46 protein-coding genes and 3 tRNA genes (1 of these 49 running past the window's edge) are annotated in these 57671 nt (G+C 58.2%); 15 read left to right on the top strand and 34 right to left on the bottom strand.

From position 1 onward, the window contains the following. Positions 1 to 106: the end of a two-component sensor histidine kinase BarA gene (barA, locus tag BBA90_RS05740; RefSeq protein ID WP_065648312.1), read on the top strand. 2624 nt of this gene lie to the left of the window's left edge; the window shows 106 of its 2730 coding nt (coding positions 2625-2730); the start codon falls outside the window, past its left edge; its stop codon occupies positions 104 to 106. Positions 107 to 196: 90 nt separating this feature from the next. On the opposite strand, the gene BBA90_RS05735 is transcribed toward barA, so the two are convergent. The 6 genes from BBA90_RS05735 to BBA90_RS05710 all read right to left on the bottom strand — a co-directional run bounded on the left by BBA90_RS05735 (position 197) and on the right by BBA90_RS05710 (position 7190). After that, the gene (locus BBA90_RS05735; protein WP_065648311.1) at positions 197 to 1336 is read right to left on the bottom strand and encodes a glycerate kinase; all 1140 of its coding nucleotides are present in this window, start codon (positions 1334 to 1336) and stop codon (positions 197 to 199) included. Positions 1337 to 1426: 90 nt separating this feature from the next. Beyond that, positions 1427 to 2311 carry a 2-hydroxy-3-oxopropionate reductase gene (garR, locus tag BBA90_RS05730; protein WP_065648310.1) on the bottom strand — a complete coding sequence of 295 codons (885 nt, stop codon included), beginning with the start codon at positions 2309 to 2311 and terminating at the stop codon, positions 1427 to 1429. A gap of 18 nt (positions 2312 to 2329) precedes the next feature. Beyond that, positions 2330 to 3097 carry a 2-dehydro-3-deoxyglucarate aldolase gene (gene garL, locus BBA90_RS05725; RefSeq protein ID WP_039379896.1) on the bottom strand — a complete coding sequence of 256 codons (768 nt, stop codon included), beginning with the start codon at positions 3095 to 3097 and terminating at the stop codon, positions 2330 to 2332. 52 nt (positions 3098 to 3149) lie between these two features. Next, entirely contained in the window at positions 3150 to 4481 is a 1332-nt protein-coding gene (gene gudD, locus BBA90_RS05720; protein ID WP_065648309.1) for a glucarate dehydratase, read from the bottom strand. Positions 4482 to 4491: 10 nt separating this feature from the next. Beyond that, complete coding sequence (locus BBA90_RS05715; RefSeq protein ID WP_065648308.1) at positions 4492 to 5838, bottom strand: enolase C-terminal domain-like protein; 1347 nt, start codon at positions 5836 to 5838, stop codon at positions 4492 to 4494. Beyond that, positions 5835 to 7190, bottom strand: coding sequence for an MFS transporter (locus tag BBA90_RS05710; protein WP_065648307.1), 1356 nt, complete (start codon positions 7188 to 7190; stop codon positions 5835 to 5837). The genes BBA90_RS05715 and BBA90_RS05710 overlap by 4 nt, the downstream gene beginning before the upstream one ends. A gap of 508 nt (positions 7191 to 7698) precedes the next feature. Here BBA90_RS05710 and garD point away from each other — a divergent pair. Further along, the gene (gene garD / locus BBA90_RS05705; RefSeq protein ID WP_065648306.1) at positions 7699 to 9258 is read left to right on the top strand and encodes a galactarate dehydratase; all 1560 of its coding nucleotides are present in this window, start codon (positions 7699 to 7701) and stop codon (positions 9256 to 9258) included. 51 nt (positions 9259 to 9309) lie between these two features. Here the strand turns inward: garD and BBA90_RS05700 are convergent, their stop codons facing one another. From BBA90_RS05700 to syd, 4 genes are all read right to left on the bottom strand, one after another. Beyond that, positions 9310 to 9756 (bottom strand): flavodoxin, encoded by a 447-nt coding sequence (locus BBA90_RS05700; protein ID WP_065648305.1) that lies wholly within the window; start codon positions 9754 to 9756, stop codon positions 9310 to 9312. A 12-nt stretch (positions 9757 to 9768) separates the two neighbouring features. Beyond that, positions 9769 to 10548: a tRNA pseudouridine(65) synthase TruC gene (gene truC / locus BBA90_RS05695; protein WP_065648304.1), complete on the bottom strand. Its 780-nt coding sequence runs from the start codon at positions 10546 to 10548 to the stop codon at positions 9769 to 9771. Next, a complete protein-coding gene (locus BBA90_RS05690) occupies positions 10548 to 10874 on the bottom strand; it encodes a YqcC family protein (protein ID WP_065648303.1) in 327 nt (108 codons plus the stop codon). Before BBA90_RS05690 ends, truC begins: the two co-directional genes overlap by 1 nt. Positions 10875 to 11453: 579 nt before the next feature. Further along, the gene (syd, locus tag BBA90_RS05685; RefSeq protein ID WP_065648302.1) at positions 11454 to 12011 is read right to left on the bottom strand and encodes a SecY-interacting protein; all 558 of its coding nucleotides are present in this window, start codon (positions 12009 to 12011) and stop codon (positions 11454 to 11456) included. Positions 12012 to 12072: 61 nt separating this feature from the next. On the opposite strand from syd, the gene queF reads away from it, so the two are divergent. The 3 genes from queF (at position 12073) to xni (ending at position 15267) form a co-directional block, all read left to right on the top strand. Then, positions 12073 to 12918: an NADPH-dependent 7-cyano-7-deazaguanine reductase QueF gene (queF, locus tag BBA90_RS05680; protein ID WP_065648301.1), complete on the top strand. Its 846-nt coding sequence runs from the start codon at positions 12073 to 12075 to the stop codon at positions 12916 to 12918. Positions 12919 to 13104: 186 nt separating this feature from the next. Beyond that, complete coding sequence (gene ppnN, locus BBA90_RS05675) at positions 13105 to 14466, top strand: nucleotide 5'-monophosphate nucleosidase PpnN (RefSeq protein WP_039379917.1); 1362 nt, start codon at positions 13105 to 13107, stop codon at positions 14464 to 14466. Between the two features lie 42 nt (positions 14467 to 14508). Then, the gene (gene xni / locus BBA90_RS05670; RefSeq protein ID WP_065648300.1) at positions 14509 to 15267 is read left to right on the top strand and encodes a flap endonuclease Xni; all 759 of its coding nucleotides are present in this window, start codon (positions 14509 to 14511) and stop codon (positions 15265 to 15267) included. 621 nt (positions 15268 to 15888) lie between these two features. Here the strand turns inward: xni and rlmM are convergent. The 4 genes from rlmM to BBA90_RS05650 all read right to left on the bottom strand — a co-directional run bounded on the left by rlmM (position 15889) and on the right by BBA90_RS05650 (position 18906). Further along, on the bottom strand, positions 15889 to 16989 hold the full coding sequence (rlmM, locus tag BBA90_RS05665; RefSeq protein ID WP_065648299.1) for a 23S rRNA (cytidine(2498)-2'-O)-methyltransferase RlmM: 1101 nt from the start codon (positions 16987 to 16989) through the stop codon (positions 15889 to 15891). Next, positions 16982 to 17377 carry a DUF423 domain-containing protein gene (locus BBA90_RS05660; RefSeq protein ID WP_065648298.1) on the bottom strand — a complete coding sequence of 132 codons (396 nt, stop codon included), beginning with the start codon at positions 17375 to 17377 and terminating at the stop codon, positions 16982 to 16984. The genes rlmM and BBA90_RS05660 overlap by 8 nt, the downstream gene beginning before the upstream one ends. 50 nt (positions 17378 to 17427) lie before the next feature. Beyond that, positions 17428 to 18345: a transcriptional regulator GcvA gene (locus BBA90_RS05655; RefSeq protein WP_039379926.1), complete on the bottom strand. Its 918-nt coding sequence runs from the start codon at positions 18343 to 18345 to the stop codon at positions 17428 to 17430. Between the two features lie 336 nt (positions 18346 to 18681). Beyond that, complete coding sequence (locus BBA90_RS05650; protein WP_039379928.1) at positions 18682 to 18906, bottom strand: YgdI/YgdR family lipoprotein; 225 nt, start codon at positions 18904 to 18906, stop codon at positions 18682 to 18684. A gap of 206 nt (positions 18907 to 19112) precedes the next feature. On the opposite strand from BBA90_RS05650, the gene csdA reads away from it, so the two are divergent. Next, positions 19113 to 20318, top strand: a complete 1206-nt coding sequence (gene csdA / locus BBA90_RS05645) for a cysteine desulfurase CsdA (protein WP_065648297.1) — start codon at positions 19113 to 19115, stop codon at positions 20316 to 20318. Positions 20319 to 20322: 4 nt separating this feature from the next. Continuing rightward, on the top strand, positions 20323 to 20766 hold the full coding sequence (csdE, locus tag BBA90_RS05640) for a cysteine desulfurase sulfur acceptor subunit CsdE (protein ID WP_065648375.1): 444 nt from the start codon (positions 20323 to 20325) through the stop codon (positions 20764 to 20766). On the opposite strand, the gene tcdA is transcribed toward csdE, so the two are convergent. After that, complete coding sequence (tcdA, locus tag BBA90_RS05635; RefSeq protein WP_065648296.1) at positions 20754 to 21560, bottom strand: tRNA cyclic N6-threonylcarbamoyladenosine(37) synthase TcdA; 807 nt, start codon at positions 21558 to 21560, stop codon at positions 20754 to 20756. The two genes, csdE and tcdA, sit on opposite strands and share 13 nt — an antisense overlap. A gap of 84 nt (positions 21561 to 21644) precedes the next feature. Next, a complete protein-coding gene (gene mltA, locus BBA90_RS05630; RefSeq protein ID WP_065648295.1) occupies positions 21645 to 22793 on the bottom strand; it encodes a murein transglycosylase A in 1149 nt (382 codons plus the stop codon). Between the two features lie 205 nt (positions 22794 to 22998). Between mltA and BBA90_RS05625 the strand changes: the two genes are divergently transcribed. The 3 genes from BBA90_RS05625 (at position 22999) to BBA90_RS05615 (ending at position 23331) form a co-directional block, all read left to right on the top strand. Beyond that, positions 22999 to 23075: transfer RNA gene (locus BBA90_RS05625), tRNA-Met, on the top strand. A gap of 51 nt (positions 23076 to 23126) precedes the next feature. Beyond that, a tRNA-Met gene (locus tag BBA90_RS05620) sits at positions 23127 to 23203 on the top strand. Positions 23204 to 23254: 51 nt separating this feature from the next. Then, positions 23255 to 23331 (top strand) — tRNA-Met (locus BBA90_RS05615). Between the two features lie 88 nt (positions 23332 to 23419). Here the strand turns inward: BBA90_RS05615 and amiC are convergent. Together amiC and BBA90_RS19055 are read right to left on the bottom strand one after the other, a co-directional pair. Next, positions 23420 to 24655 (bottom strand): N-acetylmuramoyl-L-alanine amidase AmiC, encoded by a 1236-nt coding sequence (gene amiC / locus BBA90_RS05610; RefSeq protein ID WP_065648294.1) that lies wholly within the window; start codon positions 24653 to 24655, stop codon positions 23420 to 23422. A gap of 18 nt (positions 24656 to 24673) precedes the next feature. Then, entirely contained in the window at positions 24674 to 24871 is a 198-nt protein-coding gene (locus BBA90_RS19055) for a hypothetical protein (RefSeq protein WP_139074171.1), read from the bottom strand. Between the two features lie 16 nt (positions 24872 to 24887). Between BBA90_RS19055 and argA the strand changes: the two genes are divergently transcribed. Then, entirely contained in the window at positions 24888 to 26216 is a 1329-nt protein-coding gene (gene argA / locus BBA90_RS05605; RefSeq protein WP_065648293.1) for an amino-acid N-acetyltransferase, read from the top strand. Positions 26217 to 26405: 189 nt separating this feature from the next. On the opposite strand, the gene recD is transcribed toward argA, so the two are convergent. From recD to rppH, 12 genes are all read right to left on the bottom strand, one after another. Further along, positions 26406 to 28253, bottom strand: coding sequence for an exodeoxyribonuclease V subunit alpha (gene recD / locus BBA90_RS05600; protein WP_065648292.1), 1848 nt, complete (start codon positions 28251 to 28253; stop codon positions 26406 to 26408). Next, entirely contained in the window at positions 28250 to 31792 is a 3543-nt protein-coding gene (recB, locus tag BBA90_RS05595) for an exodeoxyribonuclease V subunit beta (RefSeq protein WP_065648291.1), read from the bottom strand. Before recB ends, recD begins: the two co-directional genes overlap by 4 nt. Further along, positions 31789 to 34683, bottom strand: coding sequence for a pitrilysin (ptrA, locus tag BBA90_RS05590; RefSeq protein WP_065648290.1), 2895 nt, complete (start codon positions 34681 to 34683; stop codon positions 31789 to 31791). Before ptrA ends, recB begins: the two co-directional genes overlap by 4 nt. Before the next feature lie 90 nt (positions 34684 to 34773). After that, positions 34774 to 38154: an exodeoxyribonuclease V subunit gamma gene (gene recC / locus BBA90_RS05585; RefSeq protein WP_065648289.1), complete on the bottom strand. Its 3381-nt coding sequence runs from the start codon at positions 38152 to 38154 to the stop codon at positions 34774 to 34776. A gap of 36 nt (positions 38155 to 38190) precedes the next feature. Continuing rightward, positions 38191 to 38526: a prepilin-type N-terminal cleavage/methylation domain-containing protein gene (locus BBA90_RS19050; RefSeq protein WP_240484884.1), complete on the bottom strand. Its 336-nt coding sequence runs from the start codon at positions 38524 to 38526 to the stop codon at positions 38191 to 38193. Further along, the gene (locus tag BBA90_RS05575; protein ID WP_065648288.1) at positions 38510 to 38938 is read right to left on the bottom strand and encodes a DUF2509 family protein; all 429 of its coding nucleotides are present in this window, start codon (positions 38936 to 38938) and stop codon (positions 38510 to 38512) included. Before BBA90_RS05575 ends, BBA90_RS19050 begins: the two co-directional genes overlap by 17 nt. Continuing rightward, positions 38935 to 39474, bottom strand: a complete 540-nt coding sequence (locus tag BBA90_RS05570) for a prepilin peptidase-dependent protein (RefSeq protein WP_065648287.1) — start codon at positions 39472 to 39474, stop codon at positions 38935 to 38937. The genes BBA90_RS05575 and BBA90_RS05570 overlap by 4 nt, the downstream gene beginning before the upstream one ends. Continuing rightward, positions 39465 to 39935: a prepilin-type N-terminal cleavage/methylation domain-containing protein gene (locus tag BBA90_RS05565; RefSeq protein WP_065648286.1), complete on the bottom strand. Its 471-nt coding sequence runs from the start codon at positions 39933 to 39935 to the stop codon at positions 39465 to 39467. The genes BBA90_RS05570 and BBA90_RS05565 overlap by 10 nt, the downstream gene beginning before the upstream one ends. A 188-nt stretch (positions 39936 to 40123) precedes the next feature. Beyond that, positions 40124 to 40918: a thymidylate synthase gene (gene thyA, locus BBA90_RS05560; protein WP_065648285.1), complete on the bottom strand. Its 795-nt coding sequence runs from the start codon at positions 40916 to 40918 to the stop codon at positions 40124 to 40126. After that, complete coding sequence (gene lgt / locus BBA90_RS05555; protein WP_065648284.1) at positions 40915 to 41796, bottom strand: prolipoprotein diacylglyceryl transferase; 882 nt, start codon at positions 41794 to 41796, stop codon at positions 40915 to 40917. The genes thyA and lgt overlap by 4 nt, the downstream gene beginning before the upstream one ends. Positions 41797 to 41908: 112 nt before the next feature. Beyond that, entirely contained in the window at positions 41909 to 44155 is a 2247-nt protein-coding gene (gene ptsP, locus BBA90_RS05550; protein ID WP_065648283.1) for a phosphoenolpyruvate--protein phosphotransferase, read from the bottom strand. A gap of 12 nt (positions 44156 to 44167) precedes the next feature. After that, positions 44168 to 44698: an RNA pyrophosphohydrolase gene (gene rppH, locus BBA90_RS05545; protein WP_039379969.1), complete on the bottom strand. Its 531-nt coding sequence runs from the start codon at positions 44696 to 44698 to the stop codon at positions 44168 to 44170. 716 nt (positions 44699 to 45414) lie between these two features. Here rppH and mutH point away from each other — a divergent pair. From mutH to BBA90_RS05530, 3 genes are all read left to right on the top strand, one after another. Then, entirely contained in the window at positions 45415 to 46068 is a 654-nt protein-coding gene (mutH, locus tag BBA90_RS05540; protein ID WP_430914164.1) for a DNA mismatch repair endonuclease MutH, read from the top strand. Between the two features lie 224 nt (positions 46069 to 46292). After that, on the top strand, positions 46293 to 46511 hold the full coding sequence (locus tag BBA90_RS05535) for a YgdI/YgdR family lipoprotein (protein WP_065648281.1): 219 nt from the start codon (positions 46293 to 46295) through the stop codon (positions 46509 to 46511). A gap of 143 nt (positions 46512 to 46654) precedes the next feature. Further along, on the top strand, positions 46655 to 47695 hold the full coding sequence (locus BBA90_RS05530) for an NADP(H)-dependent aldo-keto reductase (RefSeq protein ID WP_065648280.1): 1041 nt from the start codon (positions 46655 to 46657) through the stop codon (positions 47693 to 47695). Positions 47696 to 48249: 554 nt separating this feature from the next. Here the strand turns inward: BBA90_RS05530 and lplT are convergent. The 4 genes from lplT to BBA90_RS05510 form a co-directional block, all read right to left on the bottom strand. Continuing rightward, positions 48250 to 49449, bottom strand: a complete 1200-nt coding sequence (gene lplT / locus BBA90_RS05525; protein ID WP_065648279.1) for a lysophospholipid transporter LplT — start codon at positions 49447 to 49449, stop codon at positions 48250 to 48252. Beyond that, positions 49446 to 51596: a bifunctional acyl-ACP--phospholipid O-acyltransferase/long-chain-fatty-acid--ACP ligase gene (gene aas / locus BBA90_RS05520; protein WP_065648278.1), complete on the bottom strand. Its 2151-nt coding sequence runs from the start codon at positions 51594 to 51596 to the stop codon at positions 49446 to 49448. The genes lplT and aas overlap by 4 nt, the downstream gene beginning before the upstream one ends. Before the next feature lie 347 nt (positions 51597 to 51943). Continuing rightward, entirely contained in the window at positions 51944 to 53674 is a 1731-nt protein-coding gene (locus BBA90_RS05515; protein ID WP_065648277.1) for a penicillin-binding transpeptidase domain-containing protein, read from the bottom strand. Positions 53675 to 53948: 274 nt separating this feature from the next. After that, the gene (locus BBA90_RS05510) at positions 53949 to 56222 is read right to left on the bottom strand and encodes a molybdopterin guanine dinucleotide-containing S/N-oxide reductase (protein ID WP_065648373.1); all 2274 of its coding nucleotides are present in this window, start codon (positions 56220 to 56222) and stop codon (positions 53949 to 53951) included. A 194-nt stretch (positions 56223 to 56416) separates the two neighbouring features. Here BBA90_RS05510 and galR point away from each other — a divergent pair, with 194 nt between their 5' ends. Next, positions 56417 to 57418, top strand: coding sequence for an HTH-type transcriptional regulator GalR (gene galR, locus BBA90_RS05505; RefSeq protein ID WP_039379986.1), 1002 nt, complete (start codon positions 56417 to 56419; stop codon positions 57416 to 57418). Positions 57419 to 57671: the final 253 nt, after the last annotated feature.

The following is a 57671-nucleotide window of genomic DNA, read 5'->3' as shown; positions in this document are numbered from 1 at the left end:
GCATCAGACAAGCGATATTGCTGCACTGGAACCGGAACTGCTGGAGCTGAGCGATGAGATGGCAAACGTAGCGCGCGAGGCGCGTAAGCAGCTGGCGCTGAACTAAAAGGATGCATCAGGATGATCGTCCCGGCACCTCTGCGGTGACCTTCATCCTGACTCTCAGTCGCCGGGGTGCCAGCCATCGCGATCCGGCTTACAGCGCTTTGCCTATCCTGATTGCCGCCGCGACATTACGCGCCGTCATGCGCACATTCCGTTCCGCGCTGGCCAGCGCCTCCTCCAGAGAACAGATGCTGAACAGTACGCTGTAGACCGCATCAAGACCGTGCGCATGCACAACACCCACGTCAGGCGTCAGGCTACCAGCAATGCCAATCACCGGCTTATTGAACTGTTTTGCAACCCGCGCCACGCCGACCGGTACCTTGCCATTCACAGACTGACTGTCGATGCGCCCTTCCCCCGTGATCACCAGGTCGGCATCTTTGACCTGCTCCGCCAGCCCGAGCGCTTCCGTCACGATTTCGATGCCGCTGCGCAGCTCAGCCTGGCAGAAGGCGTGCAGCGCGGCGCCCATACCGCCCGCCGCGCCACCGCCTGCAATATGCAGCACGTCAATATCAAGATCGCGCTGAATAAGTGAAGCGTAGTGTGCCAGCGCCCGATCCAGCTCTGCTATCTGCGCCGGATTTGCGCCTTTCTGCGGACCGAACACCGCCGATGCGCCTTTTTCTCCGGTCAGCGGATTGGTGACATCGCAGGCGACTTCAAAGCGGCACGCTCTAATCCGTGCATCCACTCCGGTGATATCAATCTGCGCCAGCTGTGCCAGCGCAGCACCGCCCGGTGCCAGATCGCTGCCGCTGTTATCCAGCAGACGGACGCCCAGCGCCTGTATCATTCCGGCACCGCCATCGTTGGTGGCGCTGCCGCCTATGCCAATAATGATGTGCTCTACGCCGCGATCGAGTGCGTTTTTAATCAGCTCACCGGTCCCCCATGAGGTGGTAATCAGCGCATTGCGCTGCGCCACCGGCACAAGTTCCAGCCCGCTGGCGGCCGCCATCTCAATAAACGCGGTGCGCTCATCCCCTGACAGGCCATAAAACGCTGCAACGGGATCGCCCAGCGGGCCGGTCACGGTCAGCCGGACCAGCGTACCGCTGGTGGCGGCAACCATTGCCTCAACGGTGCCTTCACCGCCGTCGGCAACCGGAATTTTGACATACTCGGCGGCCGGGAAAACCTCGCGGAAACCTGCTTCAATTGCGGCAGCCACATCCAGGGCAGACAGACTCTCTTTGTATGAATCGGGTGCGATGACAATTTTCATAGGCAATCCAGGCGCGATGGGTAACGTAACGGTATGCTGCTTTGCTTATGCAGCCTGTTCTCCGGCCTCCGCAGACGCCGGAGAGCGGCTTCACCGGGCTATCTCAACCTGCGCTAACGTCTCATAATAGCAGGCCAGCGCACTGTGGTCGGCGGAGCCCTGTCCGCTGGTTTTCAGCGCCTGCATCATCTCCATCACCGCGGCCGTCAGCGGCAGATGTGCGCCAATGCCGTGAGAGGTATCCAGTGCGTTAGCTAAATCTTTAATATGCAGGTCAATACGGAAACCCGGTTTGAAGTTGCGATCCAGCACCATGGGCGCTTTGGCATCAAGCACGGTGCTGCCTGCCAGTCCGCCGCGGATCGCCTGATAAACCAGTTCCGGATTCACACCCGCTTTGGTTGCCAGCGAAAGCGCTTCAGACATGGCTGCGATATTCAGCGCCACAATCACCTGATTTGCCAGCTTGGTTACATTGCCGGCGCCGATATCACCGGTATGCACCACCGAGCCCGCCATCGCTTTCATAATCTCAAAGCATTGGTCGAAGATCGCTTTATCGCCACCCACCATGACAGACAGTGTGCCCTCGATCGCTTTTGGCTCACCGCCGCTGACCGGTGCATCCAGCATACGGACCCCTTTTTCCGCCAGCGCATCATGGATCTCGCGGCTGGCCAGCGGGGCGATAGAACTCATATCAATGACAATCAGACCGGGCTTTGCCCCTTCAATAATGCCGCCTGCACCCAGGCAGACTTCCTGCACCTGCGGCGAATTCGGCACCATGGTGATCACCACATCCACCTGCTCTGCGACCTCTTTGGGTGTTTTTGCCACCGTAGCGCCCAGTGCTGCCAGCTCCGCCTCATTACCGGCATTGTGATCGCGTACTACCAGCGTGTAACCCGCTTTGACCAGGTTTTTACTCATCGGTTTGCCCATAATACCGAGGCCGATAAATCCAATTTTCATTGCCTTCCCCTTTCTGCGTTACAGTTTAAATTTGTTGCACAGCGCCTGCGTGGCGTTGCGAAAAACCCCGAGATCGCTGCCGACGGCAACAAAGGTGGCCCCCCATTCCAGATAGCGCCGTGCATCCGCCTCTACCGGCGCCAGGATGCCACATGGCTTGCCTGCTGCTTTAGCGCGTTCAAACAGGTATTGAATGACTTTCAGCACTTCAGGATGCGCTGGCTGGCCCAGATAGCCCAGCGCGGCTGAGAGATCGCCCGGACCGACAAAAATGCCGTCCACGCCGTCAACGGCCGCGATCGCATCGATGTTATCCACCGCCTGCTGCGTTTCGATCTGCACCATCAGCGTGATGTTGTCGTTAATCGTGGCGTTGTAATCCGGCAGCGTGCCGTACATGTTGCTGCGGTGCGAAACCGACACGCCGCGGATGCCCGCTGGCGGATAACGGGTGGAGGCAACGGCGCGGCGCGCCTCCTCTTCCGTCTCCACAAACGGGATGAGAAAGTTATAGAAGCCGATATCCAGCAGGCGTTTAATGATCACCGGCTCATTGCACGGCGGACGCACGACCGCCGCGCTGCTGCTGCCTTTTAGCGCCATCAGCTGTGGTACAAAGGTGGTGATATCGTTGGGCGCATGTTCGCCATCCAGCACCAGCCAGTCAAAACCTGCCAGTCCCAGCACTTCAGTGGTCAGCGGACTGGCAAGGGCGCACCAGCTGCCAATCAGGGTCTCTCCTGCCAGCAGACGGCGGCGAAAGGTATTTGGCCACGCATTACTCATTCTGTTTACTCCTGTATTTGACGGCAGGCTCCCTTACAGAGAGCCTGAAGCGTTAGCGCACCAGGCAGGGACGCTTATTATCAAAAGTCCAGTCCGGTACCAGGAACTGCATCGCCTGAGCGTCATCACGCGCACCCAGTCCATGTTTCTGATACAGCGCGTTTGCCTGCATCACCTGATCCATATCCAGCTCTACGCCAAGCCCCGGCTTTTGCGGTACCTGCACCATGCCGCCTTTAATGACGAATGGCTCTTTGGTCAGACGCTGGTTGCCCTCCTGCCAGATCCAGTGAGTGTCGATAGCGGTAATCGCACCCGGTGCGGCGGCGGCAACGTGGGTAAACATCGCCAGCGAAATATCAAAATGGTTATTGGAATGCGAACCCCAGGTGAGGCCAAAGTCGTGACACATCTGCGCCACGCGCACTGAACCCTGCATGGTCCAGAAGTGCGGATCGGCCAGCGGGATATCCACCGACTGCAGCGACAGCGTGTGGCCCATCTGCCGCCAGTCAGTAGCGATCATGTTGGTCGCAGTCGGCAGACCGGTGGCGCGGCGGAACTCTGCCATCACTTCACGGCCGGAATACCCCTGCTCTGCGCCACAGGGATCTTCAGCATAGGCGAGCACACCTTTCAGCTGTTTACCCAGCAGAATTGCCTCATTCAGTGACCAGGCTCCGTTGGGATCGAGCGTAATGCGCGCCTCCGGGAAGCGTCTGGCGAGCGCGGTAACCGCCTCCGCCTCTTCGCCGCCGCGCAGCACGCCGCCTTTGAGTTTGAAATCGTTAAAGCCATATTTCTCATACGCGGCTTCAGCCAGCCGCACCACTGCATCGGGCGTCAGCGCCTCTTCATGACGCAGACGATACCAGTCGCACGGGTCATCCTCCTGGCTCTGGTAGGCGAGCGAGGTTTTGCGACGATCGCCGATATAGAAGAGGTAGCCGAGCATCTCAACGCGGTCGCGCTGCTGTCCATCGCCCAGCAGTGATGCGACGTTTACGCCAAGGTGCTGTCCGAGCAAATCGAGCAGCGCCGCTTCGATACCGGTTACCACATGGATAGTGGTGCGCAGGTCAAATGTCTGGCTGCCGCGCCCGCCCGCGTCGCGGTCGGCAAAGGTGCTGCGTACCAGATTGAGGATATTTTTATATTCGCCGACGGTTTTTCCGGTCACCAGCGCGGCTGCATCCTCCAGCGTCTGACGGATCTTTTCGCCGCCCGGTATCTCGCCCACACCGGTATGGCCGGCGTTATCTTTGATAATGACAATATTGCGGGTAAAAAATGGCGCGTGCGCCCCGCTCAGGTTGAGCAGCATGCTGTCACGTCCGGCAACCGGAATAACCTGCATCGCGACGATTTTAGGGGTCTGACTCATTTTCTGCTCCTTATGTATGACGGCGCCCAAACGCCGGACGCTTGCGATCAAATGACCAGCCGGGAACCAGATACTGCATTGCGGTGGCGTCGTTGCGCGCGCCCGCCGGCAGTGATTTATACAGTTCATGCGCCTGCTGCAGACGATCCCGATCCAGCTCAATGCCCAGCCCCGGTTTATCCGGCACGGCAATTTTGCCGTTGCGGATCTGCAGCGGCTCGCGCGTCAGGCGCTGATCGCCCTCCTGCCAGATCCAGTGCGTGTCAATCGCGGTTGGCTTGCCCGGAGCGGCGGCACCCACGTGGGTGAACATCGCCAGCGAGATATCGAAATGGTTGTTGGAGTGGCAGCCCCAGGTGAGACCCCATTCATCGCAGAGCTGCGCCACGCGCACTGCGCCGCTCAGCGTCCAGAAGTGGGGATCGGCCAGCGGGATATCGACCGCGTTGAGCATCACGGCGTGGTTCATTTCGCGCCAGTTTGTGGCGATCATGTTGGTGGCAACCGGCAGTCCGGTAGCGCGGCGAAACTCCGCCATCACTTCGCGCCCGGAGTAGCCCTGTTCCGCGCCGCAGGGATCTTCTGCATAGCTCAGCACATCCTGCAGGCCTTTGCAGAGGCCGATCGCCTCGTCCAGATGCCAGGCGCCATTGGGATCGACGGTAATGCGCGCCTCCGGGAAGCGCTGCTTCAGCGCCACCGCCGAGGCGATCTCCTCTTCACCCGGCAGCACGCCACCTTTGAGTTTGAAATCTTTGAAGCCATATTTATCCTGCGCTGCCTCTGCCAGACGCACCACCGCCTCCGGCGTCAGCGCCTCTTCATGCCGCAAACGATACCAGTCGTGGCTGCCGGCCTCACCGCTGCGATAAGGCAGATCGGTTTTATGGCGATCGCCGATATAAAACAGATAGCCGAGCACGGTCACCTCATCACGCTGCTGACCCGGCCCGAGCAGTTCTGCCACCGGCACGCCCAGATGCTGCCCCAGCAGATCCAGCAGCGCCGCTTCCAGCGCTGCCACCGCGTTCACACGCAGTTCAAAAGTCCAGGCCCCGTTGCCAAAGGTGTCAAAATCTGCAGACTGATTGCCCTTATGCACCTGCTGCACCAGCCGGTTCATACGCGCAATCTGCTGGCCCTTAACCTGGGGTACTGCCGCCAGCAGCGTCTGATAGATTGTGTCGCCGCCCGGCGCCTCGCCCAGTCCGGTATGACCGGCGCTGTCGGTCAGCACCACTATATTGCGCGTAAAGCAGGCGTTATGTGCGCCGCCAATGTTAAGCAGCATACTGTCGTACCCGGCAACCGGGATCACCTGCATGTCGGTGATGACAGGCGTACTTTGCGTACTCATTTCGGCTCCTTATACGGTTTCAGCTCAACGCGTTTAATGTCACCGGTGATAAACAGGAAGCTAAAGGCGGCGACAAAAGCGTGGATCCCGACATACACCAGCGCCCCCTCAAACGATCCGCTGGTGGCGATGATGTAACCAATCGCGATAGGCGTGACGATACCGGAGAAGTTGCCAAACATATTGAACAGACCACCGCTCAGGCCACTGATCTCTTTCGGTGCGGTATCAGCCATCACCGCCCAGCCCAGCGCACCAATGCCTTTTCCGAAGAACGCCAGCGCCATGAACAGCACCACCACCCATTCCGTTTCGGTGTAGTTACACATCACCATGCTGATAGAGAGCAGCATGCCAATAACGATTGGCGTTTTACGGGCAATATTGAGTGAGCCGGTTTTACGCATCAGGTAGTCGGAAATAACCCCGCCCAGCACGCCACCGAGGAAGCCGCAAATTGCCGGAACGGAGGCAATAAAGCCCGCTTTCAGAATCGACATACCGCGCGCCTGCACCAGATAAACCGGGAACCAGGTAATAAAGAAGTAGGTCAGCGCGTTGACACAATACTGGCCAAGATAGATGCCCCACATCATGCGGGTAGAGAGCAGCTGTTTGATCTGATCCCACTTCTCACCGCGGCTGACTTTGCGATCGGCTTTTTTCGCATCCATATTGATCAGCGCGCCGCCCTGCTCCATGTACTCCAGCTCCGCCTTGTTCACGCCGGGGTGGTTGTTGGGATCGTGCATCACTTTCAGCCAGATAAAGCTCAGGATGATGCCGAGGCCGCCCATAAACCAGAACACATGCGCCCAGCCGACTTCAGAAACCAGCCAGCCCATGATGGGCGCGAAGATCACCGTGGCGAAGTATTGTGCCGAGTTAAAAATGGCGACAGCGGTTCCGCGCTCCTGCGCCGGGAACCAGGCCGCAACAATGCGGCTATTGCCGGGGAATGAAGGTGCTTCAGCCAGACCCACCATAAAGCGCAGCAGGAACAGCGAAATCACAATGCCAAAGCCGCTGAAAAGATCGACAAAGCCCTGCAGAAGGGTAAACAGCGACCAGAGGAAAATACTCCAGAAGTAGACGCGCTTGGATCCGAAGCGATCCAGCAGCCATCCGCCCGGGATCTGGCCGATCACATAGGCCCAGGAGAAGGCGGAAAAGATATAGCCCAGTCCGACAGAGTCGAGCCCGATATCTTTGGACATTGCCGAACCGGCAATGGAAATGGTGGCGCGGTCGCCGTAGTTGAATGAGGTGACAATAAATAACATCACCACGATCCAGTAGCGGGCGTTGGTACGTTTCTGCACCGCCTCTGCCGTCTGGCTGTAACTATTCATGATGCACTCCTGAAATATAGCGAACGCTACATTCACTCTGACTGCATACACATCGCGTTGGGTATCAGAATGATGTCGGGTTAAACACGGCGATTGTTGTTATGGCGAACGTTGATGCGTCGTGACAGGTAACCAAACCTTTGAGAACGGAAATCAGTATAAAAACAGCCCGTCGCTGAAACACTGGAAGAAAGCCCGACAATTCAGCCGAAACAAAAAAGATTTTGTGGCATATGCACATCCTGCTGCGTGATGGCTCACGAAATGCGGATGACAGCGCCATAAATGTACAAAAAACAGTCACCCGGAGAGCGCTTTGTGAGCACCTTCACTTGCTTTTGGTTAAAATCACCAAAGCGGGCAAAGAAACGGGCTAAAAGCCGGACAGTTGCACAATGCGCTGGCGGGCGTGTGCTGCTTATACTGGAGCTGGCTGACTTTGATGACGTGACCAGAACCTCTATTTATCGCCCTGCAATGTACAGTGCGGCTACCCGGAAGGTGAGCAATGAACCGACCCGTTACAGAAAAACCACTCTATATAAAAGTCCATGAAGCGGATAACGTTGCGATTGTCGTCAACGACCAGGGCCTGCCCGCGGGTACACGCTTTGCAGACGGGCTGCAGCTGACGGAACATGTGCCCCAGGGGCATAAAGTTGCGCTGGACGATATTGCGCAGCATGCACCGATTCTGCGCTATGGCGAAGTGATCGGCACGGCGCTGCGCCCCATCATGCGCGGCAGCTGGATAGATGAGTCGCTGGTGGCGCTGCCCGAGGCACCGCCGCTCAGCAGCCTGCCGCTGGCAACTAACGTCCCGCCCGTGCTGCCGCCGCTGGAAGGCTATACTTTTGATGGCTATCGTAATGCAGACGGCAGTGTGGGAACCCGTAATCTGCTTGGCATTACCACCAGCGTCCACTGTGTGGCCGGCGTCGTGGATTATGTTGTGCAGCTTATTGAACGCGATCTGCTGCCGCGTTACCCCAACGTTGATGGCGTGGTTGCGCTGAATCACCTGTATGGCTGCGGCGTAGCGATTAACGCGCCGGCTGCCGTCGTGCCGATCCGTACCATTCATAACCTTGCGCTGAATCCCAATTTCGGCGGCGAAGTGATGATTGTCAGTCTCGGCTGCGAAAAGCTCCAGCCGGAGCGGCTGCTGACCGGTACGCCTGATGTACAGGCGATCTCGCTGGATGATAACGATATCGTGCGCCTGCAGGATGAGCGTCACGTCGGCTTTGGCGCCATGGTGGATGAAATTCTGCAGGTTGCCGAACGGCATCTGAAAAAGCTTAACCTGCGCCGGCGGGAGCCCTGCCCGGCCTCTGAGCTGGTGGTAGGCACCCAGTGCGGCGGCAGCGACGCGTTTTCCGGCGTAACGGCCAACCCGGCGGTGGGATTCGCCTCCGATCTGCTGGTACGCTGCGGCGCCACGGTTATGTTTTCTGAAGTCACTGAAGTACGCGACGCAATTCATCTGCTGACGCCGCGCGTGGTCAATGAAGCGGTGGGCAAACGCCTGCTGGAAGAGATGGCGTGGTATGACGACTATCTGCATCAGGGACAGACCGATCGCAGCGCCAATCCTTCACCGGGCAACAAAAAAGGCGGACTGGCAAACGTGGTGGAAAAAGCGCTGGGATCGATTGCAAAATCGGGCCGCAGCCCGATTGCTGAAGTCCTGTCGCCAGGACAGCGCCCTACGCAGCGCGGGCTGATTTACGCGGCCACACCTGCCAGCGACTTCGTCTGCGGTACGCAACAGATGGCTTCCGGCATTACGCTGCAGGTATTTACGACCGGACGCGGCACGCCTTATGGTCTTGCGGCGATCCCGGTGATCAAGATGGCGACGCGCAGCGCGCTGGCCCGGCGCTGGCACGATTTAATGGATATCAACGCCGGCACTATTGCCACCGGTGAAGAGAGCATTGAGCAGGTGGGCTGGCGTCTGTTTGAGCTGATTCTGGAGATCGCCAGCGGTCGTCAGCAGACCTGGTCCGATCGCTGGGGGATCCGCAACCAGCTGGCAGTGTTTAATCCGGCACCGGTGACGTAATAGCGCTACAGCCGTGAATACCGGGCCGCCATACAGGGGCGGCCCTGCTCACTACAGCAGCTTACCCCAGCTCTCTACCCACGGCGTCGTCACGCTTTCAGGCTCCGGATGCTCAATGGCATCTACCATCAGCACGTCACCGATACGCTGCGCCTGCTGCGCCTGGAGCGTGGCATCAAAGGTTTTTCCTGCGCCGCAGAAGTGCTGATAGCTGCTGTCACCCAGCGCAATCACACCGTAGCGCAGCGCTGGCTGGTAGCCGAGATCATCATGGATTTGTGCATGGAGACGGGCAATATTATCCGGCAGATCGCCCTGCCCCGTTGTTGAGGTTACAATCAGGACAACCTCGCTGCTGTACGCCTGCCACTCCGCCAGCGTCGGGTCCTCGAATACCGCTACCTCATGCCCCTGCGCCTGCAGCACCGGCTGCGCCTCTTCGGCGACCAGCAGTGCATTGCCGTAAACCGTGCCTGTGAAAATGCCAATCTTTGCCATCTTGCTGCTCCTTTACGCTGTTGGCTTATCCTGAACTGCCTCAGCGTCAAACTCAACCCTGGGAACCTCCGGTAACCGATCCTGCCAGCCGAACTGCTGCAGCATCTGCTGCCATATCGGATCCAGCCCGGCACGGATCACCAGCGGCTCTCCGGTAAAAGGATGCGTCAGCGACAGGGCGCTGGCGTGCAGCATTAAACGATCAAGCCCAAAATGCGCGGCCGCGCCACGATTTTGTCGCAGATCGCCATGGGCGCTGTCGCCAATAATCGGGTGGCGCAGATGCGCCATATGACGGCGCAGCTGATGCTTGCGCCCGGTGCGCGGCGACATCTCCACCAGAGTGTAACGGGCACTGCTGTATTTACCGATTGCCACCGGCATTTCTGTCTGCGCCAGCGCCTGATAATGCGTGACCGCGGGCTGTGGTGCGCGCGGTTCAGCAGAAAATTTATCCGCGATCTTATCCAGCTCTTCCAGCAGCGGATAATCCAGCGTCGCCGTGCCATCCAGCCAGCCACGCAGTACGGCGTGATAGGTTTTTTGTATCTGATGCTGTTCAAACTGCTGTGCCAGTAAACGACCCGCCTCGCTCGACAGCCCCATAAGCAGTACGCCGGAGGTCGGGCGATCGAGCCGGTGTGCGGTGAATACGTGCTGACCAATCTGATCGCGCACCGTTTGCATCACCACCACTTTCTCTTTGCGATCGAGCCAGCTGCGGTGAACCAGCCAGCCTGCCGGCTTGTTCACCGCTACCAGCCACTCATCCTGATAGATAATCTCCAGCATCAGCGCGCTGGCTCCGCAAACAGCGCATCAAGCTCACGCAGCGTGGTCAGCAAATCGGCATAGCCGGGGGTAACGGGAGTGAGAGCCACTTCATAATAGGGCGCGACGGCGAAGCCCGCCGGCATCGGTGCGCCGGAGGCGATCAAGGCTGACATACGCGGGATCAATACCCACTGCAGCCACTCCAGCGGAGCCATGGTATCAAGGCAGAAAGGCTGGTCGCTGTTAAACGCAGCCGCGTCAGGGGCGCTATGTTGCCAGTAATCGTGTTCGCGCATGACTGCTTCGACCTGCTGCAGTCGCTGAGTAATAGTGTGCGTCGACATAGGTTGCCTCCGTGAAATAATGGGCGGCAAGCATATCACTCGTCACCGATGGCGTAAAAAGCGCATAAAAAAAGGGAGCACTGTTATTAACAGTGCTCCCGGTTCGTTGTGCAGCATTCCCGCCACCGCAGTGCTCCCTGCTCATCCGTGACAACTCTTCCTGCGCTTTCCATTGCCTGTCTTCATGACAGCATCCTTAGCATCCTGGCTCGCCCTGCTCCGCACGGCTCACATTCTCCATCCTGGAGGTGTCCCTTACTCACTCCTGAGTGTCCTGCTTCATCCTGAAGCCTTCCCTGTGACGCAAACTCCGTTACGTTCCTGCCTTCCTGGCTGACATTCTCCTGAACGTCACTCTGTCCATAGCATCCTGCTAACGGGGGGTATTCTCTCAAAAATCGCCACAATAACAAGTAAGCATGAGCCATTAATCGATCAAGTATTGTCTCAATTTTCAGATTGATACCATAACTCTATGATTCACAATATTTTTACATTTCGCATTTCTGAAAGGTTTATGCATAAAATGTCAATCTCGCACAAACTTTGTAAGAGATCTCTTACAGCACACTTCAGATGTCAGGCAGCTGGTTCGATAACAGGTTGTATATCATCAAGAAATGTACTGATACAGGGTGAAAGAATTTCACGTTTATTACGCCCCGGCTCTTCCAGAATAACTTCACCGGTAAGATTGCACACCGCCACCATCTCCTGCTCTGAATCGGTGGTGGCAATAAACAGCGTCGGACTCTGTTTCAGACGTCGCTTCATAATCAGGTGGCCAATCAGATTCTCCTGCAGCCGGAGAAAGTCCTCTTCGCTCCATACCTGCAGCAGCGTTAACCGGCGCTCCTGCAGGCGGGCATGCATATCGCCGGCAAACTGGGTGGTATAAAACGCAGTAATATCAGGCTGGAGCTGAATATCCAGCGCCCGCTCTACTGCATCCAGGCCCGACGACGGTGAAAAAGGCTGCGGCTGCCAGAGGACGCGGTCATCAACGGTGCTGATGATACAGGGCGAAGGGATCCCCATAAGCTCACTGCTGGCAGGATAGTGTCCCTGCTGCTGCTGCCAGAGATCGATATAACGGGTGGTAAACGCACGCAGTGCGCCGGCGGTGGGCTGCATCATTCATCTTCTCGCTGGTGATCGGTTACACTTAGCCACTTTGATCCAAGTTGTGGTAACCATTATGTCTTCTGAACACCCAAACCAGGCATTAAGCGGCCTGACCCTGGGCAAATCTGTCGCCTATGTTGATGAGTACGATAACACGCTGCTGCAATCTGTGCCGCGCAGTCTGAACCGGGAACCTCTCGGTCTTTTTCCGGATAACCTGCCGTTTCACGGCGCAGATATCTGGACACTGTATGAGCTTTCATGGCTAAACAGCAAAGGTGTGCCGCAGGTCGCGGTCGGCGAAGTGGTGCTGGATGCTGACAGCGTAAATCTGATTGAGTCGAAAAGCTTTAAACTCTATCTGAACAGCTTTAATCAGACCCGCTTTGCAGACTGGGGTGATGTGCGTCAGACGCTGGAGCGCGATTTGCGTGCCTGCGCCAGCGGTAACGTCAGCGTAGCGCTGTTTCGCCTGAGCGAGCTGGAGAGCCAGCCCATCGGACAGTTCAGCGGCAGTGTTATCGATGAACAGGATATCAGCATCAGCGATTACGGTTTCAATGCCGGACATCTTGCGCACGCCGCAGGCAATGAAATTGTTGACGAGACGCTGGTGAGCCACCTGCTGAAATCTAACTGCCTGATCACCAACCAGCCCGACTGGGGCTCGGTGATGATTCGTTATAAAGGCCCGCGTATCGACCGCGAGGCGCTGCTGCGTTATCTGATCTCTTTCCGCCAGCACAATGAGTTTCATGAGCAGTGCGTGGAGCGCATTTTTAATGACGTGCAGCGTTTCTGCCGGCCAGAGGCGTTAACCGTTTATGCGCGTTATACCCGCCGCGGCGGTCTGGATATTAACCCGTGGCGCAGCAATGTTCCCTTCACGCCCGGCTTTTCGCGTCTGGCACGCCAGTAACAGAGTGCGAGGCACCTCGCAGGCCGTAGCAGGGATGCGCGGTTCCTCTTGAGCAATCGCGACAGAGAGCGTTACTCTGTCTGCGGCGTTAAGCGTAAAGCGTATGCGACCAGGGATTTTCGTCACTGCGCTCAGCAGATTAAGCGCAGCGTCATTAGTCACGCTATGGCGTGTAAAGGAGTTCTTTTGATTACACATATCAGCCCGCTTGGCTCGATGGACCTGCTTTCCCAGCTGGAAGTAGACATGCTGAAGCAGACAGCCAGCAGCGATCTCTACCAGCTTTTTCGCAACTGCTCCCTTGCAGTGCTTAACTCCGGCAGCCAGACAGACAGCAGTCATGAGCTGCTCTCCCGTTTTGAAAATTTCGCTATCAACGTCCTGCGTCGCGAGCGCGGCGTTAAGCTGGAGCTGATCAATCCACCGGAAGAGGCGTTTGTGGATGGGCGAATCATCCGTTCACTGCAGGCAAACCTGTTTGCCGTGCTGCGCGATATTCTGTTTGTTAACGGTCAGCTTGCTTTGCCGGAACGCCTCGCCGGTCAGGCTGACGATTCGGCGCATATTACCAATCAGGTTTTCTCGATACTGCGCAACGCGCGTGCGCTGCACGTAGGAGAATATCCTAATACCGTGGTTTGCTGGGGTGGACACTCCATCAACGCGGTGGAATATCAGTATTGCCGTAATGTTGGCACCCAGATGGGGCTGCGCGAGCTGAACATCTGCACCGGCTGTGGCCCGGGCGTAATGGAAGCGCCGATGAAAGGCGCGGCGGTCGGTCATGCGCAGCAGCGCTATCATGACAGCCGCTTTATCGGCCTGACTGAGCCCTCCATTATCGCCGCTGAACCGCCTAACCCGCTGGTTAATGAACTCATCATTATGCCCGATATTGAAAAACGCCTTGAAGCCTTTGTGCGTATCGCCCATGGCATCGTGATCTTCCCGGGCGGCGTGGGCACCGCCGAGGAGTTTCTCTACCTGCTTGGCATTCTGATGAATCCGCAGAACAGCGAGCAGGTACTGCCGCTGATCCTTACCGGGCCTAAGGAGAGCGCCGACTATTTCCGCGTGCTTGATGATTTCATCGTCAATACGCTGGGTGAGCAGGCGCGTAAACACTATACGATCATCATTGATGATGCCGCCGAAGTGGCGCGCCAGATGAAAAAAGCGATGCCGCAGGTAAAAGAGCATCGTCGTGAAACCGGAGACGCTTATAGCTTTAACTGGTCTATCCGTATTGCGCCGGATCTGCAGGTGCCTTTCCTGCCGACCCACGAAAACATGGCTAACCTCAACCTGTTTCCGAATCAGCCGGCGGAAAAACTGGCGGCTGATTTACGTCGCGCTTTCTCCGGTATCGTGGCCGGAAACGTTAAAGAAATCGGTATCCGGGAGATCCGCGAACGCGGCCCCTATCAGCTGCGCGGTGACGCCGATCTGATGCATCGGATGGATGAGCTGCTGCAGGGCTTTGTGGCGCAGCAGCGTATGAAACTTCCGGGCAGCGCTTATATCCCCTGCTACGAAATCATCAAATAACCCTTCAGGAAGGCAGCCTGCGGGCTGCCGCTTATCGCTTCTATGGCACTACATCTGTTAATCATTGATGCGCTGAATCTCATCCGGCGCCTGCATGCCGTTCAGGGCTCTCCCTGCCGTGACGCCTGTGTTGCGGCACTGCATCAGCTGCTTGGTAACACGCGCCCCACGCACGTGGTGGCGGTATTTGACAGTCCGGAACGCCAGCCTGGCTGGCGTCATGCGCTACTGCCGGACTACAAAGCGGGACGACCGCCAATGCCAGAGGATTTGCAACAGGAGCTGCCGCTGCTGCAGGAGGCTTTCCGCACCGCAGGCGTCAGCTGCTGGATCGCCGGGCGCGATGAAGCAGACGATCTGGCCGCCACGCTGGCGGTAAAAATGGCGGAGGCCGGGCATCAGGCCACTATCGTTTCCACCGATAAAGGGTATTGTCAGCTGCTGGCGCCCGCTATCCGCATTCGCGACTATTTTCAGAAGCGCTGGCTTGATGTGCCGTTTATCGCGCAGGAATTTGGCGTTACACCGGCACAGCTGCCAGATTACTGGGGTTTATGCGGCATCAGCAGCAGTAAGATACCGGGCGTCTCCGGTATTGGGCCGAAAAGCGCGCGCGAGCTGCTGGCACAGTTTGGTTCACTGGAGGGGATCTATCAGCAGTGGGAACAGGTGCCGGCAAAGTGGCAAAGTAAATTGCATACCCAGCGTGAAACAGCCGACATCTGCCGGCAGGTTGCCACGCTAAAGCGCGATTTAGTGCTGCAGGGCAACCTTAATACGCTGCGCTATCAGCCAGGATAAACCGCGGTACACCAGGGACGCATAAATGCGTCCCCTACAATTATTGTAGGGGCGCCATTAATGGCGCCCGTGTTGATGCGCGCACGGAACGTAATGACGCTATTAATGGCGCCCGTATTGATGCGCGCACGGAACGTAATGACGCCATTCATGGCGCCCGTGTTAATGCACGTGCGGGACGTAATGACGTCCGTGGTTCACCCGGTGATATGACCGCGAACACCAGGGACGCATGAATGCGTCCCCTACGCTCGGATCCGTAGGGGCGCCATTAATGGCGCCCGTATCGATACGCGCACGGGACGTAATGACGCCCGTGGTTCACCCGGTGATATGACCGCAAACACCAGGGACGCATGAATGCGTCCCCTACGCTCGGATCCGTAGGGGCGCCATTAATGGCGCCCGTATTGATGCGCGCACGGGACGTAATGACGCCCGTGGTTCACCCGGTGATATGACCGCAAACACCAGGGACGCATGAATGCGTCCCCTACGCTCGGATCCGTAGGGGCGCCATTAATGGCGCCCGTATTGATGCGCGTGCGGGACGTAATGACGCCATTAATGGCGCCCGTGTTGATGCAGATACGGAACGTGATGACGCCCCGGCCTGACAAATCAGCGCTCGTCGCGGCGGCCGCCTGTTGCAGCCCAGATGCGCCGGACGTGTACCGTTACCTCTTCGCGATCGTGATACAGCTGACGAGCCTGAATCTGAGCATTAATACCCTGCGCCTTTAACGCTTCGTCCATCATTGCCAGATTCTGGGTAACCTCTTCATAGCGCTTTTTCATCGGCAGCTTGAGGTTGAAAATCGCTTCACGACACCAGCCGTTTACCAGCCACTCAGTCATCAATGTCGCCACACGCACCGGTTTTTCTACCATATCGCATACCAGCCAGCTGATATTGCTGCGCGGTGGACGAAACTTAAACCCATCCTCACGGCAGTGGGTAACCTGTCCGGTATCCATCAGGCTCGGGGCCATGGGTCCGTTATCTACCGCATAAACCCACATGCTGCGCTTCACCAGCTGATAGGTCCAGCCGCCCGGACACGCGCCGAGATCGACCGCATACATACCGCTTCCCAGACGCTCGTCCCACTCATCTGCCGGCACAAACACATGAAATGCCTCTTCCAGCTTCAGCGTTGAGCGGCTGGGCGCGTCGGAAGGAAACTTCAGCCGCGGGATCCCCATATAGAATGATGAATTGTTTTCCGGCAGTGAATAGCCCACGTAACAGGTGCCCGGTGCAATAAAAAATACGTGCACCACCGGCCGCTTAGGACTCTCATAGTTGAGCAGGATATTGCTGGCGCGCAGGCTGGCGCGCAGTGGCACCGTTAGTTTGCGACAGAATTTGGTCAGCTCTTTGGCTTCATTGGTGTCCGGAACCTCGACGCGCAGCTCCCCCCCTTTCTCCACTACTCCGGTCAGCATGCCGGTAATGGGGGTAATGCGATCTTCCGGGGGCAGATCGCGCAGCAGCTCGCCGACAACCAGCATCTGCCGGGCAAAAATCAGTTCAGCAAACGGCAGCGAGCGCAGCAGCTTCTCTGCATCTTCCGGCTGATAGCACTCAAACAGCACATAGCCCGACTCTTCTTTCACCCGCGGAAAACCGTAGATTTCCCGCTCTGCTGCTTTAGCGCTGATTTCTGCCGCGCACTCTTTTTCAAACCCGGGACGACAATAGAGTAATACTTTATTCATGGCGTTCTGCCTTTGTTTTCAGACGCAGCGCGCCAATCAACATCAAAAACCAGCCGGTCAGGAAGCACAGCCCCCCTACCGGCGTAACAAACACCCAGAACTGCAGGTGCGACAGCGCCAGGCAATAAAGACTGCCGCTGAAAAGAACGGTACCCAGCGCCATCGCTGCGCTGCTCCAGTAAAACCAGATATTGGCGCGTCGCAGCATCGCAGCACCCAGTCCCATTACCGCCAGCGTGTGGTAAGCCTGATATTCCAGGCCGGTATGGATCCACGCCATTTCAGATGGCCCCAGCGATTTACTCAATACGTGCGCGCCAAACGCACCAAACGCCACCAGCACGAAACCGCTGATGGCTGCAAATATAAACATGGCACGACTGGACATCGAACTATCCTCATGGTCCCGCCGCACATCACTGTGCAGCGAACGGTAACTTAGTGATCGTAGCGAAAACGGAATTTTTCCTGTTCGGTGGCGGCTTTTTCCAGAATCCACTGACGAAAGGCGGCTATTTTACCCAGTTCTGCCTGGCTGTCATGACAAACCAGATAAAAAGCGTTTTTACTTACCAGCACATCATTGAACGGGCAGACCAGGCGACCCGCTTCAATCTCACTCTCTGCCATCACATTGTTAGCCAGCGCCACACCCTGCCCGTGGATCGCCGCCTGCAGCACCATGGCACTGTGGCTGAAAATAGGTCCCTGCTGCACATTGATATGCTGCAGTCCCAGCTGGCGGGTATAAGCCTGCCAGTCGCGACGCGACGCATCATGCAGCAGTGTAAAGTGCGCCAGATCGGCGGGCGATTTCAGCGGATTATCCCCGGAGAGCAGCAGCGGCGAGCAGACCGGCAGCAGATATTCAGCATACAGCTTATCCACCCGCAGGCCCGGCCAGTTGCCGCGGCCATAGAAGATAGCGACGTCAACATCGTCTGCCAGCTTCTCCTCCTCGCGGTCTACCGCCTGAATACGCACGTCGATGCCCGGATAAGCCATATTAAAGCTGGAGAGACGCGGAACCAGCCACTGAATTGCAAAACTGGGCAGCAGGCTGACGGTGAGCGCACCTTTAGCACTACGCGCCTGCAGCTTGCGGGTCGCATCGTTAAGCGCTGAAAAAATCTCTTTGATATCGAGATAGTAACTCTGCCCTTCTTCCGTCAGCAGCAGCGAGCGATTTCGGCGGCGGAACAGCTTGAGTCCGAGAAAATCCTCAAGTGACTTGATTTGATGGCTCACTGCCGCCTGGGTCACAAACAGCTCTTCAGCGGCTTTGGTAAAGCTCAGATAACGGGCAGCCGCGTCAAACACACGTAAAGCATTGAGCGGCGGAAGGCGTTTAGACATGGTTTTCCACAGGTGGATTCATAGTGTAAAACTGCAACTTATACAACGTCGTCAGCTATTAGATTTTTTAATCCGAGACATTATAATTTGTCCGTTGAGGAAGCTCCAGCAAATACCTATAGTTGCCGCACTTCCAGAGCCGGAACGAAAAGTTTTCTGAAAACGTGCGAGAGATCGCAGACTTTTGGAGAGCTTTTGGCTTGTGGTCGTGATGTTGTGTTTGCATTTTTTGATCTGAAACTTGCAGATCAAACTTTTAATTCCTCAGATTTACCCTGTCTGTCCAAAGTGATTTTATGTAGCACCGCAAATTGCGGTGCTTTTTTTTGCGCAATTTTACTGCCCCATCTCAACCATCTCTTTCACATCGGAGCGGTTAATCTGCTGCTCATTGCCATTGGCATCTTTATAGCTGATCATACCGGTATCATCATCAACTTTTGGCTTGCCGTCAGCGACAATCGTGCGGCCATCGTTCGTGTGCATAACATAGTTGCTGGAACAGGCCGCCAGGGTAAACGCCATGGTGCAGACAGCCAGCACTGCGGTAAGTTTGTTCATCTTCTATCTCCTTGCAGATTGATTGCATTAAACCTCCCGCAGCCACGACATTACGCTATCAGCCTGAAACCAGAGCTGAAAATGGCGAACGGGTTATGCGGGTTTCGGTTCAAACCTTGCCATAATGAGCATAACGCGCTTTTACAGCTTTGCCAGCCAGCAGTCTGCTGTTACGGCTGGCCCTAAATCACCGGAGTGGGCCCGATATGACCATCTTCTCCCCTGGCACCTTTCGTCAGCAGTTTCCTGCGCTGAACGATGCCGGCGTCTATCTCGACAGTGCTGCGACGGCACTCAAGCCGCAGGCGGTCATTGATGCCACCGCCCAATTCTATTCGCTCAGTGCCGGCACCGTGCACCGTAGTCAGTTTGCTGCGGCGCGTGCACTGACCGCACAGTATGAACAGGCGCGCGGCGTAGTCGCACAGTGGCTGCACGCCGCTGACGATCGGCAGATTGTCTGGACGCGCGGAACCACCGAAGCGATTAATCTGGTGGCATACAGCTGGCTGGCGCCGCGCCTGCAGCCGGGCGATGAAATCATCGTCAGCGAGGCGGAGCATCACGCTAACCTGGTGCCGTGGCTGATGGTGGCTCAGGCAAGCGGTGCCAGCGTGGTGAAATGGCCGCTGGGCGCCGATCGCCGGCCCGATATCACTCTGCTGCCGGGGCTGATCAACGCGCGCACCCGCCTGCTGGCCGTAAGCCAGATGTCAAACGTCACCGGCGGCTGTCCGGATCTGGCGCAGGCTATCACGCTGGCACACGAGGCAGGCGCAAAGGTCATGGTGGATGGTGCTCAGGGCGTGGTGCATTGCCCGCCTGACGTGCAGGCGCTGGATATTGACTTCTATGCGTTTTCCGGCCACAAACTCTATGGTCCGATGGGTATTGGCGTGCTGTATGGCAAAGCGGAATTGCTGGAGTCGATGCAGCCGTGGCAGGGCGGCGGCAAAATGCTGACGCAGGTCGACTTCAGCGGATTTACGCCGCAGCCTGTGCCGTGGCGCTTTGAAGCCGGCACACCCAACGTGGCGGGTGTGGTGGGTCTTAGCGCAGCGCTGAGCTGGCTGTCACACCATCATCAGGAAAAAGCGGAGATGTGGAGCCAGCAGCTCGCCTGCCTGGCCGAAGAGCAGCTGAGCGCGCTGCCCGGTTTTCGCAGCTTCCGCTGTGGCTCTTCCAGCCTGCTCGCCTTTGACATTGCCGGGATCCACCACAGCGATATCGTCACGCTGCTGGCTGAACAGGGAATTGCCCTGCGTGCCGGACAGCACTGTGCGCAGCCGCTGATGGCAGCCCTGGGCGTTAGCGGCACGCTGCGCGTCTCATTCGCGCCTTACAATAACCTGCAGGATGTGGATGCGCTGGTGCGCGCCATGCACTGCGCCGTGGATCTTTTAGGTGAATAAGCTTATGACAACCCTGCTCGCGCCCCATCCCTTCGGTCATACCATTACCGCAGAAGGGCTGACCGACACGTTTGCCCGCTTTCAGCAGTGGGAGGATCGCTACCGGCAGCTGATTCAGCTCAGCCGTCAGCTACCGGCGCTGCCGGATGAACTGAAATGTGCGGACATTGAGCTGAGCGGCTGCGAAAACCGCGTCTGGCTCAGCAGCCAGCAGCTGCCTGACGGCACGCTGCATTTTTATGGCGACAGTGAGGGACGAATTGTGCGCGGCCTGCTGGCTGTGCTGCTGACTGCCACTGAAGGAAAAACACCGGCACAGCTGCTGGCGCAGGATCCGCTGGCGCTGTTTGATACGCTGGGGCTGCGTGCGCAGCTTAGCGCGTCACGCAGCAGCGGCCTGCAGGCGCTGGCAGAGGCGGTAACGCGCGCGGCGCGTCAGTCAGCCTGACGCGCCCTGCGCGCCTGAAATTTTTTCAGCGCGTGCGATACGGCGATAAACCCGAACGTGGCGGTGACCATCGTTGCCGCACCGAAGCCCGCAGCGCAATCCATACGCTTCGGACCTTCTGCCGTGCTGCGCGAAGCGCACACGCTGCCGTCGGGCTGCGGATAGACCAGCGCTTCAGTGGAAAATACGCAGTCGATACCCAGTTTGCCTTTGCTGTTTTTTACTACGCCAAAGTCACTTTTCAGGCGCTCGCGCAGTTTTGCCGCCAGCGGATCCTGGATAGTTTTCGCCAGATCGCTGACCTGAATTTGCGTGGGATCGATCTGTCCGCCTGCCCCACCCGTGGTGATAAGCGGGATCTTATTGCGCCGGCACCAGGCGATCAGCGCCGCTTTTGGCCGCACGCTGTCAATGGCATCAATCACATAGTCAAAGCCGGCAGAGAGCAGTTCTGCGGTGTTTTGCGGCGTGATAAAGTCGTCAATGCAGGTCACGACGCACTCTGGATTGATGGCGCGGATGCGCGCGGCCATGACCTCTGTTTTTGCCTGACCGACATTGCCCTGCTGCGCATGGATTTGCCGGTTGGTATTGGTGATACAGACATCATCCATGTCGATCAGCGTAATGTGTCCGATGCCGGTACGCGCCAGCGCCTCAGCGGCCCAGGAGCCCACACCGCCAATACCAATTACGCAGAAATGCGCCTCTGCAAACTGCTGCAGCGCCTCCTGCCCATAAAGACGCGCCGTCCCGCCAAAGCGCTGTCGCCAGGCGTCGCTTACCACTTTCATATCTGACCTTTACTCCGGAATGCGGTGCGCCGCGTGGCGCACCCGATAATGTCACTCTCCCGCGGAGAGCAGGCTATCAGTGTATCAATTTGCACCGAGCAGCAGTGAACCGTTGTTGCCGTTTTGCGCATTGCTGAACAGTGGCTGCCCGGCGCCGGGAGCCGCCTTCAGTACCCAGACGCGGCCGTAGTGGTTATAGAAGCCAGCCAGATGTGCGGCGTCCGGACCCACGCCCTGGTAGATGTCAAAGTGCTGACCTTTGATTGCGCCACCGACGTCCAGCGCCACCATCAGACGCATTTCATACTTACCGTTGAACTTACCTTTGGCATTCAGCTGCGGCACTTCTGCCAGCAGCGCCGTGCCCGCCGGGATCAGGGAGCGGTCAGAAGCCACCGACGCTTTGGCAATCAGCGGTACCGCGCTGGCGCCGCGCACCGGCACATACTCTTCAGGCTTAAAGAAGACAAAGGACTGGTTAGTCTCCAGTACGTCACGCACCTCCTGCGGTGAATGCTCCTCAGCCCACTGCCGGATGGCCTGCATCGACATATCTTCGCGTTTAACTTCGCCGCGATCGATCAGCTCTTTACCGATACTGTGATAAGCCCAGCCATTTTTACCGCCGTAGCCAAAGAAGCGCAGCGGACGTCCGTCACCAAAATCGACGTAGCCGCTGCCCTGCACATCCATCATAAAGTTGTCGATCAGGGAGTTGCTCCAGGCGATAACGTAGCGCTCATCGAGCGCGCCGCTATAGATACCGGCGCGGCTCGGCAGTTTCGCCCCGCGCGGGCGCGGCGGCATGCGGTAAATAGGATACTGAAACTCACCCTGTCGGGTGTAGCGCGCTTCCACTACCGGCGTGTAGTAACCGGTGAACTGCACGTTGCCATAGTTGTCTGTGCCTTCCATCTGAAACGCATTCAGGCCGAACTGACGCAGCTGACGGGTATCTGCACCTGAAAGCAGCCAGTTCTGAATAGCGCTGTAGGTACCATTATTACGGCTGAACAGGCGCGACGAAGCGGACTGAATCTGCTGCACCTGCAGGCCGAAGTCCTGCCCGTTAACCGGACGCCCTTTGGCATTGGGCTCATTGACCAGCCCGAGCGGTTGCTCCAGCTTGCCATCAATATATTGCTGACCGCGATCGGTCGGCTTCGAGCTACAACCTGCTAATAGCGCCAGAAATGCGCCAGTGAGTGCATACTTTACCCGGTGTCCGTTCATGACTCTCTCTTGTTGTCGGTTGTTCGCCCGGCGACGATAGCAAAGCCCTGGTCAGAATGAAATCTGCCGCCCGCCATCACCTTCACATCTGTATGTTTTTTCATCCAGATGCGACATTATTCAGCAACTGTTGCAGGGTTTCACTGGTTTAGTGCAAAAAGGGGTTGCATCACCACGTGCCAGGTGTATAGTGCGCATCCACGGACGCGGGGTGGAGCAGCCTGGTAGCTCGTCGGGCTCATAACCCGAAGGTCGTCGGTTCAAATCCGGCCCCCGCAACCAATTCTTCTTAATGAAGAGACAATATGAAGTGTCGCTCAGGCGACAGACGGACGCGGGGTGGAGCAGCCTGGTAGCTCGTCGGGCTCATAACCCGAAGGTCGTCGGTTCAAATCCGGCCTCCGCAACCAATTGTCTTAAGAAGAATACAATGTGAAACGTCGCTCAGTGCGACAGACGGACGCGGGGTGGAGCAGCCTGGTAGCTCGTCGGGCTCATAACCCGAAGGTCGTCGGTTCGAATCCGGCCCCCGCAACCACTTCTTCTGATGAAGAAACACAAAACACCTTAACGGGTGTTTTTTTGTTTCTGCCGCCGGAAAAAGCGGCATCGCTGCCGCCCTGTCCTCAACGCTTTGCCAGCACGCCGCCTTTGTCAAAATAGGCTTTGATACCGTGAAAAATCGCTTCCGCCACCTGATGCTGATAGCGTGCGGTTCGCAGCTTGCGCTCCTCCTCCACATTACTGATAAACGCCGTCTCAACCAGAATTGACGGAATATCAGGCGCTTTCAGCACGGCAAAACCCGCCTGATCAACCGTACGCTTATGCAGATGGTTGATGCGTCCCATGCGCGTCAGTACCTCTTTGCCAAACTTCAGGCTGTCGCTGATGGTCTGACGCTGCACCATGTCAAACATTGTGTGGTCGAGATAGCGATCGCCGCTCATGCTGACACCGCCAATCAGATCGGCTTCGTTCTGCGTCTGTGCCAGGAAACGGGCTGCTGCAGAGGTGGCGCCGCGGGTGGAGAGCGCAAAGACCGAAGAGCCACGCGCTGCCCGGCTGGTAAACGCATCGGCATGAATTGAAACAAACAGATCGGCACGCTGCTTACGCGCTTTTGCTACCCGCACGCGCAGCGGAATGAACACATCTTCATTCCGCGTCATGTAGGCTTTCATATTGTGCTCTTTATCAATCAGTGCCCGCAGATAGCGACCAATTTTCAGCACAATATCCTTTTCACGCGTTTTATATTTACCGTGTGCGCCGGGATCCTCGCCACCGTGACCGGGATCGATCATGATGATAATCGGGCGATCGCGCCCCGCCTTGCCCGGCAACGGCGCCTGCACGGGCTGATCGCGCTCCAGATCGCCTTTGTTGTAATCATTCAGCAGCGCCAGCAGCGGATCGTCGGCGTGCGATGCCTGGCTTGGATAGAGATCCACCACCAGCCGGTTTTTAATGCCGGCCACAGGCGCGAGGGTAAAGGTCTTTGGTGCAACGTGACGTTTCAGCTCCAGCACAATTCGCACCGTATGCGGATCAAACTGCCCGACCCGTGCCGTTTTGATAAAGGGATCGTCGGTGCGCACCAGTTTATTGATGCCTTTCAGCGTCGGATTGATATGCAGGTTTTTGATATCAATGACCAGACGTTCAGGGTTACTCAACGCAAACTGCTTGTAGTGCAGCGGGATATTCGACTCCAGCGTGACGCGGGAGTACGTTGATGAAGGCCAGATGCGTACTGCAACAATGTGCTGACTCGCTGCCAGCCCGGTACGCGTTACGCTAAGGAGCCATAGCGCACCCGCACCCTGTAATAATCGTCTTCGGGAAAAAGCCTGGGACATGCCACTCCAGCTACTGTGTTATGGATAAATCCGCGTCAACTGACGCTCAGAAAGCGAAAACTTTATCCAATCTGGCAACGCTTGTCTCGTCGGAAAAGCCAGATAATGCAGGCTGTTATCACCGGATGCATCTGAAAAATCGTAAAGTAACGTCAGGCGCAACGCTTGCAATACGGCGCAAAACAGAATAAAAATACAATAATTACGAATAACCATTCACAGAGGGTGCACCGTGAAGGAACGCAGTACCGAGCTGGTTCAGGGTTTTCGCCATACCGTTCCCTATATTAATGCCCATCGCGACAAGACGTTTGTCATCATGCTGGGCGGCGAAGCCATTGAGCATGAAAACTTCTCCAGCATCGTTAACGATATTGGCCTGCTGCATAGCCTGGGCATCCGTCTGGTGGTGGTCTATGGCGCACGTCCGCAGATTGACGCCAGTATGGCGCAGCAGCAGCTGGAGCCGGTGTATCACAAGCATACCCGCGTAACCGATGCGCAATCGCTGGAGCTGGTAAAGCAGGCGGCGGGTCGTCTGCAGCTTGATATCACCGCACGCCTGTCGATGAGCCTTAACAACACCCCGCTGCAGGGTGCGCATATTAATGTGGTCAGCGGTAACTTTATCATCGCCCAGCCGCTGGGCGTGGATGATGGCGTTGACTACTGCCACAGCGGACGCATTCGCCGTATTGATGAAGAGGCGATTCATCGTCAGCTGGATAATAACGCGATTGTGCTGCTGGGTCCGGTCGCAGTCTCTGTGACCGGCGAAAGCTTTAACCTCACCTCAGAAGAGGTTGCCACGCAGCTCGCTATCAAGCTCAAGGCAGAGAAGATGATTGGCTTCTGCTCCGAGCAGGGCGTGACCGATCGCGCCGGCACCATTATTTCAGAGCTGTTTCCTGGCGATGCGCAGGCGCGCATTGATGAGATGGAGAGCGACGGTGATTTCCTGTCCGGTACGGTGCGCTTTCTGCGCGGCGCGGTTAAAGCGTGCCGCAGCGGCGTGCGCCGCAGCCATCTGATCAGCTATCAGGAGGATGGCGCACTGCTGCAGGAACTCTTCTCACGTGACGGTATCGGTACGCAGATTGTTATGGAATCTGCTGAGCAGATCCGCCGCGCCAATATCAACGATATTGGGGGTATTCTGGAGCTGATTCGCCCGCTGGAGCAGCAGGGTATTCTGGTACGGCGCTCGCGTGAACAGCTGGAAATGGAGATCGATAAGTTTACGATCATCCAGCGCGATAATATGACTATCGCCTGTGCCGCGCTCTACCCGTTCCCGGATGAGCAGATTGGCGAAATGGCGTGTGTGGCCGTGCATCCCGACTATCGCAGCTCATCGCGCGGCGAGCTGCTGCTGGATCGCGTGGCGCTACAGGCGCGGCAGATGGGGCTGAAAAAGCTGTTTGTGCTCACTACCCGCAGCATTCACTGGTTCCAGGAGCGGGGCTTTACGCCAGTAGATATCGAGTCGCTGCCAGAGAGCAAGCAGCAGATGTATAACTATCAGCGTCGCTCAAAAGTGCTGATGGCAGATTTAAAATAAGCCACGATATTCCAGGGCCGCATTAATGCGGCCCCTACAACATCCGGCAGAGGCGCCATTTGTGGCGCCCTGGCCACGCATGAAATTCCTGACTACGTTATCCCCCAGGGCCGCATTAATGCGGCCCCTACAGCATCCGGCAGAGGCGCCATTTATGGCGCCCTTGCCACATTATTCTATACCGGGGCTTTACGCGTCAGACGTCGCGCCAAGCCGTGACAGCAGGCCGCTGCGGCGCTGCGTGCGCAGCTGGACCGCGCGACGGAAGATGTTTTCATCGCTGTAGAGCGTCAGCTGTCTGCGGGCACGCGTAATCGCGGTATAAATCAACTCCCGCGTCAGCACCGGTAAAAACTGAGCCGGCATCACCAGTGCAGTGTGCTCAAACTCCGAACCTTGTGACTTGTGCACCGTCATTGCCCAGGCGGTATCGTGCGCCGGCAGGCGGCTCGGCTGTACTGCTTTAATTGTGCCGTCCGGCAGCGGAAAGAAGACTTTCAGCACGCCCTCCTCGTCTGTCAGCGTAATACCGATATCGCCGTTGAACAGCCCCAGCGCGCTGTCATTGCGCGTGACCATGACCGGCCGTCCGGGATACCAGCGGCTGCCGCCTGCAGGACGACGGATCAGCTGCAGCTGCATCAGCTTCTGCTCGATGCGCTGGTTAAGTCCTTCCACGCCAAACGGCCCTTCGCGCAGTGCGCACAGCAGCTGATAGCGCCCGAAAGAGGCGAGGATATCAGCCGGGGCAGCCTCCTCAGCCACTTGCTGCAGAAAGTCCCGGTAACCTGCAGCAATCTCATTCAGCATACGCTGATACGCCTCACCGCTGTTCAGTGGCGCACGTGCGATATCGCTGAAGTTGCCCTGAAAGGCGCGTTCCACCGCCTGCGCATCGCCGGCGTTAACCGCTGCCGCCAGCTGGCCGATGCCGGATCTGGCGTCAAAACGGTAACTTTTACGCAGCAGACAGATGGCATCGCGCACCGCTGGCGCGTCGGTTTCATTACTGCCGTCAATCTCACAGCCGGTCATCAGCGTCAGCTGTGTGGCCCGGACCGGACTGTAGCCCGCCTCTGCACAGCGGCAGATATCGCCCAGTACCGCGCCCGCCTCTACAGAGGCGAGCTGGTCGCGATCGCCGAGAAAAATAACCCGCGCCTGTGACGGCAGCGCAGCGATCAGACTGGCCATCATGCCGAGATCTACCATCGAGGCTTCATCCACCACCAGCACATCGAGATGCAGCGGATTACCGGCATGATAGCGCAGGCGCTGCGTTTCCGGCTGTGCGCCCAGCAGGCGATGCAGCGTGGTGGCCTCTTCCGGAAAGCGCTGACGCTCCTCCTCGCTGACCGCCAGCTGCTGCAGCGCTTTCCCCAGTGATTCCGTCAGGCGGGCCGCCGCTTTGCCGGTTGGCGCGGCCAGCTGAATACGCAGCGCGCCGTCACTCAGCCGAATCAGGGCCGCCAGCAGTTTTGCCACGGTCGTGGTTTTGCCGGTGCCCGGCCCGCCGGAAATCACTGCGGTTTTCTGTGTCAATGCGACGGCAGCGGCAATCTTCTGCCAGTCATCCGGCGCGGTGCCAAACAGCGCATCCAGCACGCGGCGTACCTGTTCCGGTGCAAACAGCTGCGGCGCAGCCTGAGGGTGGAAAAAGCGCGCTACGTCACCCTCATGATGCCATAAGCGATGCAGATAGAGCCGCTCGTCGCTCAGCACAACAGGCGCGGCGCGATCGTGGGTGCTGACCGCATCCCAGCCCGCCAGCACGCTGTGCCAGTCGTGCGGCTCGCCGGCGGCCTGCCAGATCGCCTGCGCCAGTTCGGGATGACGACCGCGAAACAGCTGCTCGCGGTTCAGATGGGCCAGCGGCAGACAGACATGCCCTTCTCCGGCTTCAGCGCTGAGACAGGCAGCAGCCAGCAAACGGGCGGGCTCATCACTGGTGGCTATCAGCTGAGCAAACTGCACATCCAGCGAGCGCAGCAGCCGCAGCTCTGTTGCCTGCTTTAATAGCGTAGTGATATCGCTCATGCATCCTCTCCCTGCCCGCGAAACAGGCTATCAAGTTGTGTCACAAATTCAGCGGCAGGACGGGTGTAAAAGACCCCGTTAGCAGGCGAGCTGCCATCCATACCGCGTAAAAACAGATAAAACACGCCGCCGACATGCTGCTCATAGTTGTAATCCGGCAGCCGGTGCTGCAAAAACCGGTGCAGCGCCAGCGTATAGAGCTGATACTGCAAATCGTAGCGATGGTCAATCATCGCCTGCGCCATGGCATCCGGGGTATAGGCTTCATGACTCTCCCCCAGCCAGTTAGATTTGTAATCCAGCAGGTAGTATTTGCCTTCGCGGCGAAACACCAGGTCGATAAAGCCCTTGAGCATGCCCTGCACCTGACTGAAGTTAAGCGCGGGTGCCTGCGCGGAGAGCGGATCATGCTGGCGCATCAGCTGGTCCAGCGCCGGCGCGGTCAGCAGGCCGCTGATAGGCAGATAAAACTCCATCTCAATCAGGCGATCGCGTACGCCTACGTCAGCCAGCCGGATCTGCTGCGCATTAAGCGGCGTAGTGACTACCCGCTCAATCCAGCTGCTCAGCACCGGCTGCCAGTGCAGCGGATAGCCATTCTGCTGCAGATGCTGTTCCAGCAGTGCCGTTCCGGGCGGCTGGGTAAAATCGATCGACTCAAACAGCTCATGCAGAAACGTACCCGGCGCGGCCCCGCGCGGAAATTGATGTGGCGTCAGCGCCATCTCTTCGGTCGCCGCCTGCGGCTCTTCACCTGCCGCTTCCAGATCGAAGTGAGGCACCACATCCAGCAGGCGATGTGCGCTGTGCTGCTGCAAACCTGAATAGCTGGTCACGCGCCAGGATTCAGTCAGCTGGCGCGATATTGCGCGTGCGCGAAGGTCGTCGCGTGCGCCGGCCTGTACCTGCCAGCGCGCCGCTTCAGCACGATCGGCCATCACGACGTCACAACCCTCGCCGCTCAGCGCCTCCAGCAGCGCCCCGAGCTGCTCTGCCGTCGCCGCTTCGCCGCGCTGCAGCAGATAACCCAGCGCACTTTTATGCAGATCGCTCTCGCCCTCTTTTTTACGCGCACCGCGAAACAGCGGCGCCACCCCGATGCTGCAGTGATAGATCGACCGCGTGAGGGCGACATAAAGCAGCCGCAGATCTTCTGCCAGTCGCTCCTGCTCCGCCAGCGCCAGGCTCTGCTCATCGCTCTGCAAATCCAGCACCGCGCTGAAGTTTTCGCGATCGTGGTAAAGCGCAATATCGGCCTCACGAAACCCTGCTGCAAACGGCAGCCACACCAGCGGATACTGCAGCCCTTTCGATTTATGAATGGTGACGATCTGCACCAGATGGCGATCGCTCTCCAGTCGCAGCTGCTGACTGGCTGACTGGCTATCGGGCCGCGCTATCTGCTGAGCCAGGTAACGCACCAGCGCGTGCGGGCTATCAAGCTGCGCGGCCGCTTCCTGCAACAGCTCTCCCAGATGCAGCAAATCGGTCAGGCGACGCTCGCCATTGTCCGACGCCAGCATATTTTCTGCCAGCTGGCGCTCCAGCATAATCTCCCGCAGCATCGGCAGCACACCACGCTGATGCCAGAGACGCTGCCAGCGCGCAAAAGTATCCACCAGCGTATCCCAGCCGCGCGCGTCGTGATCGAGCGCATCCAGCTGAGCCGCATCGAGCGCAAACAGCGAGGTCGCCAGCGCGGTACGCAGCATACGCTCCTGCTCCGGCGCCAGAATGGCCCGCAGCAGCCAGAGCAGCTCGCGCGCTTCCGGCGTCGTGTAAACGCTGTCGCGGTTGGAGAGATAGACTGACGGGATAGCAAGCTGTGCCAGCGCTTCACGGATCTGATTCGCTTCGTTGCGGCTGCGCACCAGCACCGTGATATCCGATGCCTGTACGGGCCGCAGCGCCGCCCCTTTCCCCAGTATCGCCTCGCCCTGCTGCCCTGCCTGCAGCCAGCGGCTGATATCCATTGCACACTGCTTTGCCATCTGCTGCTGATATTCGCTGACGCTGGCGCCGCTGCCAGGCTGCAGCCAGAAGCGCAGTGCAGGCTGCTCCCGGCCCTCAGCCTGCAGCGACAGCGCCTGGTTAGGCGGTGCAAACTGCACCGGCAAAAACGGAATTTCAGCAAACAGAAAAGGGGCCGGTAAGCGGGCGAAGAGCTGATTAACGCTCTTCACCATCGCAGGTGACGAGCGCCAGTTGGTGTCCAGCGTATAGTGTGCCGCAATTTCATTTCGCGCCCGGATATAGGTAAAAATATCCGCCCCGCGGAACGCGTAGATCGCCTGTTTGGGATCGCCAATCAGCAGCAGCGCATGGTCAGGCTGATGCATGTAGAGCGTACGGAAAATCCGGTACTGCTGCGGATCGGTATCCTGAAACTCATCAATCAGCGCCACCGGATAGCGCTGCCGGATCAGCTGCGCCAGCTGTGCGCCCCCCGCCTGCTGCAGCGCATCGTCAAGGCGGCTCAGCAGATCGTCAAAGCCCAGCAGCGCCTGCAGCCGTTTCTGTTTATGCACTGCCTCGCGCACTTCGGTCAGCGCCCGCGCAATGACCACATCGCGCAGCGACAGCGGCTCGGCCAGAAAGGCATCAATTGCGCTGAACAGCGCGTGACGGGGTGCGTCGCCTTTTTTGGTTTTCTCTTCGAGGATGCGCTGCCCGAAGCGTGCCAGCTCGGCCGGCACCTGGTAATCACTGCTGTCGCTGTGAGCCCACTGGCTGACTTTACTGACCCAGGCGGGCAGGTGTTTGCTGCTGTAGCTACGCTTATCCACCCCTGACTGCTCAACCAGCGTCAGCACGTCGTCGCCCAGCGATCGCCACTGCGCCTTGATCTCTGCGAGGCGCGCCATATTACGTGCGTGACGCGACGCGAGCGTCTCCTCTTTATCCGGCGGCAGCCGCAGCGATGGCGACTCCCCCTGCAGCCACGGGCGCAGGGTTGCCAGCAGCTGTTCCGGCCCCAGCCACTCGCTGACAATCACGCGCGCGATATCCAGTGTCAGCGGATAGCAGTGGCGTCGCCAGAAATCAGCCGTTGCCTGACGCAGCAGCGGATGCTCATCTTCAATCAGCTGCTGCTCAAACAGCATGCCGGACTCAAACGCATTAAGATTCAGCATGCGCTGGCAGAAGCCGTGGATAGTGAAAATAGCGGCTTCATCCATTTGTCTTTCCGCCGCCAGCAGCAGCGAGGCGGCCTCCGCCCGCTGCGGGATCGCCTGCAGCAGTGCGGTCAGCATCGGATCGCTGCTGACGCCGCGAATACAGGCGAGACGCAGCTCGTGGATATTGGCCCGGATACGGCCGCGCAGCTCAGCCGTGGCCGCCTCGGTGAAGGTCACCACCAGAATCTCTTCTACCGAAAGCGGGCGGCTGTAAGCGTTCTCTTCGCCCAGCCCAAGCAGCAGCCGCAGATAAAGCAGGCCAATCGTAAAGGTTTTACCGGTACCGGCAGAGGCCTCAATTAATCGCTCGCCGCGCAGCGGCAGCGTCAGCGGATTGAGGGATTCAGCACGCTGGCTCATGGCGTATCACTCTTAACCGGCAGCGACTGCTGCAGCTGTGCCAGCGCCGGCCAGGTCGTGAAGCCGGGTAGCGCTGCATAATCTGTCTGCGGCGTACGCTCCTGCGTACCGCTAATCTGGGAAATCATCGCCATTCCCTGCTGCCGGATCGCCTGTTGGAAGAAGGTGGCCAGGCGCACCGGCGTCAGCTGCTGCACCTGCGCAATCACTTTCTCACGCATGTCGAACGCATCGTTCTGGCGGCTGAAGTCACGCTGGTAGCGGCTGGCTTCTTCTTCCAGCGTCTGAGGTCGCTGTTTCAGCTCATTGATCATCGCCTGCTGGTACTGCGCAAAAGTCTCTGGCTTCATGCTGCGCAGCCGCTGTTCTGCCTGCGGATAGAATGCCTGAAAGCGCTGCAGCAGGAAGGCGGGCTGCCGGCTGTTGCTCTGCAGCAGGAAACCGATGCCCCACTGACGACCTATCGGCATCTGATAAGTAAAGACGGCATAGCCGAGCTGCTCTTCTGTGCGCAGCTGGTTATAGAACCACGGCTGAATAATCTGGCTCAGCAGGGTGCTGGCGGCCATGCTCTGATATTCATCATACCCGGTGGGCACATAGAGTGCCGCCAGCGCCGAGTCGCTGCTGCTTCCTGCCTGCTGCAGATTCGCCTTAATGGCTTTATCTACCACGACATAGTCACTGCGCCATGGCGCCCGTTCGCTGCTCTGCAGCTGCGCTTTTAGCGTTGCGCCGAGCGTTTCTGTTTCTCTGGCTGAGAGATTACCCACCGCCAGCATCTCTGGCGTTGCCTGACGCAGCAGCGCGTCACGCCAGGCGATCACCTCCTGCAGCGTGATCTCCGGCAGCAACCGGCGTCGTTCATCGCGCTGGGTATAGGGCAGCTGTGACAGCATCTGCATCGGCTGGATCGCCTGTTCAAACGCTTTGCCTTTTTCAGCCGCATCCAGACGGTCGCGATACCAGGATTTGGCCTGAGCGAGCTGCGATTCATCCGGACGGAAGCTGCCGTAACCGGCAACCAGCTCCTGCAGCAGCTGCGGCAAACGCTGGGTGAATCCGCTGGCGTTAAACACAATGCCATCATCTTCTCCCACCGAGAAACTGATCCCTCCCACCGACGCCTGTGAGTTAAGCTCATCCAGCGCCAGGCTGGAGAGATAATCATTTAGCCCAAACAGCACCTGCTGACGCGCGTCGCTGATAGCCGTCTTGTTGCGCAGCGCCAGCGTAATTGCCGCTTTCGGCTCGTCAGGATAGAACCGGCTCGGCATCCATAAAGTACGCATTGCCGCGTCATTACTGAGCACGATCGGATGCGTGTAGTTTTTCCCGTCGCGTGCAATCAGTGAAAAGTCAGTGGGAATATAGGGGTTGAGCGCGGGCAAAGAGAGCGCAATATGCGCTGCACGCTGCTGCCAGTCGCTGAACTGCGCCGCGCTGATTTTATCAACCTGGTACGGCGCATTCACAAAGTAGGCCTGCTGGTTGTGCGGCTCCTGCGGACTGATATACCAGATGCGGGCATTGTGTGGTGTCATCTCACCGAGGCGTGCCGCTACCGCCGCAGGATCGAAGCGATCGGCAAGGTAAGGGGCGTCAAGCGTGTGCGCGACCGGCACGCGCAGCATGGTGTCGGCCAGCCATTCAATGTAGTCCATGTCTCGGGTAATCGACGGGTAGCGGTAGTCAAGCGCCAGCACATGCGATACCTCATCAAAATAGCGTTTATCAATGCCGTTGCGGCGCAGCATATCGAGATAGCTGAAAATGGCGGCCACGACGTCATCGCGCTGCGCCAGCCCTTTATCCGTCAGCGATACGGAAATAGCAAAAACGCCGCTGCTGCGTTCGGTTACGGGATCGGCTCCTGCCGTCACGCCATCGGCCAGGCCCTGCTTCTGCAGCCAGTCATTCAGCGTGTTGGCACTGCGATTACCCAGCAGATAGCCAATCAGCGTATCGGTTTTACTGCGGAAATCGGCGCTGTTGTTCGCGATACGAAACTCAATCTTCAGCTGTTTACGCGGCTGAGCCGGCACGTAGTGAATGATAATGCCTTTCTGCGCATCGGTGACCACCGGTACATCTATCTCCGGCACGCTTGCCGGATGCGCCGCGACGCGCCCGAAGGTCGCGGCTGCCATCTCCGCCATCTCAGAGAGCGGTTTGTTGCTGTAGATCACCGCTTTCATCAGGCTGGCAGAGTAATGGGTGCGGTAGAAGTCGCGCAGCGCCTGCTGCAGTTTGCTGCCCGGTTTATCACTCAGCGTCTCCAGATTACCGCCGGAAAAACGCGATCCCGGATGCTGCGGGTTCAGCGTCTCGGCACTTACCTGCGCCATACGCAGCCCGTCACGCGAGCGCGCCATCGTCAGCTCTGCGTTGACGGCATGACGTTCGCGATCGGCGTTGACCGGATCGAGCAGCGGCTCCGCAATCGCATCCGCAAGGCGATCCACCGAGGGCTGCAGCGCATCGTTCTCAACCTCAAGATAGAATGCAGTGCGGTAAGAGGCGGTGCTGGCGTTGTGGCTGCCGCCGTGCATTTTGAGAAATTCGGCGAGATTATCGGGCTGCGGGTAGCGCTTTGACCCCATCAGCACCATGTGCTCCAGATAGTGCGCCAGACCAGGCTGCTGGTCGGGATCGTCCAGCGAGCCAATCGGCAGCGTCAGCGCCGCCAGCGATTTAGGTGCCTCAGCGTCTGACACCAGCAGCACCGTCATGCCATTGCTCAGGGTAATTGCCTGATAGCTGCGCGGATCGCGATCGCTTTTGCGGATAATGTCATTAACCGGCTGCCAGCCCTGTCCGGTATCGGCAAAAACATTCAGCGCCAGCGTGCCCAACAGCAGCGCGCCGATACAGCGTGCGTAAATCCGCATGTAAACCCCTTAATCTTACTCTGCCCTGCGGCGGGTTTCCCGCGCAGGTTTATCAACTCAGTGTTCTGGTATAAGCGTGACACTTAGCGGCTATTCATCATCCTGATGGGCGAGGCGTACCGGCAGATACCATTGCCGGGCCGCATTAATAATCGCCTGCAGCATCTCCTCATTCAGCGTGCGATTCAGGCGCTGGAGATAGGGATCGCTGCCCTCACCCTGCACCTGATAGCCGCCCTGCCACGCCTGCAGCAGCTTATTCAGCGCCTTTTTCTGCGTGGCTTCATCTTCCAGCAGCTGGCCGCTTTTGCGATCAAAGCTCGCCTCCAGCCAGGCGCCGCCGCTTTTGTTTAACAGCAGCAGCGGCTGCGCCAGTCCCTGCTCGCAGGCGGCGGCGTACTCTGCCAGCAGCGCCTGCGCGCGGCCGGCATCAACGGCATGAAAGCGCCAGCGGCTCTGTTTGCGGCCATACATCCGGCTTACGCCGCTGCCGCCCAGCGCACAGTAAACCAGATGCTCCAGCCACAGCTGCAGGCCGTCATTCATGTTCAGTACGCCTGGCCGCCAGCGCAGCAGACCATCAGCCTGCACCTGCGTCAGCCAGCCGGTCAGCCGCACGGCACCAAGCTGCAGATTCACTTCCTGACTCTCTGCCGGCAGACGCTCTCCGGCGACTTCTGCCGCAACCTCCTGCATCTCTTCGGTCTGACTCTGCCAGAAAAGTTCACCAAAAGCGCCATAAGGCAGGTTACCTGCGGCCCGGTGATGCGCATAGAGCTGCTGCGGATCCTCACCGTTTACCAGCACATTGAGCAGCTGTGCGTTTAGCTGATAGCGTTCCAGGCTATCGGGTGCAAAAGGCTCGCTGTCGGGCAGTTCGCTCTCTTCTGTCCAGAATGAGACGCCAAGACGCTGCTGAAACCAGGCGCGAACCGGATGACGCCAGAAGCGCAGCAGCTGCTCCAGCGTGACGACGTCCTGCGTTTTCACCGCCAGCGGCTGCACGAAATCGGGCTGTGCCACGCCGCGGCCGGTGGCTGCCGGCAGCCACTCGGCAGCGAAGCTCTGCCGGTGGCTATAAGGAGTAAAATTCTCTGCCGCAAAGGGCATGCGGCTGTGCAAAGTTTGTAAGTGCTCACGTACACGCTTTTCACTGACGTCAGGTTCGCACTGCTCATCACCCGGCAGGCAGAAACTCTGCCCCAGATAATCAAGCAGTTCTGTGACCAGCACCGAAGGATAGCGCTCGGTGTTATCCTGAATCGCCCGACCGATATAGCTGATGTAAAGCTGCTGCTGAGCGGAAATCAGGGCTTCAAGGAACAGATAGCGATCGTCATCGCGCCGGCTGCGGTCGCCTTTGCGCGTCTGCTGCTGCATCAGGTCAAACCCTACCGGAGCCAGCGTGCGCGGGTAGACACCATCATTCATTCCCAGCAGGCAGACGACTTTAAAGGGGATCGAGCGCATCGGCATCAGCGTACAGAAGTTTACCGGCCCTGCCAGAAAACGCTGACTGATGCGCTGCTGATCGAGGCGTGAACGCAGCTCATCGCGCAGCAGCGTCACCGGCACCGGCTGCTGGTAAGCAGAACCCACGCCCTGCTCAATAATCTCTTTCCACTGCGTCTCTACCAGCAGCAGCGCTGCCTCGCTTTCAGCATCACCGCTGAAAAAACTGTCAATCAGCTCACGGCACAGCGGCAGCCACTCAGCCAGCGTGCGCTCGCCGGCCAGCCGGCTGCGCCAGGTATCAAGCCGCGTCAGCAGCTCGGCCAGATGCCCTGCCAGCTCTGCGATCAGGCCGCTTGATTCGTCGTAAGGCAGGATCCCCTGCCAGTCACCGTTGCGGCTCTCTAGCGCATACCCCAGTAACATACGCTGCAGGCCAAAGCGCCAGGTGTGCTGGCCGGTAACCGGCAGCGACAGCGCTTCAATACTGGCATCGTCCAGTCCCCAGCGAATGCCGGACTCCATGACCCAGCGGCGCAGCAGACGCAACCCGCTCTCATCCACGGAAAAGCGCTGCGCCAGCGCCGGCACTTCCAGCAGCGCGAGGATCTCTTCTGAGGCGAAGCGGCTTTCCGGCAGCGTCAGCAGGCTTAGCAGCGCCAGAATGGCCGGATGTGCCTGACTGGCGCGGCGGTCCGAAATCGCAAACGGCAGATAGCGGTCCGGTGGTGCGCTGGCAAACGCCGCCTGAATAAAGGGCGCATAGCTGTCAATGTCTGCCACCATGACGATGATATCGCGTGGCTTAAGCTCAGGATCGGCCTCCATCATTGCCAGCAGATGATCCTGCAGCACCTCGACTTCACGCTGTGCGCTGTGGCAGATCTGCAGCGTGATGGAGCGATCGGCCGGATCGAGACGGCGCTTCTCTGCGCTGTTCATCAGTTCTCCGGCACTCAGACCAATCACCGCGCGATCGTCAAGATTCAGTAAGTCAGCCTGCAGGCTGTGCAGCAGCGTGTCATCAGGCAGATCGACAAACGCATCAATGTCGTTGGCCGCTGACTCCATCTGGCTGAGCAAAAACAGATTGTCGCGTCCCAGCTTTCCCCACGAGGCAAGCAGCGGGTTTGTCAGCTGCTGCTCACCGCTGCTGTTAAACAGCGTGGAGGCGGCTTCAGGTTCGCGAAACAGGGGCAGCGTCTCTTCTGAATGCAGGCGGCGCCGCTGACGGCTCTGCAGCTTTGCCAGAAATGCGTAATCCTGAATATCTCCCCAGTAGTGGCGGCAGGGATTAGTAAAGAGCAGATGAATATCGATATGGCGGCCCAGCGCTTCAAGCGCCTGCAGGTAGACGGGCGGCAGCGCAGAAATACCGCAGATAAACACACGCGGCGGCAGACCAGGCGGCGTGCTTTCAGCCCGTTCCAGCGTTTCAATAAAGCGGGCGTACAGATTGGCACGGTGCCACATCGGCTGACCGAGGCTTTCCGTAAAGCTGACCAGATCGCGCCAGAGCGCCGCCTGCCACTGCTGAGCGTCACCCAGTCCCTCAATCAGTGCACCACGCTCCCAGCTGTTGAGCCAGTCAGCACGATAGACCAGATACTGGTCAAAGAGGTCGGCGACGCGGGTGCTGAGCTGGTAGAGCTTACGCTTGTCGTCATCATCCTGCAGATAGAGCCGCAGCGACTGAAACGTTTCCTGCTCCAGCAGCACCGGCAGGCGCTGCATCAGCTTCCAGCTCATGTTGGCTTTGGTAAAGGCGCTCTCCTCCGGGATCCCCGGCAGCACTTTGACAAACATGCTCCAGATAAAGGTGGCAGGCAGTGGAAAATCGATATTTGCGGCAATGCCAAAACTGTTTGCCAGCTCCATCTGCAGCCACTGTGCCATTCCCGGGCTCTGCACCAGCACCTGTTCAGCCGCAAACGGATCGGCGAGAGGCTGGTTTTCAATCAGAATGCCTGCCAGATTTTTCAACAGATCGAGCTGATTGGAGTGGTAAACCCGGAACATAATTCTCCTTTAACAAAGCAGTACAATACAGCCTGGTCACTCTACCCTTAAACGGTGGAGATGCCTATTAATCTGCTCATCTTCGTGACATTTCAGCCGTGACAGCACGGCCGTGCGCTGATGCGGTCCGGTTACGGTCACCCGTTCCAGCGTGCAGCTGCCTGGCAGGATCTGCTGCTGGCGCTGCGTGTGCCAGCCCGCTGTGTCATAGCCCAGCAGTGCCTGCTGCGCGACCTGCCACGCCTGACGCTGCTGCCACTGCTGGCTAAACCCCAGCGTCAGCGCGCGCTGATAGTGCAGCAGCGTCGTGATGCTCAGTGCCAGCAGCAGCATGCCTACTAGCGCCTCTGCCAGACTAAATCCCTGCTGCAATCGCCTCTCCCGGACACGCTTCCGGTGCGTCCAGCGGGCAGAAGTCGATCCAGCCGTGCGGCAGTGCCAGCACGCGCATGCCACTGAGCTCAACCCAGTGGTAGAGCCAGAGTGCGCTGTCTGCCTGACGCGCTGATAACAAACCATGCCCCTCCTCCCTGCGCAGCAGACAGCTCTGCCACTGCGCGGTTATCCACTGCTGGCACTGCCAGCCATCAGCGGGTGACCACTGCTGCTGCATTCCCCAGCGCAGCGCCGCCTGCGCCTGGCTGTGGTGCTGAAAGTAGTGCTGTGTATCGGCCACCAGTACTATGCTGCGGCTCAATTGCTGGCGGGTGGCATGCAGCGTTACGCCTCCCAGCAGCAGCAGTATCATGACCATGCCGAGCGTACTGTTACCCTGCTGTTTCACAGATTGAGGCCTTCAATAATGCGCACCAGCGTGACCTGCTGCTGACCTGCGCGCGCCGCCAGCTCCAGCCGCAGCTTCCGCTGCTGGCGGCTGACGTGAAAGTGCTCAAGCCGCATAAACGCGGGGTCGGTGATGCGCTCCCAGCCGCTGCCGTGACACGCCTCAACGCCACGCTGCATCTCCAGCTGGCCGTTGCGCAGACGATAGCCGTAGTAATCACTGTCGCTGTGTCCCGCGCCCTCCCAGCAACCGTTGCTGTTCTCATCCCAGCGCAACAGCACACAGCTGCCGCTGTTTGCCAGCGTCAGTGGCGCCCCGCGGCACGTTCCCCGGCAGTAGCCCGCCCGGCGCAGCGCTTTTTCCAGCGTGCCGGCTATCTGCTCCAGCTCCTGCTGCAGCTGTACCCGCTGCTGCAGCCGCAGATTCTGTTCCAGCAGCAGCGGCAGAAAACGTCCCAGGCTGAGCATCAGCATGGCGCTTATCGCCAGCGCAATCAGCGTTTCCAGCAGGGTGAAGCCGGCCTGAGCTATTCGCACGCCGCTGCCTCCGGCTGGCAGAGACGAATACGCGCGCGGGCGGAGATGATCACGCGCCAGCGCCCGGCAGCGCTGGCCATTTCCACGCTACCGGCGCGCGCCACATCCCTGCGCCCGTAAAAACCGGGCTCGCCCGTCAGTGCGCTAAGGTGTATGCCCGCATGCGGTGGCGTAAACCACCAGCGCGAGGGAGTATTACAGCCTGCAACGGGTACCGGCCCGGTACCAAGGCAGCCCCCCTGACCCGGCTGCAGCCAGAGCTTTAGCTCACGGTTATGCCAGCCCGCGTGCGCACGCAGGTGCAGCAGAAATGCCTGCAGCTGCAGCACGCTTTCGCGCAGTTGCTGCTGCTGCTGCCAGCGCTGGAATCCAGTTATGGCCCCACCTCCCAGTACGCCTGTAATGATCATGACGATCAGCAGTTCCGGCAGGGTAAATCCGCAATGAGTATCTCTGTTCATGGCGTCACTCTGCCGTCAGCGCAGCAGCGGCACAAGCGCTTCGGTTGTGCCATCAGGCGTGGCTCACAGGCACCATTCCGCCGGTGCAGAGATAACCATTTTTTTGTGCGACAGCGCCAGAAATGCATGCTTTCCAGGCAAAAAAAAGCCCTGCACAGTGGCAGGGCTCAGGCGCGCTCAGCGGCAGATCAGACGGCAACAGGCGCCTTGATCGCCGGATGGGGATCGTAGCCCTCTACTTCAAAATCCTCAAAGGTATAGTCGAAAATTGAGGCCGGTTTGCGCTTAATCACCAGCTTCGGCAGCGGGCGCGGTTCGCGGGTCAGCTGCAGACGAGCCTGCTCCAGATGATTGCTGTAAAGGTGGGTATCGCCACCGGTCCAGACAAAATCACCCACTTCCAGATCGCACTGCTGCGCGACCATATGCACCAGCAGCGCATAGCTGGCGATATTAAATGGCAGGCCGAGGAAGATATCGCACGAACGCTGATAGAGCTGGCAGGAGAGTTTGCCGTTCGCAACGTAGAACTGGAAAAAGGCGTGGCAGGGTGCCAGCGCCATCTGATCCAGCTCACCCACGTTCCAGGCCGAGACGATAATACGGCGTGAGTCCGGATCGCGTTTCAGCTGCTCAATGACCCGGCTTATCTGATCGATCTCTGCGCCAGAGGCACTGCCCCAGCTGCGCCACTGCTTGCCGTAGACCGGACCTAAATCCCCGTTTTCATCTGCCCACTCATCCCAGATAGTGACCTTGTTCTCTTTCAGATACTGAATGTTGGTCTCACCTTTCAGAAACCACAGCAGCTCGTGAATGATAGAGCGCAGGTGCACTTTTTTGGTGGTGACCAGAGGAAAGCCTTCCTGCAGATTGAAACGCATCTGGTGGCCAAAAATGGAAAGCGTGCCGGTACCGGTACGGTCCGCTTTTTCTGCGCCTTCATTCAGCACATGCTGCATCAGTTCCAGATACTGTTTCATTTTACCTCTCGGGTTTGTTGCTGCGGACGACGACGATACGCCCAGACCATCATGATAATACCCGCCAGAATCATCGGCACAGAGAGAATCTGTCCCATGCTGATGCCGCCTTCAAACAGCCCCAGCTGCGCATCCGGCTGGCGGAAAAACTCGACAATAATGCGAAACGCGCCGTAACCAATCAGGAACAGGCCGGAGACGCTGCCCATAGGACGCGGTTTGCGGATAAACAGGTTAAGAATTATAAACAGCACCACGCCTTCCAGGCACAGCTCATAGAGCTGGGAGGCGTGACGGGGCAGCACGCCATAGGTGTTCAGCAGCTGCTGATACTGCGGGTTATTGACCGCCAGCGCGAGATCTTCGCTGCGCGATCCCGGAAACAGCATGGCAAACTTAAAATCAGGCGCCACGCGGCCCCACAGCTCACCGTTGATAAAGTTACCGAGACGACCCGCGCCAAGCCCAAACGGGATCAGCGGCGCAATGAAGTCAGACACCTGGAAGAACGTACGCTTCGTGCGACGGGCAAATATCAGCATGACCACAATCACGCCAATCAGGCCGCCGTGGAAGGACATGCCGCCATCCCAGACTTTAAACAGATAGAGCGGGTTCTCCAGAAACAGCGGCAGATTATAAAACAGCACATAGCCGATACGGCCACCCAGAAAGACGCCGAGGAATCCGGCATAAAGCAGGTTTTCCACTTCGTCTTTCGTCCAGCCGCTACCGGGCTTATTGGCGCGGCGCACCGCAAGCCACATGGCAAAAACAAAGCCCACCAGATACATCAGGCCGTACCAGTGAAGCGAAATCGGTCCGATAGAGAAGATCACCGGATCGAATTGGGGAAATGAAATGTAGCCGTTATTCATTATTCACCATCGATTTTTCTGCCCAACACGGGCGTGGCTAAAGGGCCAGACAATAAAAGGCTGCGCATCATAGCACAGCCGCTTTTCACAATTTCCGCAGAAATGTAAACCGTTAACGACCGCCGCGAATCAGTCCACCCAGGCCGCGACGCTCCATAAATGCTGCAACCAGATGACGCACTTCCGAAGCGGTATGCGCCGCAATGCCCTGCTGACTTAGCTTCTGTACTTCCTCCCGATCCAGATGTCGCAACAGGTACTTCACCCGCGGAATATTTTTGCCGTTCATGCTGAGATGATGATAGCCAAGCCCGACCAGCAGCGCGACACACATGGGATCGCCCGCCATTTCACCACACAGGCAGAGCTCAAGTTTGGCTTCCCGGGCTTCACGCGCAATGGTATGCAGCGCGCGCAGCATCGCAGGATGCAGTGGATCGTAGAGGTTTGCGACCCGGGTGTTATTGCGATCCACCGCCAGCAGATACTGCGTCAGATCGTTGGTGCCGACCGAGATAAAATCAACGCGGCTGGCCAGATGCGGGATCATAAACAGCATTGAGGGCACTTCGATCATAACGCCGATACGCGGCCGGGGAATGGGATAGCCCAGTACCTCTTCCACTTCACGTCCGGCGCGATCAATCAGCCGGCGCGCGTCATCGATCTCATCAATATGGCTGATCATCGGCAGCAGGATATTGAGGTTCCCGGAGGCGACGTTGGCGCGCAGCATGGCCCTCACCTGCACCAGAAAGATCTCCGGCTGATCGAGCGTCAGGCGAATACCGCGCCAGCCCAGACAGGGGTTCTCTTCGCTGATCGGCATGTAGGGCAGCTGTTTGTCCGCGCCCACGTCCAGCGTGCGCAGCGTGACCGGCTTATTGTAAAACAGCTGCAGCATGCCCTGATACTGCGCCACCTGCTCCTCTTCTGACGGGAAGCCGCTTTGCAGCATAAACGGGATCTCTGTGCGATAGAGACCGATGCCATCCACCCAGCTGTCCAGCGCCTGCTCATGCTCCGGGCTAAGGCCGGCGTTGAGCATGACCTCTACCCGCTCACCACTTTTTAGCTCACCGGGCTGATCAACCACACCTTCAGCCATTTTGCTCAGCGCATTCTCTTCGCTGATCAAACGCTGATACTCCTGTACCAGCACCGGCTCAGGATCGATCAGGACTTCCCCGCGATAGCCATCCACGATCAGCTGCCGCTTGTTGAGCTGCACCGGCAGGATATCGGCACCCATCACGGTCGGGATCCCCATCGCCCGCGTCAGGATCGCCGCATGTGAGTTGGCGGCACCGTCGCGCACGACCACGCCTGCCAGTCGCTCATGCGGCAGCTCGGCCAGCGTGGTGGCCGTAAGCTCATCAGCCACTAGCACAAAACGTTCCGGCCAGGCGTTGGTCCCCACCAGCGTGTCATCAAGGTGGAACAGCAGTCGCTGCCCCAGTACCCGCAGATCGCCGGCCCGTTCGCGCAGGTAGTGATCCTGCAGACTGGCAAACTGCGCAGCAAACTTTTCGATCACGGTTTTCACCGCCCACTCGGCCACCGATCCGCGTTCGATCTCCGCAAACAGATCTTTCTTCAGCCGCGCATCGGTCAGCAGATGCGAGTAAAGATCGAAGATGGCCGCGCTCTCTTTCTGCACACCTGCCGCAAAGCGTTTACTGAAACGGCGGAATTCATTGCCCGCTTCACCCATCGCCACCACCAGTCGCTCGCGCTCCCGCTGTGGATCCAGGGTTGATGCGGCAGAGACCTGGTCCAGCAGCGGCTGTGTTTCATCCACCCAGCCGGTTGCCACCGCAACGCCCGGAGAGGCGGCAATGGCTTTAACACGGGTTTGCCGGAACTGGCCAAATAGCTGGCCGAGCTGTGACTGGGAGAGCAGTCCCGCCATTTGCGTGGCGAGCGTCACCAGAAATGACTCTTCACTCTCATCAAACTGACGGTGTTCGCGCTGCTGTACCACCAGCACGCCCAGTAGCTGACGACGGCTGATGATGGGTACGCCAAGGAAAGAGCGATAACGCTCTTCTTTTACGGCAGGAATATATTTGAAACTGGGGTGACTCTGCGCATCGGCCAGGTTAATGGGTTCAGCAAGCCGGCCAACCAGGCCGACAATACCTTCATCAAACGCCAGCGCAATGGTACGGCCGCGCGGCTTTTTCAGACCGCGGGTCGCCATCAGGTAGTAGCAGTGTCGATCGTGATCCGCGAGGTAAACCGAGCAGACCTCGGTCTCCATCGCCAGGCAGATTTCGTTAACCAGAATGTCGAGTGCTTCATTCAGACGCGGTGCACCCGCCACTTTTTCTACTATTTCTCGCAACTGAGTGAGCATAAGGGGCGTGGCCTATCCTCTTTTACGACGGTGGGCAACAGGGTTATTGCGCTGCCCCACACTCTCCTGCATCGACATTACCACGCCAGCAAACTCTTTCATGACGCGCCGGTAAACATCGCGCTTGAAGGAGACCACCTGACGTACCGGATACCAGAAGCTCACCCAGCGCCAGCCATCAAACTCGGGTGTGCTGCTGTGTTGCACATTGATATCCGCGTCATTACACATCAACTGCAGAAGAAACCACTTCTGTTTCTGGCCGATACAGACCGGCTTTGTATCCCAACGCACCAAACGTTTAGGCAACTTGTAACGTAACCAGTTACGGGTTGAAGCAAGTATTCGAACATCTTTGCGGTGTAAACCCACTTCTTCGAACAGTTCGCGATACATCGCCTGCTCTGCGGTTTCACCCGGATTGATGCCTCCCTGAGGAAACTGCCAGGAGTGCTGTCCAAAGCGCCTGGCCCATAACACTTGCCCCTGCCTGTTGCAGATTACGATACCAACATTCGGGCGGTAGCCATCATCATCGATCACTGGACTACCTCAAAGCTTAATTTGAATGGTCTGATTGTTTCACACTCCTTACAGGCGGTAAACCACTGGATAAGCCGGACCTTCGCAGAATAAAAAAGAGTTAACCCACAGAGATGAGTTAACTTATAAACAGTTAACCGGCGCCGCACGCGATCTTATGCACTTTTTCTGTGGATAGCTTTGTGCAGAACGCGGTAATTAGCTGCAGACAGTTTGCTGCCAGAGCAAAGCAGAAGATTCTTATCTTCAGATAAAGATATTTACTATCAGTGTATTAACAGGAAAATCGCTGTCTGGATCGCGGTTTTTTTTCTGTGCCTGCAAGGTGCAGAGAGCCATGTGGTTAATAATTAACCACCGTTGTTTTTATCCACAAGTAACGCCCTAAACCTGGTCAGATGCTGTAAAAAAATCGCGCATTGCGCTCTGCCATGCCCTGTAAATACAAACAGGCATGGGTTCAGAGCGGGCTTATCCCACTTATCTGTGGATAACTTACACTGATATCCTGTTTATTGTGGCAGACAAATCGGGATAAAATGCCCGTGAGAACACCACGCTTTATAGCAGTCAGAAAAAAAACGGTGTGAATCATGCTATTATGATGCCCGTTCAGAAAGAGGCTGTGTGGACAACCTGCCTGACCGCAAATTGATTAATTTTTAACCAGCCCAGATTCCATTATGACATCTCATGCCGCTTTACCTGCTAGCCCAATGACTGAAGAAGAGCTGCTGCAGCGTGCGCATCAGCTGGCCGGACAGCGGCTGGACACGCTGGCGGCCCGGCTTAACCTGCCTGTACCTGATAATCTCAAACGCGATAAAGGCTGGGTCGGTATGTTGCTGGAGCTGCATCTGGGTGCCAGCGCTGGCAGCAAAGCGGAGCAGGATTTTGCGCATTTAGGCATTGAGCTTAAAACCATTCCGATTGATGCTCAGGGTAAACCGCTGGAGACCACCTTCGTCTGTGTGGCGCCGTTAACCGGTAACAGCGGCGTCACCTGGGCGTCAAGTCATGTGCGCCATAAGCTGGCGCGGGTGTTGTGGATCCCGGTTGAGGGCGAGCGCACTATCCCGCTGGCTGAGCGTCGGGTGGGGACGCCCCTGCTCTGGCAGCCTGACGCTGAAGAAGAGCAACAGCTGCGCGCCGACTGGGAAGAGCTGATGGATATGATTGTGCTGGGGCAGGTCGAGCGTATTACCGCCCGTCACGGGGCCTGGCTGCAAATTCGTCCTAAAGCCGCGAATAACCGGGCGCTGACGGAAGCGGTAGGTGAACAGGGTGAACGCATCATGACGCTGCCGCGCGGTTTTTATCTCAAAAAGCGCTTTACGGGTGCGCTGCTGGCGCGCCATTTTTTACTGTAATACGCGACACAGATTTTATACTGCACGTTTCCCGATATCGGGTTTTGCCCTCATCCTCCCGTGGCGCCAGCGTCTTCTGATGCTGCGCAACCAGCAGGAAACGCGCCTGCTTGTCAAGCTAATGTACGTTGCCCCCCGCTTTTTTAAGAATCATGCGATTACTTCGTCATGTAAAAGCATTTATTACTACACTTTTGCAGTTAAGGCAGCTTAGGGAGCGGATAATGAAAGGGTTAGCGGGTGTAGCAGGTTTGCTGCTGGCAGCGGCAGTGCTGAGCGGGTGCAGCAGCGACTACGTGATGGCAACAAAAGATGGCCAGATGATCATGACTGAGGGCAAACCCTCTATTGATAAGGAGACCGGCCTGGTTGAGTATACCGACCGGCAGGGCCACGTTATGCAGATCAACGGCGACGAAGTGTCCACCATTATTGAACGTTAAGTGCCAGATTGAACGGCCTGCATGGTGTTTTCCTCTGTGCAGGCGATTTCCCGGAGTTTCCCCCCTTCCTTCCCGTGTGCCAGACAGGCTATAGTCCAAAAGGACAGAACATTCCGTTTCATAATGAAAAAAGGAAGCCGGCAATGCATTATCACCGTATCCCCCACAGTACGCTGGAAGTCAGTCAACTGGGGTTAGGCACGATGACGTTTGGTGAGCAAAATAGCGAAGCCGACGCCCACGAACAACTCGATTACGCTGTCAGCCAGGGCATCAATCTGATCGATACCGCAGAGATGTACCCGGTGCCGCCGCGTCCTGAAACCCAGGGATTAACAGAACAGTATATTGGCAGCTGGCTGAAAAAGCGCGGCAGCCGCGATAAAGTGATCCTCGCCAGCAAAGTCGCCGGTCCGGTTCGCGGCAGCGACGCGCTGATCCGTCCGCATCAGGCGCTCGATCGCAAAAATATCCGCGAGGCGCTGGATGCCAGCCTGAAGCGTCTGAACACCGACTACCTCGATCTTTATCAGCTGCACTGGCCGCAGCGCCAGACTAACTATTTTGGCAAGCTGGGCTACGAGTACAGCGAAAGTACCGCGACCGTGACGCTGCTGGAGACGCTGGAGGCGCTGACCGAACAGGTGCGTGCCGGTAAAATCCGCTACATTGGCGTCTCTAATGAGACCGCCTGGGGTGTAATGCGCTATCTGCAGCTGGCTGAAAAACATGAGCTGCCGCGCATTGTGACGATTCAGAACCCGTACAGTCTGCTGAACCGCAGCTTTGAGGTGGGGCTGGCTGAGATCAGTCAGCATGAAGGCGTGGAGCTGCTGGCTTATTCAAGCCTCGCATTTGGCACCCTGAGCGGCAAGTATCTGAACGGCGCGAAACCCGCTGGCGCACGCAACACGCTGTTCAGCCGCTTTACCCGCTACAGCAGTGAGCAGTCACAACAGGCGATTGCCGCTTATGTCGATCTGGCAAAGCAGCATAATCTGGATCCGTCGCAAATGGCCCTCGCCTATGTACGCCAGCAGCCATTTGTTGCCAGCACCCTGCTGGGCGCGACCACGATGGCGCAGCTGAAAACGAATGTGGAGAGTTTCAATCTGACGCTGAACGCCGATGTGCTGGAAGCGCTGGAAAGCATTCACCGGCAGTATACCTATCCCGCACCGTAATTTTTCAGGGTCGTATGAATGCGGCGGGAATTAGCGTAAGGGCGTCATGAATGACGCCCTTTTCAGTTGCGGCGAAATCGTATAAACGCGGCGGCGTCGCATACATACGCCAGGGTCGCATACATACGCCAGGGTCGCATACATACGCCAGGGCCGCATACATACGCCAGGGCCGCATGAATGCGGCCCCTACGGGGGGTTTGAATCATGCGGTGGAGATTAACGTAGGGGCGTCATTAATGACGCCCTTTGAATGCGCCAGGGTCGCATGAATGCGACCCCTGTGGGGGTTTGAATCATGCGGTGGAGATTAACGTAGGGGCGTCATTAATGACGCCCTTTGAATGCGCCAGGGTCGCATGAATGCGACCCCTGTGGGGTTTTGAATCATGCGCTGGATATTAACGTAGGGGCGTCATTAATGACGCCCTTTGAATGCGCCAGGGTCGCATGAATGCGACCCTGGCGGGGTTTTGAATCATGCGCTGGATATTAACGTAGGGGCGTCATTAATGACGCCCTTTGAACGCATCAGGGTCGCATGAATGCGACCCCTACGGGGATACGGGACGTGCTTTCCACCACAGCAGCGCGATGGCGGCGGCAAATACTGCGCCAAAGCCTGTGCCGGTGGCAACGGCCGGCGCTCCGAGCTTAATGGCCAGCGTATAGAGCCCCAGCATCAGCAGCATGGCGCTGTTTTCACCGAGATTCTGTACGGCAATCGCATTACCCGATCCCACGCTCGCTTTACCGCGCTCCTGCAGCAGTGCGTTAAGGGGTACCACAAAAAAGCCGCCCAGCGCGCCAATCACCATCAGCAGGAGCCAGGCGTTCAGCAGCGTGGTTTGCAGCGAAAACAGTACGACCATCACCCCTATCAGCACGCCGGCCGGCATGCAGCGCCGCACCGTCTGCAGCGTCACCAGCTTAGCCGCCGCCGCCGCGCCCAGTACAATCCCTATCGCTACCATGGCATTGAGCATGGTAGGCGTTTTGTTGTCAGTAATACCCAGCGCCACCGGCACCCAGAGCACCAGCAGAAAACGCAGCGTGACTCCCGCTCCCCAGAACAGGCTGGTCCCCAGCAGGGAAAAACGCGTCTCACCGTTATGCCACAGCTGACGTGCTGCACTGCTGAAGCTGCGCAGCATCCTGAGCGCATGCCAGCTCTGACCCGGACGCGCCGCGCTGAGACGGGGAATAAAGAGATTAGCGATAACGGCCAGCGCGTAGGTCAGTGCACAGGCGGCCAGCGCCATCAGAAGATGCCAGTCCGCCAGTACCCCGCCCGCAACCGAACCGAGCAGAATGGCCGCAATGGTGGATGCCTCCATCAGCCCGTTGGCTTTGACCAGACGTTCACCGCTGGTGATTTCCGTCAGAATGCCATACTTCGCCGGCGAGTAAGCGGCCGCACCGATGCCTACCAGCGTATAGCCGAGAAACGGATTAAAGCCGAAACAGATGGTCAGCGCACCCAGCAGCTTCAGGCTATTCGCCAGCATCATCACCCGTCCTTTGGCGAAGCTGTCGGCCATCTGCCCGACAAACGGCGCCAGCAGAATATAGGTGGCGACAAACAGCATCTGCAGGATCGGCTGGCTCCAGTCGGGGTAGAACTGATCCTTCAGCACCGCCAGCGTGGCAAACAGCAGCGCGTTATCCCCAAAAGCGGAAAAAAACTGCGCCACGATCACGGCAATCATACCGCGCGACAGCAGCGGAGCACGGGCCTCCTCATGCTGGCTCATGCTCTCTTCTCTTCTGCCAGCTGCTTCAGGCTGACGTAGTCTGGCTTGCCGCTGCCCAGCAGCGGCAGCTGTTTCATGACGCGGATATCGCGCGGTACCGCCAGCTCTGGCGCACCTGTTTCACGCGCCGCCTGCAGCAGCTGCTCGCGCGTCAGCTCACTGTCGGTGGTAAACAGCACCAGCGCTTCGCCACGATTACCGTCCGGCCGCAGCGAGGCGGCATGCTGTTTTTCGCCGGAGGCTTTCAGCGCGATCTGTTCAACGCTCTCCAGCGACACCATCTCACCCGCTATCTTGGCAAAGCGCTTCGCCCGGCCCTGAATCTGACAAAAGCCGCCTTCATCGAAGCTGACAATATCCCCGGTATCATACCAGCCCGCCTCCATCACACCTTCGCCATTGTCCGCCACGGGCGGCTCCAGCACGCCGGGCGCGTCAACGCGCAGATAGCCATTCATGATATTCGGGCCACGCAGCTGCAGCCGGCCCCCCTGCTCAATGCCCGGCACTGAAATCAGGCGGGAATCCATGCCGGGCAGCAGACGGCCAACGGTATGCGTGCGGGCAGCCATCGGCACGTTGATCGCCACAACCGGTGCGCACTCGGTGACGCCATAGCCTTCCAGTATACGGATGCCATATTTCTCCATATAGAGCTGGCGCGTGCCTTCCTGCAGCTTCTCCGCACCGGCGACCACGTAGCGCAAACGGGCGAAATCATAGGGGCTGGCGAAACGCGCGTAGTTACCCAGAAACGTTGACGTACCGAACAGCACGGTGCAGTTGCGGTCATAAACCAGCTCCGGCACGATGCGATAGTGCAGCGGACTGGGATAGAGGAAAACCTGCGCCCCGGTCAGCAGCGGTGTAAACAGGCCCACCGTCAGACCGAAGGCGTGAAACAGCGGCAGTGCTGACATAAAGCGATCGCGCGGCGTAAAGTCGGCCACGGTGCGGATCTGCTCTACGTTAGCCAGCAGGCTTTTATGGGAATGCACCACCCCTTTGGGATAGCCTTCCGATCCAGAGGTAAACAGCACCATCGCCGCCTCTTCCGGCTGCTGCGCCAGCTGTGCCCGGCGCGGCAGCAGCAGATGGCCGAGGATCCACAGTTTATCCTGCAGCGTTACCGTCTCTTTCAGATCTTCGAGGTAGATCCATTCAACTTCAGTCAGCCCCTGCGGCAGATGCCACAGATTGCCTTTTTCCAGAAACTGGCGTGAGGTAAACACGGTTTTTACCTGCGAGGCGGTCAGCGCGGCACGCATGCCGCTGACGCCAGCCGTATAGTTAAGCATGGCCGGCACGCGCCCGCGCATTGATGCACCGAGGATCGCCGCAGCGGTCACGGTGGCATTAGGCAGCAGCAGGCCGATATACTCCCCCTGCCGGCTGTAGCGCTCAAGAATACGTCCGACCCCAAGCGCCTTTTTCAGCAGCCCGGTATAGCTGTCTGGCTGGAAATTCACATCTTCAATACAGGCTTTGGTCAGTCCGTAGCGGGTACGCGCGTTGAGAAATGCTTCATACAGCGTTTCACGCGGGCGCACCGCCATGCGCGCTTCCATCATAATATGGTGCAGGTGTTCGCCTGCCAGCACGCGCCGATCGCGGGCGCGTTTCGCTTCCGGCATCGGAATATGGGTCGCCGGCAGCACGCTCAGCGTAATACGGGGAAACAGACGCCGTTTGAAAACCCCGCCGAGACGACCAAACGGCGTGTACTCCGCCCCTTCAATGCGCATCGGCACGACCGTTGCGCCCGATTTGGCTGCCACAAAGCCGGCACCGCTGTAGATCTTCATCAGCGACCCGGTCACGGTGATGCGACCTTCCGGAAAAATCACGACCGGGCGGCCGGTATTGATCATGCGGACCAGGTGTTTAACCGACATCGGCTTAGCAGGATCAAGCGGAACAAAATCGATAATGGGCGTCAGCAGGCGCATATACCAGCGGGTGCTGATCGCAGAATAGACAGCAAATACCGGTCTGATCGGTAAAAACAGCGCAACCAGCACGCCATCCAGAAAGGACATATGGTTAGGGGTGATCAGCACTTTCTCTTTATGCAGCGCCGTGAGATCGCCGCGCAGCTCCACGCGCCATAGCAGGCGACAGAGAGTACGCAAAATGTTAAACAGCATGCCAGCTCCTTAGCAAAGTCAAAAAATGATAATTACCTTGCAGGATTTGCCGGGCGGCGACAAGTACAGAGCAGAATTAAAGCGGAGTCCCTGACAAACTGCGACGCGGAGCCGCAGGAATAAGATAAAAAAAACCCACGCGTCTGCGTGGGTCGGTGCAACCGAACAGGGTTATACCTGCACTGCAGGTATCGCTGCCGCAGCAGCCGATCTTCACACCAATCATACCTCTGGGATCGCTATCGTCGCGCAGCAGCCTGAGGAATAACAGCGGCTAAACGCAACCGTATTCGGTGAAATGCAACCAGGTGTGAACAGCACCTCCTGCTGGTTACATTTTGATTTGGCTAGGATTTATCTGACGGCGGCTTGCTGTAAAGCGCATCCGGCGCAATGTTCATGTGCTTCAGCACCGGCCCCATAATATTGCCGAAGATCGGAGCGGCCACCGATCCGCCGAAGTGATCGCCCGCGGTGGGATGGTTGATCATCACCACCAGCGCCACCTCCGGGTGGCTGGCTGGCGCGATCCCGGCGGTATAGTTCACGTAACCGCCATCATATTTGCCGCTGCTGCCCATCTTCTCTGCGGTACCGGTTTTGGTCGCCAGGCGATAACCCGGTACCGCAGCCTTGATACCGGTGCCGCCCGGCAGTACGTCACTCTCCAGCATATGCACCACGGTCTGCACAATCTGCGGATTGGCAACCTGCTTGCCCAGCACCGGCGGTGTAACTTTGGTTATCGACAGCGGGCGATAAACGCCAAACGAGCCCAGCGTGGCATATTCGCGCGCAATCTGCAGCGGCGTCACGCGCAGGCCATAGCCAAAGGAGAACGTTGCGCGTTCAATATCCGCCCAGCGCTCGCGATGCAGCGGAAAGTAGCCCACGCTCTCGCCGGTTAATCCCAGCCCGGTAGGCTTGCCGAGGCCAAATGCCTGATAGGTATTGACCAGCGCTTCTGCCGGCATCGCCAGTGCAATGTGCGATACGCCGATGTCACTCGATTTTTGCAGAATGCCGGTCATGGTGAGACGCGGCCAGTGGCCGACATCGCGGATAAGGTGGCCATTGACGCTGTAGGGCGTGGTATCGATCACCGAATCAGGCCTGACCAGATGGCGCTCCAGCCCCTCCATCACCACCAGCGGTTTGACCGTTGAACCGGGTTCAAAACTGTCATTAATGGCAACGTTACGCATCTGAGCGGGCGTCGCTTTATCAAAATTATTCGGGTTAAACGACGGATACGATGCCATTGCCAGAATTTCACCGGTATCGATCTTCACCAGCACCGCAGCGCCGGAGTCCGCTTTGTTCAGCAGCACACCGTCGCGCAGCCTGCTGTAGAGGGTAAACTGATCAAACTTATCGATGCTGAGCTGCACCGTGGGCGGCTGCTTCGGCGGCTCATACTCAATCATCGAAATAATATTACCCTCACCATCCTGGCGATAGACCTCTTTGCCCGGCTCGCCCTGCAGCACCCGATCAAACCCTTTCTCCAGCCCGTTAAGCCCGTTACTGTCGGCACCGACAATGCCAATCAGCGGCGCGGCCGCTTCACTCATCGGATAAAAACGGCTGTCGTTATACACCGAGCTGATCCCTTTCAGATGCAGTTCCGCGATATCTTTGGCTATGCCCAGCTCGATTTTACGTCCCAGATAGAGAAACCGTTTTTTCGGATTAGCCACGATCTGCGCCTGCAGATCTTCCGGCCGAAGGCTGAGCGCCGCAGCCAGGTATCCCCACTTTGCACTGCTGAAGTCGGGATTCGCCTCCAGCACGCGTTTGGGATCGGCGATGATGTCGCGCGACGGCACGCTCAGTGCCAGCGCCTGGCCGTCGCGATCCAGCAGCGTGCCCCGATTTGTGGGCAGCGTAACGGTGCGCAGCGAACGCTGGTCCGCTTCATGCTCAAGCATCGGGTGGTTGATGAGCTGCAGATCGCCGACGCGGGCGAGCAGCAGTCCCATACAGGTCAGCACGCCCAGACAGATCAGACGAAAACGAAACGGGTTAAACGGGGCTTTAATCTGGTCTTTACCCAGAAATTTTTTGATTGGAGGCATAGCATTCCGCTGCGGTAAAAGTCGTTATCCGGACTGGTTATCGGCTGTTATAAAGAAAGGCCTGGTAAGTTGACAGGAAAACTGTGTTTCAGTTATTTGCAGAGACAGCGGACAAAAAAAACCTGCGCATCTGCGCAGGTTGGTGTAATCAAAAAAACGTGTTGATGTTCACCCATCAATACCTCTGGGACCCTGACTGTAGCAAGCGGGCTGACCGCCCTGCACCTGCTTAAACGCAACAGTTGCCCGCAAAATGTAACCAGCGGTGAGATTGTTAGTGGGTTGTGCAACCGCGATGTTTTTTGACCTCGACCAGACAGCTCATCGCATTTGGCCCCTGCGTCAGAGAAGAAGTACCGATATCCAGCGTCAGCACGTTCGGGTTGCCGGCGCGATCCCACGGCTGCCACGTACCGCCAAAGCCGGGATCGAACCATGCGCCGGTCGCGATGATCACCACGCCTGGCGCGACGCCGTCGGTCAGGCGCACGCCAGCCAGCATCCGTCCGCGCGCATTGCTTACCTCAACCACTTCCCCGTCGGCAATCCCGCGCTGTGCAGCATCCTGCGGATGCATCGACAGCGTTTCATGCCCGGCGGTTTTATTGGCCTGAACGGCAGGGGTCGCATCCAGCTGGCTATGCAGCCGGTCGGCAGGCTGTACTGAAATCATGTGCAGCGGATAGTCAGCGCTCAGCGGCGCACCCAGCCACTCCTGCGGCTCACGCCAGGTGGGATGGCCTGCGAAGTCATCCAGCTGATAGTCCGCGATGGTCTGGCAAAAGAGCTCAATTTTGCCGCTGGCGGTGGCGATAGGATGTGCGTCCGGATCGGCGCGAAACTCCTCCATAAAGATATAGGGTTTTCCGCCCTCGGGGATCTCCACAAACCCGCGCTCCCAGAACTCACTGAACGCCGGGAAAGGGATATCGCGTCGCGCATGGGCCTGTGCGCACTGCTGATAGAGATGCTCAATCCACTGCATCTCATTGCGCCCTTCCGTAAAGCGCTCACGATAACCGAGGCGATCGGCGATATCGGCAAAGATATCGAAGTCATTTCTTGCCTGATGCTGCGGCCTGACCGCCTGGTGCATCGCCAGCACAAAACGATCGCGCGACGATCCGCCGATATCGTTGCGCTCCAGCGTGGTGGTCACCGGCAGCACAATGTCCGCCATCTGCGCCGCGGGCGTCCAGACAATATCCTGCACAATCACCGTATCGGGTCGCTGCCAGCCGGCGACCAGCCGGTTGAGCTGCTGATGATGATGAAACGGATTACCGCCCGTCCAGTGCACCAGATGAATATCAGGATAGTGCAGCGTCTCACCGCAGAAATCGTAGGGTTCGCCTGGCTGCAGCAGCATGTCGCTGATGCGCGCTACCGGAATCGCCAGGTTTGCCGGATTAGGCCCGGTGCTCATCATTGGTGCCGGCCCCTCCTGACGCGGATTGCCCACGCTGTTCATTGAGCCATGGCCAAAGGAGAAGCCTGCGCCCGGCAGGCCCGGCTGACCCAGCATGCAGGAGAGCGCAATCATCATCCAGTAGGGCTGCTCACCGCGATGCGCGCGCTGCACAGAATACGCGCTGGTCATAAAGCTGCGCTTACCTGCCAGCTGTTGTGCCAGCTGCGCAATACGCGCGGCCGGAATACCGGTAATGGTACTCGCCCAGGCTGCCGTTTTTGCGACGCCGTCGCTTTCGCCCAGCAGGTAGGCGCGCAGCTGCGGCCAGCCGGTGCAATGCGTGGCGAGGAAGGCTTCGTCAGTGGCGCGGTTACGCAGGATCTCATAGCCCAGCGCCAGCATCAGCGCGACGTCAGTATTGGGCCGAATCGGGATCCATTCGGCGTTCAGCCACGCCGGACAGTCATCGCGCTGCGGACTGATATTGATCACCGGTGTCCCCCGGGCGCGCAGCTGCTCCAGCGCCGGTTTCAGGCTATGCTGCCCCGCTCCGCCCGACGCGACCTGCGCATTTTTCAGCGCCAGACCACCAAAGGCGACAAAAATTTCCGCATGCTCCACCACCTGCGGCCAGTCGGTCACGCGCCCGGTCAGCGGCATATAAGTGCCGATCACATAGGGCAGGAAGAACTGTGCGGCGCCCCAGCTGTAGTTCCCCTGCTGATCGACGCCGCCGCCCCCCTGAAAATAGAAACGCCGGACCAGCGTCCGCGCATGGTTGACCCGCCCGGCCGAGGACCAGCCGTATGAGCCGGTAAAAATGCCGGAGGCCCCGTAACGTTCACGTACGCGACGGTTCTCTTCCGCCACCAGATCGAGCGCGGTGTCCCAGCTGACCGGCACAAAATCTTCACGCCCGCGCAGGGTACGATCGCTGTGCTCGCGTGATTTCAGCCACGAGCGGCGCACCATTGGCTGGCGGATACGTTTGTCAGAGTAAACCAGCTCCGGGATGGTATGGATCATCGGTGAGGGATCGGCGTCGGCAAAGAAGGGTTCGCAGCCTGTCAGGCGGCCATTTTCCGTCACGGCGGTAAAAGCGCCCCAGTGCGCCAGATGCGGCACGCGTGTTTTCATGAGAGTGTCCGGCAGATAAAAAGAGAGTGCGCGGCAGCATACCATGAGGCTGCAGTCCGCCTGAAGTCTGCATGTGAGCAGCTGATTTTCCGCGCTTTTGCGACAACGCTGGCATTCTGATCGCTTGCGGCTCAGGGGCTTTTCCGTAACACTGATGCGATGTGTAAACGTTTTCCCTGGATGTCGATAATTGCATGGCTACCATTAAGGATGTTGCCCGTATGGCCGGGGTGTCGGTTGCGACCGTTTCCCGCGTTATCAATAACTCTCCCAAAGCCAGCGAAGGTTCGCGCCTTGCGGTAACACAGGCGATGGAGCAGCTGCAGTATCACCCTAACGCCAATGCGCGTGCGCTGGCGCAGCAATCCACTGAAACGCTGGGGCTGGTGGTCGGTGATGTCTCCGATCCTTTTTTTGGTGCGATGGTAAAAGCGGTGGATGAAGTGGCTGGCGAGACCGGCAACTTTCTGCTGATTGGTAACGGTTACCATAATGAGCAAAAAGAGCGACAGGCGATTGAGCAGCTGATGCGCCATCGCTGCGCGGCGCTGGTGGTGCATGCCAAGAAAATCCCGGCGGACGATCTGGAGATGCTGATGCGTCAGGTGCCGGGTATGGTGCTGCTGAACCGGCTGATCCCGGGTTTTGAGTCACGCTGTATCGCGCTGGACGATCGCTATGGCGCCTGGCTCGCTACCCGGCATCTTATCCAGCAGGGGCATACGCATATCGCCTTTATCTGCTCCACCCACACCATTTCTGATGCGGAAGATCGCCTGCAGGGTTATTACGATGCGCTGCGGGAACATGGTCTGCCCTGTAACGATCGTCTGGTAGCCTGGGGTGAGCCGGATGAAACAGGCGGTGAGCAGGCGATGACAGAACTGCTGGGACGCGGCAAGTCTCTGACGGCCGTCGCCTGTTATAACGATTCAATGGCCGCGGGTGCCCTGGCGGTGCTGAGTGATAACGGCATCCGCGTGCCGGAAGAGATGTCGCTCATCGGTTTTGATGATGTGCTGGTGTCACGTTACGTGCGCCCGCGCCTTACCACCGTGCGCTATCCTATCGTCACCATGGCACAGCAGGCGGCGCAGCTCGCGCTGGCGCTGGCGCACGGCAGCGAGCTGCCGGAAGTCACCAATATGTTCAGTCCGACGCTGGTACGGCGTCACTCGGTGGGTGGGCCCGGTTAAGTGATGCGCGGAGCAGCGCGGGGGCTGTGCGCTAAGCAGCGCGGGGCTGTGCGCTGAGCAGCGCGGGGCTGGGCGCTGAGCAGCGCGGAGCTGTGCGCTAAGCAGCGCGGAGCTGTGCGCTAAGCAGCGCGGGGCACTGAGAGAGTTCCGCCCGCCAGGCTTCTGGCAGTTTCAGCGGCGCTTGCGCATGCGGACGGGCTAAGGGGCGAGTGGGCGCGCCCCTTAGCAATCCGCGCCCCGCGCCGTCCTCGCA

The organism is Pantoea eucrina (genome assembly GCF_001691555.1).
In the GTDB taxonomy this organism is placed as follows: domain Bacteria; phylum Pseudomonadota; class Gammaproteobacteria; order Enterobacterales; family Enterobacteriaceae; genus Pantoea; species Pantoea borealis.
The sequence above is the reverse complement of the archived record's forward strand: the minus strand, read 5'-3'. Positions and strand labels throughout refer to the sequence as shown.

What these genes read in the sequence shown, in the direction of transcription:
- BBA90_RS05735 (WP_065648311.1), bottom strand. Translation starts at nt 1,336, where the DNA reads ATGAAAATTGTCATCGCACCCGATTCATACAAAGAGAGTCTGTCTGCC.
- garR (WP_065648310.1), bottom strand. Translation starts at nt 2,311, where the DNA reads ATGAAAATTGGATTTATCGGCCTCGGTATTATGGGCAAACCGATGAGT.
- garL (WP_039379896.1), bottom strand. Translation starts at nt 3,097, where the DNA reads ATGAGTAATGCGTGGCCAAATACCTTTCGCCGCCGTCTGCTGGCAGGA.
- gudD (WP_065648309.1), bottom strand. Translation starts at nt 4,481, where the DNA reads ATGAGTCAGACCCCTAAAATCGTCGCGATGCAGGTTATTCCGGTTGCC.
- BBA90_RS05715 (WP_065648308.1), bottom strand. Translation starts at nt 5,838, where the DNA reads ATGAGTACGCAAAGTACGCCTGTCATCACCGACATGCAGGTGATCCCG.
- BBA90_RS05710 (WP_065648307.1), bottom strand. Translation starts at nt 7,190, where the DNA reads ATGAATAGTTACAGCCAGACGGCAGAGGCGGTGCAGAAACGTACCAAC.
- garD (WP_065648306.1), top strand. Translation starts at nt 7,699, where the DNA reads ATGAACCGACCCGTTACAGAAAAACCACTCTATATAAAAGTCCATGAA.
- BBA90_RS05700 (WP_065648305.1), bottom strand. Translation starts at nt 9,756, where the DNA reads ATGGCAAAGATTGGCATTTTCACAGGCACGGTTTACGGCAATGCACTG.
- truC (WP_065648304.1), bottom strand. Translation starts at nt 10,548, where the DNA reads ATGCTGGAGATTATCTATCAGGATGAGTGGCTGGTAGCGGTGAACAAG.
- BBA90_RS05690 (WP_065648303.1), bottom strand. Translation starts at nt 10,874, where the DNA reads ATGTCGACGCACACTATTACTCAGCGACTGCAGCAGGTCGAAGCAGTC.
- syd (WP_065648302.1), bottom strand. Translation starts at nt 12,011, where the DNA reads ATGATGCAGCCCACCGCCGGCGCACTGCGTGCGTTTACCACCCGTTAT.
- queF (WP_065648301.1), top strand. Translation starts at nt 12,073, where the DNA reads ATGTCTTCTGAACACCCAAACCAGGCATTAAGCGGCCTGACCCTGGGC.
- xni (WP_065648300.1), top strand. Translation starts at nt 14,509, where the DNA reads ATGGCACTACATCTGTTAATCATTGATGCGCTGAATCTCATCCGGCGC.
- rlmM (WP_065648299.1), bottom strand. Translation starts at nt 16,989, where the DNA reads ATGAATAAAGTATTACTCTATTGTCGTCCCGGGTTTGAAAAAGAGTGC.
- BBA90_RS05660 (WP_065648298.1), bottom strand. Translation starts at nt 17,377, where the DNA reads ATGTCCAGTCGTGCCATGTTTATATTTGCAGCCATCAGCGGTTTCGTG.
- BBA90_RS05655 (WP_039379926.1), bottom strand. Translation starts at nt 18,345, where the DNA reads ATGTCTAAACGCCTTCCGCCGCTCAATGCTTTACGTGTGTTTGACGCG.
- BBA90_RS05650 (WP_039379928.1), bottom strand. Translation starts at nt 18,906, where the DNA reads ATGAACAAACTTACCGCAGTGCTGGCTGTCTGCACCATGGCGTTTACC.
- csdA (WP_065648297.1), top strand. Translation starts at nt 19,113, where the DNA reads ATGACCATCTTCTCCCCTGGCACCTTTCGTCAGCAGTTTCCTGCGCTG.
- csdE (WP_065648375.1), top strand. Translation starts at nt 20,323, where the DNA reads ATGACAACCCTGCTCGCGCCCCATCCCTTCGGTCATACCATTACCGCA.
- tcdA (WP_065648296.1), bottom strand. Translation starts at nt 21,560, where the DNA reads ATGAAAGTGGTAAGCGACGCCTGGCGACAGCGCTTTGGCGGGACGGCG.
- mltA (WP_065648295.1), bottom strand. Translation starts at nt 22,793, where the DNA reads ATGAACGGACACCGGGTAAAGTATGCACTCACTGGCGCATTTCTGGCG.
- amiC (WP_065648294.1), bottom strand. Translation starts at nt 24,655, where the DNA reads ATGTCCCAGGCTTTTTCCCGAAGACGATTATTACAGGGTGCGGGTGCG.
- BBA90_RS19055 (WP_139074171.1), bottom strand. Translation starts at nt 24,871, where the DNA reads ATGGTTATTCGTAATTATTGTATTTTTATTCTGTTTTGCGCCGTATTG.
- recD (WP_065648292.1), bottom strand. Translation starts at nt 28,253, where the DNA reads ATGAGCGATATCACTACGCTATTAAAGCAGGCAACAGAGCTGCGGCTG.
- recB (WP_065648291.1), bottom strand. Translation starts at nt 31,792, where the DNA reads ATGAGCCAGCGTGCTGAATCCCTCAATCCGCTGACGCTGCCGCTGCGC.
- ptrA (WP_065648290.1), bottom strand. Translation starts at nt 34,683, where the DNA reads ATGCGGATTTACGCACGCTGTATCGGCGCGCTGCTGTTGGGCACGCTG.
- recC (WP_065648289.1), bottom strand. Translation starts at nt 38,154, where the DNA reads ATGTTCCGGGTTTACCACTCCAATCAGCTCGATCTGTTGAAAAATCTG.
- BBA90_RS05565 (WP_065648286.1), bottom strand. Translation starts at nt 39,935, where the DNA reads ATGAACAGAGATACTCATTGCGGATTTACCCTGCCGGAACTGCTGATC.
- thyA (WP_065648285.1), bottom strand. Translation starts at nt 40,918, where the DNA reads ATGAAACAGTATCTGGAACTGATGCAGCATGTGCTGAATGAAGGCGCA.
- lgt (WP_065648284.1), bottom strand. Translation starts at nt 41,796, where the DNA reads ATGAATAACGGCTACATTTCATTTCCCCAATTCGATCCGGTGATCTTC.
- ptsP (WP_065648283.1), bottom strand. Translation starts at nt 44,155, where the DNA reads ATGCTCACTCAGTTGCGAGAAATAGTAGAAAAAGTGGCGGGTGCACCG.
- mutH (WP_430914164.1), top strand. Translation starts at nt 45,415, where the DNA reads ATGACTGAAGAAGAGCTGCTGCAGCGTGCGCATCAGCTGGCCGGACAG.
- BBA90_RS05535 (WP_065648281.1), top strand. Translation starts at nt 46,293, where the DNA reads ATGAAAGGGTTAGCGGGTGTAGCAGGTTTGCTGCTGGCAGCGGCAGTG.
- BBA90_RS05530 (WP_065648280.1), top strand. Translation starts at nt 46,655, where the DNA reads ATGCATTATCACCGTATCCCCCACAGTACGCTGGAAGTCAGTCAACTG.
- lplT (WP_065648279.1), bottom strand. Translation starts at nt 49,449, where the DNA reads ATGAGCCAGCATGAGGAGGCCCGTGCTCCGCTGCTGTCGCGCGGTATG.
- aas (WP_065648278.1), bottom strand. Translation starts at nt 51,596, where the DNA reads ATGCTGTTTAACATTTTGCGTACTCTCTGTCGCCTGCTATGGCGCGTG.
- BBA90_RS05515 (WP_065648277.1), bottom strand. Translation starts at nt 53,674, where the DNA reads ATGCCTCCAATCAAAAAATTTCTGGGTAAAGACCAGATTAAAGCCCCG.
- BBA90_RS05510 (WP_065648373.1), bottom strand. Translation starts at nt 56,222, where the DNA reads ATGAAAACACGCGTGCCGCATCTGGCGCACTGGGGCGCTTTTACCGCC.
- galR (WP_039379986.1), top strand. Translation starts at nt 56,417, where the DNA reads ATGGCTACCATTAAGGATGTTGCCCGTATGGCCGGGGTGTCGGTTGCG.